A 45176-nucleotide genomic window follows, 5' to 3' on the forward strand; every position below is an offset into this window, starting at 1 on the left:
ATACTTCATACCACCGGCGTACAGCATCAGCAGTGCGTAGAAGGTGGCGATCAGCGCGAAGATCAGATCCTTTTTATGATCGCGTTTATCGGTTTCGTAGGTTTCGCCGGTCATGGCCAGTTTCAGCCCATAGGCACCCACCAACAGGTACGGGATCAGGGTTAGCGAGCTGGTCAGTTCGAGCGCCAGTTGGAAGGCGTAATCGCTAAACAGGGTCAGGATTAAGAACACCTGAATGGTGATGTTGGTCAGCCAGACGGCAGAAGAGGGCACCGCATTGCTGTTTTCGGTGGCGAACACCTTCGGCATACTCTTGCTTTTTGCGGCGGAAAACAGCACTTCTGCCGCCAGCAAAGACCAGGAGAGATAAGCGCCCAGTACCGAAACAATCAGGCCCACGCTGATGAAGATCGCCCCCCAGCGCCCAACGATAGCTTCCAACACGCCCGCCATCGAAGGTTGGCGTAACGCGGCCAGATCGGGACGGAGCAGCACGCCGTAAGACAGCATGGTGATCAGCACCAACAGGCACAGTACCCCGATGAACCCCAACACCGTGGCAATCCCCACGTGGCTGCGCTCTTTGGCATAGCGGGAATAGACGCTGGCACCTTCAATCCCCAGGAATACGAATACCGTTACCAGCATGGTGCTGCGCACCTGGCTGAACAGGGATTCAGGTTCCGCGGTCGGGACGATGGCGGCGGCGGCATGCCCTACATAGCCGTAGTCATTGAGATGGGAAAGATCGCCCACGCTTGCCAAGGAGGCAGCAGAGGCTGCGGTCTCTGGAGTTCCCCAGAAGTTGAGTGCAAATACGTCACTTTTGAAGGCAAAGATCAGCACAATGATAAAGATGAGGATCGGCAGAATTTTAGCGATGGTGGCAATGGTGTTGATAGCCGCAGCACTTTTAACCCCGCGCAGTACCAGAATATGGAATCCCCAAAGAATGACCGAGGCAAACAACACCGCGGGAATGGTATTGCCGTCGCCAAATATCGGGAAGAAGGCCCCCAGGGTAGATTTGATCAGCACAAAGTAAGAGACGTTACCAATACAGGTCCCGGCCCAGAAGCCAAGTGCAGAGGCAAATCCCAGATAATCACCGAATCCGGCTTTGGCATAAATAAACACGCCGGAATCGAGATCGGGTTTACGTTGCGCCAGCGTTTGAAACACAAAGGCCAGCATTAACATCCCACCGCCCGCAATACACCAGGCGATAATGGCACCAAATCCTCCCGTAGCACGCCCAAAGGTGGCCGGTAAAGAAAATATACCGGCCCCTATCATGGAGCCCACTACCAGTGCGGTGAGTGACCATAGGGACAGTTTATTCGTTGATGAGCTCGTCATGGTTTTCCTTACTGACACCGAGTCAAATAAAGTATTGCGTAATTAACGGATAACGTTACCAACCGACTTACGATTAAATCATAGTCATAACCGGCAAATTTTCCTGTCGCAAATAACTTTTTTCTTCAACATCAGCATTGTTGATTCCGAATGGGGGGAAATACTGTCGCCTGACGGAATAAAAAACCAAGCATGAGAATATTCTTGATTAACAATCCTTTAAAGCCACTAAAAATAATGATAATGCTTTACTTTGGCGGACTGGAACTCGCAGGTTCAATTGGGTTAGTTGTTTTTTAAATAAAATCAATAGCATAACAAAAGGTAACGGATTGTTGCTGGCTAGGGGAGCCAATGTGCTTTAAGCATAAAAACGCAGGTTGTATAAAAATAGTTAATATATCAAAGTCTGTCCATTGGCTTCTAGGAAAACTCTCATTACAGGGCTAGTCATTCGGATTATGGCTAAAGATGCGCGTTGTGCAGTGGGTGTTAATGTACTAAGATTATTTTTATAAAAAACAGCAGGGTGTGTCATATCAACCCGGTGATGGATGGAAAACCATGATCAACAGTGTCAGCCAGCAGGCATTAAAGAGTTTAAGTTGTTTTGCCGCCGTCACCTTCTTCTCGACCAGCCAAATGTGTGCTTTCGAGTGTTTCCTCCATGCGAATACCATGGGGATATTGTACTTTGTGTCTATTATTGCCAAACCGTTGTTTTTTATCATTATCGGTTATATGGATGAGGTAGAGAAACTCACCAGGCAGGAAATTATGGTGAAAATAAAATCCATTATCCTGATCATGATTTTCTGGAACATTGTTTCATCCTTGATAAAAACCCAATACATTCATCAGGGTTATATTTTACAAAATGGCATATTATTGAATATGGGGATCATCTACTTAATTTACCCTATTATCCTTAAGGGTATTAAGCATTTGAAAATCACTGCGGCCGTGTTTGCCGGGTTGGTTGCCGTTATTGCCCTGTTGGATATTTTCAGCCCGCTGGATACCCAAGACGATCCGCTGTTTATCTCCAGCTATTCGTTTATTTGGGTTTGGGGGGGCTACTACATTATTGGCCATGTGTTAGGGGAAGCACCAGGTCGCAGGTTCACCAAAAAAACTAGCGTGCTGTGGGCCGCCAGGTTGTTGGTGATCCCCATCGGTATCTCCATGTATTTCTACGAACTTTATCTATCAACCCATACCCAGATAAGCGTCGCCGGCTGGTTTGTGTTGGAGCACCTGCACCTGTTGGGCATGAGCCTGGCGCTGTTTATCCTGTTTGATAATATCGCCATCAAGAGCCGATTGCTTACCCGCGTCGTGGAGTTTATTAGCCCGGCGATGGTGGGCGTCTATATCGTTCACTACAGCGTGTTCTATTTCATTACTACGCTATATGACTTCAATGACGCCACGCTTAAATTTACCTTACTGGTCCTGGTTTTTGTCGCCTCGGTATTGGTTTCACGGTTGTTGCTACTCAACCGCTTTACGGCTCGGATTATCTCCTTCTGAGGGCGCTGCTACCGGGATATGGCGAATATTAAAACCGGTTATGCCAAGTGCCAGAGTGATCAGCGGTGCGGCAATATTAAAGATGGCAAACGGCATGTAGGCCATGGTCGAGACACCCAGTACCGCAGCCATATAAGCTCCGCAGGAGTTCCAGGGGATCAGCGGAGAGGTGACAATCCCGGCATCCGAAACGATGCGTGACAGGTTCTCTGGCGCCAGCCCTCGCTTGGCAAATTCGGCACGGTACAGCCGGGTGGGTAGCAGCAGCGCAATATACTGATCGCCCGCGGCAATATTCAGCCCAATTGCGGTAGCAACCACCGAGGTAAACAGCTTGCCCACGGTTCTGGCCCGCAGCAGCAGCGGCGTAACCAGTTTGTTCAGCAGGCCGAAGTCATCCACCATAATGCCGAACGTCACCGCGCCGATAATCAGCCAGATCGTAAACAACATACTGTCCATGCCGCCGCGTGACAGCAGGGCGTCGATCTGTTCAATACCTGAGTTCTCCTGGAAACCGGTCGCCATCGCCAGCCAGGCCGCCTTGATGGCCAACAGCGGGCTGGCAAGATCGGGCTCGACAATAAAGCGTTCGATCACCTGCGGTTGCATAAAGGACGTCATGATCCCCGCCATCAAGGCCGAGCACATGATGGCCAATGGGGCGGGCACCTTGGCTACCGATAAGGCCAACAGGAAAACCAGCGGCAACAGGTTCCACGGGGTGATGTGGAACAGTTCGTTAAAACGGGTCAGTTCGTTGTTGGTGATGGTGGCATCAAAGGCACTGTGCTGATTTAGCCCTAACAGAATAAAACCGATCAGGGCAATGACCGCCGCCGGAATGGTGGTCCAAAGCTGGGCGCGAATATGTTTATACAATTCGACGCCGTTGAGCTGAGCGGCCAATACGGTACTTTCAGACAGCGGCGAGATCTTGTCACCCACGTAAGCCCCGGAAATCACGGCTCCAGCCGTAATTTCTGGTGATATCCCCAGCATATTGGCCAGCCCAACCAACCCGACTCCCAAGGTGCCCGCCGTGGTCCAGGAGCTGCCAATACTTAAAGAGACGCCAACGCAGACCAAAAAGGCTATCGGATAGAACCAGTTGGGGGTGATCATGATAATGCCGTAATACACCATGGTAGGAATGGTGCCGGACATGTTCCAGGTACCAATCAGCGCCCCGACGGAGAACAGGATAAAAATGGCCCCCGAGATGGTGGCAATGCCTTTGCGGCCGGACTCGGAAACCTCCTCCCAGCTATGGCCATTCTTCAGGATGACCATAGCGGTGATCATGGTGCTGATGATGATGGCCACCTGCAAAGGACCGTTGACGGCTTCAAGCCCAAACAGAGCAACGGAAGATCCGACCAGCAAAATCAACGTGACTATCGGTAGTAGAGCATCCAGATAGCTTGGGGCTTTAACAGGGCGAGGAGTTTTAGCTGATTTGCTCATGGGCACGGCTCCACAGACAGTTAAGACAGGAGGGGTCAGGCAACGGCAATACCTGCGGTAGCTACTGAGGTAAGTATAGCCATGGGCGGTATAGGGCAATGATTATTTTCACTATTGCGGGTCAGCGTTGAAGCTCTGTAAACGTGCAACGATCTGCCGATCCAGTGGCAGACAGCGGAAATCGGTCATGATCTGCAGCTCTGCCGCCGAATTGAGGGTGGTAAGGTAGCTTTTTCGGAACTCGGTTGGCGTCATGCGGCAATATTTGTTAAAGGCAAAAATCAGCTGCTTATGGCCGCTGAAACCGCAGGTGTAGCTGATGTCGGTGATCGGGATGTTGGTGTCTTTCAGTAGCAGTTTGGCCTTATTAATTCTGATCATGGTCAGATATTCTTTAAAGTTGTAGCCGCTGATCTTTTTGAAGATACGGGAAAAGTGGTGATAGCTGACGCCAGCGTGTTCGGCAATGGTGGCCAGGTTGAGCTCATCGTCAAAATGTTGGTTGATAAACTCAATGCCGTATTTGACTGACTGTTGGTCTTTTTTCCTGACGCCAACCTGCTGTTGGTCCGCCTGGTTTGGCGCTGTGGTGGCAAGCGAGCCTAACAGGTGATAAATCAGGGCAATGCGGGTAAACGAGGGTTGTGCCGTAACCAGGTTATCGAGCAGGGCAATGACGGCGTTGCTAATCTGCTGCTCTGCTGCGCGGTCGCCCTGATTAAACATCAGCGGGGCCGGATGGGTTTCATCAAACAGATGGGGGGAAAACTGGATGGTCAGTAGTTGGCTGTTTGGGGCGCGAGCTTCAAGGGAATGAATTTCGTCCGGGTTGATATACAGCATGCTGCCCGCGCTGGCCAACGAGGTGGCATGGCCGAGGGTCACGGAAAACTCGCCGGACAGGATGCAGATCAGCTCAGGGGCCGAATGCCAATGGGGCTCGCAGTAGTAAACCTCGGCGGCGAAGACGTTGAGCTTTTCGGCGTCAAACGAGATCAGTTCATAGCCGCTGCCTTCATGGATCGCTGCTTGCGCCTGCCGATGGGATTGTGGCTTGGGTTGTCGCGTAACAGAGAAAGGAAACATCGGCTTATTTATCCCCTGAGGTTGGTGATGAAAATACGGGTGTGGGATCTTTCTCCCTCACCCTAATCCTCTCTCCAAGGAGAGGGGGACTGTCCGTGCTACAACTTTACGCTGTGCCCAGAGTTAAAATGCCGCAAATTGAATTACGTACTTATTTACATCACCGTACCGCTCCCTCTCCCTGCGGGAGAGGGAGCGGGGTGAGGGGTCACACGGCGGCAGGCTCCGCTAATGCAGCCTCCAACTCCTGCTGAGTAATATCAATAGCCAGGAACTCCGTCAGGGCGATAAACAGGCCGCAGAACAGATCCGGAGCTATCGCGATGAGCTTTTCGCGCATCAGCGCCTCCGGCAAGCCGTTCTTGCTGACCAATAACTTCACTACGCGGTCAAAAGCCGATGGGGTAGCGATCAGTTGCTGCAACGAATTGTCCACCTTTAGCGGTAAATAATAGGGCTTGACGCACAGCTTGACCACCGTGCTCAGCGCGATATCCCGCGAAGAACGTGCCACGTGAAGCTGATACTCGCCTGGATCGACCACCCAAGCGGCCATACCCGGATGGAAACAGGCAAAATCCGGCCATTCCAGCGTCATGGTCACCGTTTTGCTTTCGCCCGCCTCAAGATGCACTTTGGCGAAGGCTTTCAACGCCAGGACTTCGCGTGCCAGATCTCCCTGCGGTGCAGTCAGGTAAAGTTGCACGATCTCTTTACCGGCCCGATCGCCACGGTTGGTCACCTCAACGCTGACGGTTAAGGGCTGGCCCTCTTCAAGTTCCGTGACCGAAGTCGCCAGCTTGGCATAGCTAAACTGGCTATAGCTCAGGCCAAAACCGAACGGGAACTGCGGCGTCAGCTTACGTCGGTCGTAGTAGCGATAACCTAAGTACAGCCCTTCGCTGTAGTGATGGCGCAGGTTTTCCCCCGGGTAATCGAGCCATGCTGGAGTTTCTTCCAGCGTATTGGGCACCGTGACCGTCAGCTTGCCGCAGGGGTTGGCCCGGCCAAACAGAATATCCGCCACCGCCCGGCCCATGCCCTGGCCCGCAAAGAAGGTCTCCAGCAGGGCTTTGCAGTCTGACAGCCAAGGCATCACCACCGCATCGCTGTTAGCCAACACGACCACCACATTGGGTTGTCGTTTGGCTACGGCACGGATCAGCGCTTCATGGCTAGGCAAGATATTGAGATCCCGGCGATCGCCGTTTTCGCCATCCTCACCAATGGCGGTGCTGACGAACACCACCGCGACGTCCGCCTTGCTGGCTAGCTCAACCGCATGTGCCTGCGCTTGCGGGTCGACGTGATTATCATCCGGGGTGCCGATGGCATAGTCGATCAGGAAGTCGTTACCGGCCACCTCGAAAATTTCATCCAGCGGACGATCGAGCATGTAAGGCACGGTGGTAGCACAACCCGAGCCCTGGATCACTGGCTCCTGCGCCGGTTTACCCAATACGGCGATGGTGGTTTTCTTGCCGGCTAGCAGCGGCAGGATATTCCCTTCGTTTTTCAATAACACCATCGATTCGGCAGCCAACTGCTGTGCCAAGCGATGATGTTGCGGGTAATCGGCCTTGGTGCCCGGCTTGCGGTGCCGCTGCACCTTGTCGATCAGGGTTAACATCCGCAAGCAGGCAGTATCGAGAACCTCTGTAGGGATTTCACCGTGCTCGATCGCCTGCAACAGTTCCTGTTTATCACGCTGGGTTTCCGGCATCGCCAAATCGTTACCCGCCAGCAAAGAAGCGGGGCGGTCTTTGATGCCGTACCAGTCGGACATCACCAGTCCGTCATAGCGCCACTCATTGCGCAGCACCTCGGTCAGCAACCAGTGGTGTTGCGACGTTTGCACGCCATTGAGCCGGTTATAGGACGACATCACCGTCCAGGGGGTGGATTTGTCGATCGCCCGCTTGAATCCCGAGAGGTAAATCTCGCGCAGCGCCCGTTCTTCCACCACCGAATCCATTTCGGTACGGCGGTATTCCGAGTTGTTGGCGGCAAAGTGCTTCAGGCTGGCACCCACGCCACCGTCCTGCAGCCCATTGATCAGGGCTGCGGCCACGTCACCGCTGACCACCGGATCTTCCGAGTAATATTCATAGCCACGGCCAGCCAAAGGTGTGCGGCGAATATTGATCCCCGGGCCAAGCAGAATGCCGACGCCCATCTCCTGGCACTCTTTGGCCAACGCCTCGCCCATCTGGTACACCAGATCCACGTCCCAGCTACAGGCCAGGGTTGAACCATTCGGGAAGCAGGTGGCCGGCTTGGATTTGCTGAACAGCGCCTCAGAGCCGCCTTTTTGTTCTTCCTGCTCCACCTCGCCCGCGCTTTGGCCAATCACAGCCAGAAAATCGCTAATGTGCCAATTTTCCCCCTGTTCGATCTGGCTGGTGCTGTAACGGACGCCGTAGGTGCCATCCGTCATCACAATGTCGCTAATGCCATGCTGTGGGAAGCTGGCGGTACGCCATAAACCGCTACCGCTGAGCAGCGCCACTTTCTCTTCGGCAGTCATGGCGGCAATGATGGCGTGGAAATCTTTTTTCATAGGGATACCTGCTGGTTACTGCGCGCTAGCTTTGCGCAATTCAATGTCTTTGATGATATTCCGGTAGGTGTGCTCATCCAGCTTGTAGAAGAAGATAAACAGCATCCCCAGGGCAAACATCAGGCCAGGAAACAGCGTCATCATCATATTGATGCCGTTGAGCGCGTTGGCGCTGATATGCTCGGACGAGTAGTCAAAGTAATCGAGCATCAAGCCAGCACAGCCGCCGCCAATCGCCATGGCAATTTTGGTGATGAAATTAAAGAAGCCGTAAATGGCCCCTTCGGTACGTACGCCGTGTTTCCATTCGGCATACTCAACGGTATCGGCAATCATCGACCACATCGCGACAAAGCCCATCCCCAGGGTAATGCTGTACAGGCACACGCCGGTCATAATCAGGTAGGCGTTATCACCCGCCAGGAAGTATTGGAACAGCAAGCCGACAATCCCGATCAGCAGCCCCAACTGAACCATTTTCTTTTTGCCCATCAGGCTGATGATCTTTTCTGAGATCACCGTACCCGCCACATAGGCCGCAGATTGGATCATGAAGAACTTGGCGGTAAAGCTTTCATCTCCCAGGGTGTATTTGATGAAGTAGATAGCAATGGCCATCCATACCGTATAGGCGATATAGAAAAACACCGTGAACAGGGAAAGATGGATTAACGGTAGGTTGCCGGAAACGGCGGTGATCATCTCTTTAAGCGTGGGGGCCTTTTGATCTGGCAGGCTTTTTACCCGCTCTTTGGTCATACCAAAGCAGGCCAGGAAGAAGAAGGTGGCCAACAGGCTAAAGCAGCTGACGGCAAACACATAACCCATCTTCTGATCGGTGAACTGTGAGATCAGCAGGTCGGCGGTGGTCGAGACAATCAAGTAACCCACGATGGCCAACACAAAGCGGTAAACCGACAGTGAAGCCCGTGAGCCTTCGTGCTGGGTCAGCATATTGGTCATGGCAGAATAGGGCGTGTTGACCGCCGTGTAGGCCAGGCAATAGAGGGTGTAGGTGATCAGCGCGTAATAAAATTTATAGTCGCTGTCGAAGGTGCTGAAACACAGGACCGTCAAAATCCCCAAGGGCACCGCGCCGTACAGCAGGTAAGGGCGCAGCTTGCCGTGCCGGGTTTGAGTCTTATCAATAAAGTAACCGACAAAGATGTTAAAAATTGCATCCAGCACCCTGGCAATCACAAAGATCAGGCTCGCCTGTACCGCGCTGATGCCGTAAATATTGGTGTAAAAAAACAGTAAGAACAGGGAGACAAAGCCAAACGACAGGTTGGAGGCCAGATCGCCGAAGCCATAGCCAATCTTTTCCCGTACGCCGACCTTCACATAACTGTCTGAGACGATTTCTGTTGTTTTCATTCTGCTTACTCACTCAGGTTGATTCGCCTTGAGTATACCGAGAGCACCGAGGGTGGCTTGCCAGCGGTTGTTTATACAGTTCCTATTTTTTGCTCGCCCCGGGCTTTGTCACGGAGTTGTGAGAAAGCTCACAGGTATTGCTAAATTCGACCGCAAGGGCGCTGCATGCTGACATATGGCGTTTGGTGCACTTATAAGTTGCATTCCATGCGCCTTCCGCCATGTCATGGTTTGCCATACGCTGACTGACAAGTTAATTCAGGGATCAGTCAACCATGAAATCCACCGTACCAAATATCTTGCCCGCACCACCATCGGCCCTGCGCGGCGGGCTAATCAGCCTGGCCTTGCCAACGCTGCTCTCTTCTCTGGGCAGCAGCATCACCAACGTCAGCCTACCCACATTAGCGCAGGTGTTTGGTGCTTCGTTTCAAGATGTGCAGTGGGTGGTGATCGCTTATCTGCTGGCGATCACCACGCTGATTGTAGGCGTCGGACGGTTAGGGGATATCATCAGCCGTCGCACGCTATTACTGGCCGGACTCAGCCTGTTTATGCTCGCCTCGCTGGGTTGTGCTGTCGCTCCGACCATCTGGTGGCTGATTGCGGCACGTGTTGCGCAGGGGTTAGGGGGGACAGTGATGATGGCCATCACTCTGGCGCTAGTTGGCGAAACCATCAGCAAGGATAAGGTCGGACGGGCGATGGGGCTGCTCGGCACCTTATCCGCAGTGGGAACCGCGCTTGGCCCAACGCTGGGGGGCGTCTTGATTGCCGGGTTTGGCTGGCAGTCAATTTTCCTGATTAACCTGCCGCTGGGGGGCGTCGCGCTGTTTTGTGTTTATCGCTATCTCCCGCAAACCGATCCGCAGCAGGTAACGAAACAGGGGGGTTTTGATTTCGTCGGAATGGCCTTGCTCGGTTTGACGCTGGCACTATTTTCGCTTGCCATGACGTTAGGGCACGGCCATTTCGGCTCGCTCAATAGCCTATTGCTGTTGGGAACAGCCGTTGCGGCCTGCGCGTTCGTCTGGGTTGAGAAAAAAGTGGCAAGCCCGCTGGTCCAACTGGCCCTACTGCGTCAGCCAATCCTGAGCAGCGGCCTGCTAACCAATATGCTGGTGAGTACGGTGATCATGACGTCCTTCGTGGTAGGGCCGCTCTATCTTGCGCACGGGTTAGAGTTAGCGCCACAGCAGGTTGGCTTGGTAATGTCCGCCGGGCCGCTGATCGCCGCATTGGCGGGTGTGCCATCGGGATATCTGGTCGACCGCTTCGGCGCACCGCAGATGATTAGCCTGGGATTACTGGGAGTTTGCCTGGGGGCATCAGCTTTGTCGATGATTTCACCCACGCAGGGTGTTGTGGGCTATATCTTGCCGATCTGCCTGATCACCGCAGGCTATGCCTTGTTCCAGGCGGCCAACAACACGGCGGTGATCAAACAGGTTGGCATCGAGCGGCGTGGGGTGGCTTCTGGTCTGTTAAATTTGGCGCGCAACCTTGGCTTTATCATCGGGGCTTCCGCCATGGGGGGCATATTCGCTTTGGCCTCGGCAGCCAGCGATATACGGTTAGGGAGCGCGGCAGGTTTACAGCTGACCTATCTGGTAGCGGCCGTTTTAGCAGGGCTGGGGTTGTTGTTGGCGCTGTGGAGCCAGTTGTATCGCAAGGGGCAGTCTGCTACACAAGAGTGACGTTGTCACAGACGCGGCTACCCCCAACATCTCTTTCACAATGGCTCGTGGCCGAGCTACGATAATGTATCCAGCCCAGCCTAACTTTGAGGGATAAATGATGAACCAACCTATTGCCAGCGTGGCCTTGGAAAAGGCCTATCGCCTGCTTAATCATGGCCCAACGGTGTTGGTATCCGCCAGCCACGACGGTGTCAATGACGTGATGGCCGCCGCCTGGGCCTGTGCGCTGGACTTCTCGCCGCCGAAGCTGACGGTGGTGCTGGACAAGATGACCAAAACCCGTGAGCTGATCGAGCAGAGCGGGTGCTTTGTGATCCAGGTTCCCACTGCGGCCCAGCTACAACTGACCTATGAGGTTGGTAACCGCAGCCTGCATACCGATCCCGACAAACTGGCAAACTGTGGTGTTGAGCTGTTCAGTTTTGACGATCGACCACTGCCTTTTGTGGCCGGATGCTCTGCCTGGCTGGCGTGTCGGCTGATCTCTGAGCCCCATAATCAGCAGGCCCACGATTTGTTTATTGGCGAAGTGACCGGAGCCTGGTCCGATACGCGAGTGTTTAAAGATGGTCACTGGCATTTTGACTCAGCCGAACCTGCGCTGCGTAGCCTGCACTATATTGCCGGTGGGCAGTTCTATGCTATCGGTGAATCGCTGAAAGCGAAAACGGGGAGTTAAACTCTGGTGCGAGGTGGTAACCTCTCGCCATAAGACAGCAAATAGCTGATGCTGAATTATACTGAGTTCAAGGCGTTCGGCACGGGGTATGGCCATGAACTACACAATGCGCAGTGCTGGCTGGCTGCTGATTTATTTGTTTTTCATTGTTGCTCCGCTGTTTGCTCTATTACTGGGGGCTATGCCGCCCGCGAGGGATTTCTGGACCGAGTTTTCAGTTGCCTTAGGTTATGCCGGGCTGGCAATGATGGGGTTGCAGTTCGGTCTGACCGCTCGTTTCCGCTACGTGACCGAACCATTGGGCGAAGATGTTATCTACCATTTTCACCGTCGTATCTCGCTAATCGCCGTGGGGCTGGTGATTGCCCACCCGATTATCTTGTTTGTCGTCCGCCCCGAACTGCTGGCATTACTCAACTTTATTGAAGCCCCTTGGCGCGCCCGTTTTGCCGCGCTCTCAACCTATTCGCTGATTGCGTTGGTGGTCACCGCGCTTTGGCGCGTGCAATTGAATATCCGTTACGAAACCTGGCATCTTACTCATATCATCCTGGCGCTGATCGCGCTTGGGGCAGGGATCCTGCATATGATTGGCTGGAGTTTCTATCTGGACGATCCTTGGAAACGTGGGTTGTGGATTGCGCTGATCGCTTTTTGGCTCGCCTTGTTGCTGTATGTGCGGATCATCAAACCCCTGTTTATGCTACGCAAGCCTTATCGGATTGCGGCAGTCCGCCAGGAACGGGGAGATACCACCACGTTGCTGATGCAGCCGGAAGGGCATCCAGGCTTTCGCTTTTCACCCGGTCAGTTTGGTTGGCTGACCGTCTGGGGTAGCCCATTCAGCCTTACGGGCCACCCGTTCTCATTCTCCTCCAGTGCCAAAGTTGCGGATGGACAGGTCGAGATGTCCATTCGTAATCTGGGTGATTTCACCAGCACTATTGCTACATTGCAGGTTGGGCAACGCGTCTATCTTGACGGCCCCTATGGCGCGTTCACACTGGGCAAACAGGCCGATCTGCGCGTGCTGATTGCTGGCGGTGTGGGCATTACGCCGATGATAAGCATGATCCGCACGCTGGCCGATCGTGGCGATCGCCAACCGTTGATGCTGATTTATGGCAGCAAAGACTGGGAGTCGGTCACCTTTCGTGAGGAACTGGCCGCCTTGGAACAAAGAGTGAACCTGAAAGTTGTCCATGTGTTGACGCAGCCTCCAGAGGACTGGCCTGGTGAGCGGGGCTTTATCACTGCGGAACTGTTCAAACGCCATCTGCCACCCGATTATGCCGAACATGAGTACTTTATTTGTGGTCCGTCATGATGGACGTCATAGAGCAGACGCTGGTCGATTTGCACGTGCCGATGTCGCGCTACCATTGCGAGCGTTATAACTTTGCCTGAGGAGAGAGCCGATGCGCCGTCTGTTTGCCGATCGCCTGGCCATTGCCACCATCGTCGTTGTGATCCTGCTAGCCCTGCTGTTTGCTTATTTGCGGGTCAGTTAACCGGCGAATCGTCGCGATCCCGCCACGCAGAGGATAATCCCCAACGTAGTGGCCAACATCAGCAGGCTGACGGGTTCATGCAGTAAGCCTGCCGCCAGCGCCAGGCCAAAAAAGGGCTGCAGCAATTGCAGTTGGCCGACGCTGGCAATACCACCCTGGGCCAGGCCCCGATACCAAAAGATAAAACCAATCAACATGCTGAACAGCGAAACGTAGGCCAGGCTTATCCAGGCTGGCAGGCGGATAGCCTCCAGGGATGAAGGCATCAGCAGCAGTGAAGTCACCAGCATCACGGGTAATGCCAGCAGCAGCGCCCAACAGATCACCTGCCAGCCCCCTAACTCCCGCGACAGTTTTGCCCCTTCGGCGTAGCCCAACCCGCAAACCACCACCGCCGCCAGCATTAACGAATCCCCGACCAGCGAAGCGGAAACACCCTGAACAAACGCAAAACTCATCACCAACAGGCTGCCGATAATGGAAAACAGCCAGAAAGCCGGGTGAGGGCGCTCGCCACCCCGTAACACACCAAATATCGCGGTAGCTAACGGCAGCAGGCCAAGAAAGACGATGGAATGGGCTGAGGTGACATGCTGAAGCGCCAACGCGGTCAACAGTGGGAAACCCACCACCACGCCCAACGCAACGATCACCAGAGAGAATAGCTGATCGCCTCGTGGCCGTTGTTGCTTAAACAGCCCTAACAGCAGGAGAGCGATCAAGCCAGCGATAGAAGCACGAGCGACGGTAAGAAATAGAGGATCAAAACTGAGCACGGCGACTCTGGTGGCGGGGAGTGAACCGCTGAAGATCACCATGCCCAGAAAGCCGTTGAGCCAGCCGCTGGTGCTATTTACCTCGTTCTTCACCTGCATGTGACACCCTTATTTTCGACGTTGGAAGATTGTGGATCGGCATGTTATGCCGCAAAATAATGACAATCAAAAAATTGTCATGGATACAAGTTGCTATGGCGCGTGCTCGTTACAAATCGCTGGTCGATAGCTTTGCCGCTGATATTCGCGCAGGGCGTCTTATACCAGGGACCCGTTTACCCACCCATCGCCAGCTTGCCGCCCAGGAACGTATGTCGTTGGTCACTGCCTCAAGGGTGTATGCGGAACTTGAAGCGATGGGGTTAGTCAGCGGGGAGGCGGGCCGGGGAACCTTTGTTCGGGAGATTTCGCTGCCGCCGGGCTTGGGCATCGATCAGCAGGCCGTCGCCACGGACATGCTCGATCTGAACTTCAATTACCCAACGCTAGCGTCACAAAGCGAACTGCTGAGGGCTGCTTTACGCCAGTTGGCTTCCTCCGGCGATCTGGACGCATTGCTACGCTATCAGCCCCATGCAGGCCGGCCACACGAGCGGGCGATCGTAGCCAGACATCTGAACCACCGTGGCTTAAACCTGGCGGCAGAGAACATTTTACTGGTTAATGGCGCTCAACAAGGGTTAGCCGTCACCGTGATGGGGCTGTTGCAACCGGGCGACGTGGTCGCGGTTGATGCCCTGACCTACCCGGGTTTTAAAATCCTGGCCGAGAGCTACCATCTTGAGCTGGTCGCCATTCCCGCGTTAAGTGACGGCCCTGATTTGGCTGAACTTGAACGGCTATGCCAGCGCCGACAGGTGCGGGCCGTTTACTGCATGCCAACGCTGCATAATCCACTTGGCTGGGTGATGAGCGAGCCACAGAGGCATCGGTTGGTGGCGCTGGCGCGCGAGCATGGGCTGCTAATCATTGAGGATGCCGCCTACGCCTATCTGGCAGAGAAACCGCCATTGCCGTTAGCGAGTCTCGCCCCAGAATCCACGGTATATATCTCCGGTTTTTCCAAGAATGTTGCGACCGGGTTGCGTGTTGGCATAGTGGCCGCCCCGGAAAAATGGACCCCCGCATTGGAACGAGCCATCAGGGCAACCACTTGGAATACCCCGGCGATCATGACCGCGATCCTGTGTGAGTGGATCGAAGACGGCACCGTTATGCGGCTAGAAGACGAAAAACGCCAAGATGCCCGGTTACGTCAGTCAATCGCTCGTGAAGCACTGAGCGAGCTGAACTATATTGGCCACCCTGATTCGTATTTTCTGTGGTTACCCTTGCCAGAGGAGGTTAGGGCGGATCGCATCGCGGCCGCCCTGCTAAAAGAGCGTATTTCGCTCTCTACCGCAGAACCTTTTGCTACCTCGGTTCATGTACCACATGCCCTGCGTTTGGCGTTGGGTTCGCTGCCGCTGCCCACCCTGCGTGAGGCATTAACAACGGTTAAGCGGGTCATACAGTTGCACTGTTATCTTTAAGAGGGGCCGTGGGCGCAGCATGTGTGCACATCGCTTTGTCATCAATCTGACCGCATGGCGTTTTTCCCAAATTCCATGTGGTCCCCCTATTCATAGCCTAAATATCTGATAACTTAATCCCACGCGTTATTTTATGGATAATTGATCCCCAGGGAGACAGCGGTGCGTCATTTCGAATTCAAAGATGATAAATCAAACAAATTTTGGCAAATCGAGCAGTCGGACAGTGATTTAAACCTGCGCTGGGGCAAGATTGGTACGCAAGGGCAAAGCCAGACCAAGAGTTTTGATAACGAAGCCAAGGCCTCGGCTGCCATGACCAAGCTGGTGAAGGAAAAAACCGGCAAAGGCTACGTTGAAATTGCCGTTGATGAAAACGCCACCATTGGCGCCACGGCGCCACAACCGAAGGCCGAACCAGCAGAAAAACCCCGCGCTGAGCCAATAAGCGATACCCCAGCGGAAAGTACGCCTCAGGTCTCTGCTGCCACCATACTCTCGCAATCCGTTATCTCTTCGGACATCGCCAAACCTGCTGGCGAAACACCACCGTGGCTAGCCAATGGTGAACCGATTTCCTTACCGAAGAATTTAAGCGTTCAGGCATTGGCCAACCGAGCCCATCCGGGCGAAAAGCCGGAGCTAAACGCTAAGCAGAGCTGGATCAAGCTTCGCAACCACCTCTATAAAAGTGACGATTTTCAGACTGACTTTGACTCCTCGTCTGCGGAGTTGCGCCAGACTTATGTTGCAAGCTGGCAACGGTTGGCCGATCAACAGATGGACGGCACCATTGAGTCAGATGCGGTGTTGTTTGCCCTTGCATGCAATGCCGGTACCAACCGTTATTACGGCGACAACAAGACAGATATTACCGACTTTTTAGTGGCCAGAAAGGGATTGCCGTACGCGATTGATGTGCTGCTACTGGCGCAAGGGATCTGTGTTGAATCAAACTGGGATAGTGATGCGCAAAAGCACAGTTACTACCTCAATACGGATATCGCAGATCCGCTAAGCGGCTCGTGGATGTCTCCCTATAGCTGCGCTGAGCTGCATTTTCGTAAGTATCTGGCTTGTGCCGATGAGGCCGAATGGCAGATTTGCGTGACTAAACTGCTCGCAGGCTTGCCGCAGCTGCACGTTAGCCGCCAGCCGTTGATTGCCTTGTTATTGCCTGAACGCCCAGATATCGCGAACCGGTTAGCCGGTGAGTTGCTCCAACAGGGGGATAGTGACGTCACGCCATGGCTACAGTTGGTCGCCACCGACGAGGCTGTCCTGAAGTCGTTAGGAGCAATGAGCCGTTCTGTGTATCGTCACGCTGCATTCCTTAACTGTGAATTTAGTATCGCTACGCTGATTGCAGAGCGCGGCGTTAACGCGGTGCCAATTCTGGCCTACCAGCCGGAAATCACCCTTACCGGTGATGCTCTGGCCTGTATTGGCACGCCTGCGGCAATAACCGCTCTGGCGCAGGTCTCCGGTCAGGGTAAAGCGTTTCTGGCGCGGTTTATCGACGCCGCGCACCGCTGGCCGCTGGCATCGATCCCGGCGCTTGCCGAGCTGTTGGCCTCTAACAACAAAGACAGCGGCATGTTGAGCGCTTGCTTAAGCAATCTGCTGTTGGCCAATCCTGAACAAGTGGCCAAGTTACTGCCCTGGATGAGCGGGGCCGCGCAAACTCAGGTGCAAGACTTGATTGCCCGCGTATCTGGCCCGGTTGAATTAGCCGATGAGGCTGATTTACCCCTGGTGCTGGTCAGCCCACCTTGGCTACAGAAAAAGAAAAAACGCGAAGCGGCAGCCCTGGCACTTGAGCCTCAGGTGCTGGCACCGGTACTCGATTTAACCGATGAAGAGAAAAAACAGTGGTTAGCGCTGAATGGGTGGGAAGAAAAACGCTATCAGGCTGCCGCAAAAAATATGAACACGCTGGCCAATGAGCTGGGTTTTCAGATCTATCAATCAGGTAACAGAAAGAGCCAGAACGAAACGGCGGCCATTGCCATCAGAAACCGGGATACGCAGGGGCTGATTGACGCCTGGAAGGCTCAGCTTGCGCAGACCAGTTGGTCAAACTTTAGTCTGCGCTTTACCTCCCTGTTGCCCGATGAGATGGCGCTGGCCTTATGGAACAGTTTGTCTACTCATCAATGCAGCGGTGAGGGGTATATGGTGGCCAAGTTTGGCGAAGCGGCTCTACCTGGCCTGATCAACGCGGTGCGCTCTCGTCCAACGGAACTGACCACTATCTGGGGCCACGTGGGGGCCTGCGAATTGGCTCCGCTTATCGCCCGTGCCTACCTCAAGCTGAAAACGCTGCGTAGTGAAGCCCAGCAATGGCTGTGCAAATATCCGCACCACAGCGCTATCGGCCTGATCCCTGCGGCCTTAGGCAAAAAAGGGGAAGCCAAAGATTGCGCGACCTCGGCGTTACGGATGCTGGCAACGCAGGGGCACGAAGCGTTGATTATGCAAACCGGTGAAGCTTACGGCAATCCAGAGGTGATCGAAGCACTGCGCGCTATGCTGGATGAAGATCCGCTCGATCGCTTCCCAAGTAAAATCAGCAAATCGCCGGACTTCTATCAACCCGCAGGTTGGCGTCGTCCGTTACTCAAGTCCAGTAACAAAGCCTTACCGGACAGTGCGCTGGAACACTTGGGTACTATGCTGCGCTTCCCGGTCAGTGAGGGGCTGTATGAAGGGATCAATCAGGTTAGACAGGCCTGTGATCCAGACTCACTGGCGGACTTTGCCTGGGATATGTTCTCGGCATGGTTATTTGCTGCCGCGCCATCCAAAGAGGGTTGGGCATTTATGTCTCTGGGCCTGTTTGGTACCGACGATACTGCACGTAAGCTCACGCCGTTTATTCGTGCCTGGCCGGGAGAGGCTCAGCACCAGCGGGCGGTTAACGGCCTTGAAGTGTTGAATCAGATCGGATCTGACGTGGCACTGATGCTGCTGAACGGCATCGCGCAGAAGGTCAAATTTAAAGGCTTGCAGGACCGGGCGCGGGAAAAGATTGCGGCCATTGCCGAAGCCCGCGAGTTAACCATTGAGGAGTTGGAAGACCGTTTAGCGCCGGATTTAGGGCTGGATGAAAACGGCTCGCTGCGGCTGGATTTTGGCGATCGCCAGTTTACCGTCAGCTTCGATGAAACGCTGAAACCGTTCGTGCGCGATATGGATGGCACCCGCCTGAAAGATCTGCCGAAGCCGAAAAAGACCGACAATCAGGAACTGGCCAACGAAGCGGTGAACATCTTCAAGCTGCTGAAAAAAGGTGCCCGCACCGTGGCCGCCCAGCAAGTTGTGCGCCTGGAAATTGCCATGTGCCAGCGCCGCCGCTGGACACCTGAGCTGTTCGAGCTGTTTTTGGTACGCCATCCGCTGGTACGCCACTTGGTGCAACGCCTGGCGTGGGGCGTGTATCTGGTGGACGACGCATCGACTCACGGCGGCAAATTGCTGGACTGTTTCCGCGTTGCCGAAGACGGCAGCCTGACCACAGCAGAAGATGACGAATACACCTTGCCACAGGGCGATAACGTACGCATTGGTATTCCGCACGCGCTAGAGTTGCCTGAGCACCAGGCGGCAGGCTTCGGCCAACTGTTTGCCGATTATGAACTGTTGCAACCGTTCGTGCAGTTGGGCCGCGATACCTATAGCTTGACCGAACAAGAGCGGGCAAGCCGTGAGCTGCTGCGCTGGAAAGGGGCCGTAGTCCCTACTGGCCGTATTCTTGGGCTGGCGAACAAAGGCTGGCGCCGTGGTGATGCCCAGGACGGCGGCGCGATCATGGACTTCATCAAACCCATCGATCGCCAGTTGGGGTTTAGCCTGTCGTTTGAACCTTGCATTATCGTGGGCATGGTCGATGAATACCCTGAACAGACGCTGGAGACGGTGGTGATCGACGACGGCCAGTATTACTGGCAGCGAACCGAAGAACGCAAACCATTCACCCTTGTGGATGACATCGTCATCAGCGAACTGATCCGCGATATGGAAGCCCTGCGCGCCTAAGCTTGCCTTGATCCCGACACATGTCGGGATCGTACCGCCTACCAAGAGAATCCATCCCTATGTCTGAACAACAAAAAATGCAGCGGCCACCAGCGGAAATTCAATACGCAGAACAACTTGCCCTGTTGGCAGAATTGGATAACCAGCCGCGCCCACCGGGCTGGGCACTTAGCCTGAATGCCGCTCGGCGCTTTATTCTGGGTGACGAAAAGTTAGGCATTGAGCGTAAAATTGTCGCCGACGTGGCCTCGATTGAGCGGATGCTGGTCACGCTGGCGACTGGCCGCGGCCTGATGTTGGTTGGTGAGCCGGGCACGGCCAAATCCATGCTGTCTGAACTGATGGCGACCGCCATCTCCGGCACCTCCAGCCTGACGATCCAGGGCGGGGCATCGATTACCGAAGATCAGATCAAGTATTCATGGAACTACGCCATGCTGATCAACGAAGGGCCTTCGCTGAAAGCGCTGGTTCCGGCACCGCTTTATCAGGGCATGCGCGACGGCAAAATCGTGCGTTTTGAAGAGATCACTCGTGCACCATTAGAGGTGCAGGACTGCCTGCTGGGTATGTTGTCCGATCGCGTGATGACCATCCCCGAGCTGAATGATGACCATAACCTGCTGTATGCGCAGGAAGGGTTCAACATTATCGGCACCGCCAACACCCGTGACCGCGGGGTGAACGAAATGAGTGCCGCACTGAAGCGTCGCTTTGATTTTGAAACCGTATTTCCGATCATGGATTTCCAACAGGAACTGGATTTGGTGGCTACGGCGTCCAACCGGCTGTTGGAAAAGAGCGCCATTCCTCACACCGTCCCCGTTGAGGTGCTAGAACTGCTGGTCACCACCTTCCGCGATCTGCGCGGCGGTGAGAAATCAACGGGTAAAGGCGGCGACAACGCCATGGATCGGTTAACCGCCGTGATGTCGACCGCCGAGGCGGTGAACGTGGCCCATGCGGTGGGGGTACGGGCATGGTTTCTTGAACAGCGTAGCGGTGAGCCTGCCGATCTGGTGGAGTGTATCGCTGGGACGGTGGTCAAAGACAATGCGGACGATCGGGCAAAACTCAGGCGCTATTTTGAGCAGAAGGTCGCGAAAAAGCCCGGTAACCACTGGCGGGCCTATTACCAAGCCAGACACCGTTTGCCTTAAAGGCGCTGCGTAATGAATCAATCACCGGAAATCATCGGTATCCGCCACCACAGCCCGGCCTGTGCCCGGCTGGTAGCGGCGAGAATTAACACGCTAAAACCGCGCTACGTGCTGATAGAAGGGCCGATGGACTTCAACTCCCGGCTTGATGAGCTGTTTTTGCCCCATCAGCTACCGCTGGCTATCTATAGCTATGGCGTGCCACAACAGCCTGGACAGAGCGTGCGCAGAGGTTCCTGGTCACCGTTTGCCGAGCATTCTCCTGAGTGGCAGGCGCTGCAGCAGGCACGAGCTATCAAGGCGGAAATACGCTTTATGGATCTGCCGGCCTGGCATGCTGCGTTTGCCGATATTGCCAACCGCTACGCCGATTTGGCCGATGCCGAACAGCAGCAACGGGCCGAGGATTTTGAACAAGCATTGAGCCTGGAACTGGGTATTCAGGGGCGCGATGCGCTTTGGGATCGGTTATTTGAAGATCGGTGCGATGTGCAGGAGCTGGAACAACGCCTAAGCCTCTATTTCGAACGGTTACGCGGAGAGGTTCCCGGCTCGCAAGGCAATCAGGCTCGTGAAGCCATGATGGCCCGCTGGATCCGCTGGGCTATGGATCAACAGGACGGGGCCGTGTTAGTGGTGTGTGGCGGCTATCGCGCCCCCGCCTTGATGAAGCTGTGGCAAAACCTCCCCAGTGAAGAGCATGAGCCTGAGCTGCCCGCTTTAAGCCAATGCTTTGACGATTGGCAAGGCGACGCGCAATACATCACTGGCTCTTATTTGGTGCCCTACAGCTATAAACGGCTGGATGCTTTCACCGGTTATGCTTCCGGTATGCCGTCACCGGCGTTCCAGCAGTGGGTGTGGGAATTTGGCCTGGAGCAGGCGGGGCTATACGCTTTCCAGCGCATACTTGAACGGCTGCGCAAGCTTAACCTACCGGCGTCTACCGCCGATATGGGCGCGGTGTATTTACGGGTTCAGGCACTTGCGCGGCTGCGGGGCCACCAGTTGCCGTTACGCAATGACTGGCTGGATGCCATGGCCGGTTCGCTGGTGAAAGAGGCGATGGATGTCCCGCTGCCGTGGACCTATCGCGGTCCTTTACGGCCAGGAACCGAACCCATTCTGGTGCAGATGATGGCGGTTTTAGCCGGGGAGTCGCACGGTAAACTTGCGGCCAATACGCCACGTCCGCCGCTGTTGATTTCGCTGGAGCTCGAATTGGCGCGGTTGGCGATTACGATCCCCTCGGAGGTCAAACTCGACCTGCTTAAACCTGAAGATCGCCAGCGCAGCAGAGCCTTGCATCAGTTAGCGATATTGGCGATCCCTGGCATTCATTGCCTGAAGGGGGTTGGGCAGGCCATGTCGGGCGAAATGAGCGAACACTGGCAGCTTCGAGCACCGCTTGAGCAGGTTGCAGCGCTGATTGAGGCAGCCTCCTACGGCGCTACGCTGGCCGATGCCGCACTGGCCAAGCTGGAAGAGGCCCTGCTGGATCTGCACGGTAGCCAGGGGATGGTGGTAGCGCTGGTTAAATTACTGAATCAGGCGGCATTGGCCGGGCTGGCGGATTTCAGCAGCCGGGTAGTAGAACAGCTTACTGTGGCGGTGAGCCAGGAAGGGAACTTTGAAGACCTGGGCCTGGCGCTGGAAGCCGCCCACACGCTCTATCGCCACGGTGAAAGCGTAGGTATGCAAGGATCAGCGATCTTGTTGTCGGTGATCCAGATAACTTTCGACCGCGCGCTATGGCTATGTGAAAGCTATGGCAGCGTGAACCCCGCCGACAGCCATCGGCACATTGTGGCATTTCAGGCGATCCGCTTGGTGACGCGGGATCTGCTCGCGCTGCCTGATGCCGACCGCAATACGTTATTTCCCGCGCTGGAAGCCGATCGCGCGCTCACCGTTTGGCAAAGAAAAGCCGCGTCTACCGATGCCGATCCGCTTAGCCGTGGTGCGGCATTGGGCGCATTACTCAGCCTGAATGACACCCAGCCTGATACCGCATCGCCGATCGCACAGCCGTTAGCGCTGCTGGCCACCCTGGCAGCCAATAAAATGGGCGATGCGCTCAGCGGATTGATTGCGTTGGCGCGCCATCAGTTGACCCAGGATTTAACCTTTGTTGATGGCCTGAACCAGTTGGTTACCGCACTGGATGACGAAGACTTCCTGCTGGCCTTGCCGGCGATGCGCGGTGCATTTGCCTGGCTGCCACCCAGGGAGCGCGGTGAGTTTGCCCGCCAGATACTGGAACTCCATCAGGCGAGTCATCTACCGGTATCGTCGTTAAATCGCGAAATTACTGCCGCAACGCCGCAGGAGATTGCGGCTATGCAACAGGCCGAAAAGCGGGCACTGGAAATCCTTGGCCAATGGGGGCTGGCGTAATGGCAAATCAATTAACTCCAGAATTACAGCGCTGGCGCTTGCTGTTAGGCGAAGCCGCCGAGGCCTCGTTGGGTGAATTAGACGCTCACTATCGCTCCGTCGATAGCGCACTTGAATGGCTGTATGGACGGGATCCGGAGCGTTTGGCTCGCGGTGAGCGCGGAGCCAGCCTGGGTAAATCCAACCTGACCACGCCTGAGTGGATTAATGAAATTCATCAGCTGTTCCCGAAAGAGGTGATTGAACGGCTGGAAGTGGACGCGGTTGAGCGCTACAGCATTGACGATGTGGTCACCAATCTTGACGTGCTGGAACGTATTGAACCCTCGGAAGCGTTACTGAAAGCGGTGTTACACACCAAACACTTGATGAACCCGCAGGTATTGGCCGCCGCACGCCGATTGGTGGCGGAAGTGGTTCGGCGGATCATGGAACGCCTGGCACGTGACGTGCGCCAGTCATTTTCCGGCAGCCGTGACCGCCGCAGCCCCTCGCAGGTCAAGGTGGCGCGCAACTTTGATTTTAAACGCACCGTTGGCAATAACCTGCACCGCTGGAGCCCACAGCACGGCAAGCTGTTTATCGAAAATCCGGCGTTTATGAGCCGGGTTAAACGCCATAGCGAACGTTGGGACATCATCCTGCTGGTAGACCAGAGTGGCTCGATGGTGGATTCGGTGATCCATGCCGCAGTGATGGCGGCCTGCCTGTGGAATTTGCCAGGCATGCAAACCCGGCTGGTCGCCTTTGATACCGCGGTGGTGGATTTGACCGCAGACGTCAGCGATCCGGTTGAACTGCTGATGAAGGTACAGCTAGGTGGCGGCACCGATATCGCCAAGGCGGTGGGCTATGCCCAGTCCTGCATCACCAATCCCCAGCGCACGATCGTGGTAGTGCTGAGTGATTTCTTCGAGGGCGGCAGCGAAAGCGAGCTGGTACGGCGGGTGCGTACCTGCATTCAGGCCGGAGCCAAAGTGTTGGGGCTGGCAGCGTTAGATCACCAGGCCAACCCACAATACGATCGTGACATGGCTAACCGGCTGGTCGCGGTCGGCGCACAAATTGGCGCCATGACGCCCGGCGAACTGGCGGCCTGGCTGGCTGAAAAGGTACAAGGATGACTCAACGTTCCGATTTACTCGAACTCACGCCGGAAGCCCTGATGGCGTTAAGCAACGCGGGTTTCGTTAAGCGCGCACAGAAAGAGGTCGCCGAAGGAAAACTGCCTGAACTGACAGAGCGTAACGATGGCTGTATTGATGCCAAGTTCAGCGACGGTAACCAAGTCACTTTTCCGCCAGGCAAAACCTTGCGGGATGCGGCCTGTAGCTGCCCGGCCAGCAGCATGTGCCGCCATCGGGTCACGCTGGTCCTGGCCTATCAGGCGTTACATGCCACTGGGGTGCCCCCAGAAGCTGACGATGCTCAGCCGCAAGAACCTGCACCGGCTTGGTCCCCGGCCAGATTTAGTGAACAGCTTGGCGATGTCCCGCTCTCGGTTATTAGCCGGGCTAAAAAGCTGATCCAGAGCAGCGTAGTGGTGCAATTGAGCAAAGGCAGCGGGGCGCAAGCCACTCCGTCAGCGCGTTTACCGATGTGTGACGTGCGATTTTTCTCACGCAGCAGCCTGGCTCATGCACGCTGTGACTGTATTCAGGAGACGATTTGCGAACATATTGTGATGGCGGTCTGGGGTTTTGAGCAGGCCGAACTCAGCCAGCCAGACTTTGAGCAGTTAACGCTGCAAATCAGTTTGCCTGACGGCGAACAGGCGCAGGCAAACGCCTTATTCGACCAATCAGAAGCAGTGTTATTACAAACGTCGTTGGATAAATTGCTGCTCAAGCTGTGGTCGGACGGCAGCAGCCAGCCTGAGACGGCCATCAACCCCCTGATGGCAGAAGTGAGTCGCCATGCCCAGCAGCTTCAGTGGCGCTGGATTAGCGAAAGCCTGGCGGATATTCAGCAAGGGATGGCCGATCAACATAATCGTTCAAGCCGCTATCATCCGGTCGAATTCTTGCAGCGCATCAGCGGGCTTTCCGCCCGGTTGGTCGCGGCCAGGTGCATGGACCAACAGGCGCAGCAGCAGACCTTACCACGCCTTCCGGCGGCTGAAATTCTTGGCCTGGGCGTCAAAGGTGAGATCCAGCTGGAACATCTGAAACTGGTTTCGCTCGGTGCGCGTTATTGGGCCGACGAGCAGCAGGAAGGGGTGGATCTGATCTACACCGACCCGGACTCCCAAGCGCTGATGGTTATCGAACGCCAGTGGCCTAGAAATAGCGATCCACAAGGCGTGGCGACGCCGATAGGCAGCCGCAGGATTGCCGGCCACCCGGTAAAAAAACTGGCGGCCTGCCAGGTGATCACCAATGCCGCCAAGCGCCGGGCAAACGGAGCGTTGGACATTGCTAGCGGTAAGCAATATACCAGCGTATTGCCGCTCTCTGCCCGTGCGTGGGAGCTGCTGGGGGAACCGCTCAGGCAGCCTGATGCGGCAGCGCTGAAGCGTCATCTCCAGCAGGCATTGCCGGATTTTGTACGCCCCAGACAGCCGATCGAGCAACTGCATATCTTACCGGTTAGCGAGGTGCTCGACTGGTGCTGGGACCCGGCCTTGCAGTGCTTGCAGCTTGAACTCTTAAGCGGAGAGGCGGGTGATGATAATTTGGTGACAGTGTCACTAAATTACGATAGTGCCGCCCCTCAGGCTATCGAGGTATTAGCCAGGGCAATGCTCACGCCAGCAACTCCGCCGCGGTTGATTTCAGGCAGGGTGAAGATCGCGTCAGGCAAACTGATTATCGAGCCGTTAGCCGTCGCCAGTGACGCCCAGATATTCTCGCTGTGTGCCGATGAGGCTGAGCCTTTCCCAATGGAGCGCCAGGCCGATCTGCAACAGCGCTCAGGCATGCAGCAAGCGTTGGCAGACACCGAAACGTTGCTGGCTCAGTGGTTACAGCAGGGGATCCGGCATCAAGGAGGGCGCGGGATTGAGCGGGTGGAAATGTTAGCCGAAGCGCTAAATGGCTATGGCCTGGTGCAGCTGTCTGCATGGTTAAACGAGTTACCCGAGCGTATTCGCTCCAATAACCACACGCAATTAGTCCCGCGGTTGATGACGATTTATCAAACGCTGCGCCTGGTGAAAGACCGGCAGAGTAATTGACTTTGACAGCGCCATGACAGTTCGACTAAGCTTGCCCCACTCATTTGGGGAGTAGCCTTCCTTCATCATGAAGGAGGATGTGTCAACATACTCAGCAACTTGCTGTGGCACATCCGTCGATCAGATTGGCGAGACCATAGGGGTAATATTTCTTTTGGATTGGACGAGGAATATTACACCATGGTTTGCTACGTCCAGTCGGTATTTCCATAATGACCCTTTTTTCTGCTTTAATTTCACATAACCTCAGCAAAAAAACCGCCCAAAAACCTGGCGAATTGAGGGCTAAAGGATGACGCTGTCATTTTTCCAGCTCGCAATATCTTTAATCATCATATTGATTGCCTCTGAGATTTTCACCAATGCTCTGGAACACCTTGGAGAAAGGTTGAAGATCTCTGAAGGGGTAACCGGTTCGCTTTTTGCCGCCATTGGCACCGCCTTACCTGAAACCATGGTGCCCATTTTGGCCCTGGTTGCCGGCACGTCGGCCGCTAATGTTAACGAAGAGATTGGCGTGGGGGCAATATTGGGCGCGCCGCTGATGTTGTCTACGCTGTCGGTCTTTTTGATGGCGCTGGCCGTGGTTAGACGGCGGGGCATTAACGGGTCAATCACCCCAGAGCCCACGGGGTTTATACGGGATACGCATTTCTTCCTGCTGGCTTTTGTGTTAGCCGCAATTGCCTTGTTCATTCCTGTGGAGATGAAAATAGCCAGAATGGGCGTCAGCGTGTTGTTGGTCTTGCTTTATGTCACCTATATTGTAAAAACCTTACACGCTTCGAAAAAATTAGTGGCTGAAGGCAATGGAACAGCGGCAGATAACGTCATGTTCTTATCCCGAGTGGGATTGCCCACCACGCTATTTACCATCATCCTGCAAACCTTAATGGGTTTGGGCGTATTGGTAGCAGGGGCTTTAGGTTTTATAGACGGTGTTGCCGCAGTATCGGAAAAGCTTGGCATTTCGGTGTTGTTGCTGTCATTGATTATCATTCCTATAGCTACCGAATTGCCAGAGAAGGTGAACAGCATTCTATGGATACGCAAAGGAAAGGATACTCTGGCATTAGGCAATATTACCGGCGCAATGGTTTTTCAAGGCACGATATTACCCGCCATCGGTATATTGTTGACGCCGTGGCAGCCCCGGCATGAAGTGTTGATCGGGGTGTTTATTACGCTTTCATCGGCATTTTGGCTGTGGATCAATGCCAGAAACAAAAAGCTGAAAGTGTGGATGTTATTTATTAATGGGGCTTTTTATTTCGCTTATATTATCGCCTCAATCTCATTTAGCGGCTAAAACAATAGAATAATTAACCCTCCTCAAATACGACTGCAGCGGCCATTGGAGCCGCTGCAGTCAGTGTGACTCTGCTCCAACTTGGTCGCTCATTGCCTGCCGTAAAAAATACTTGACCTTCCAAACGTGACAAGCCGGATAAAGGCAGCCTGCCAAACCTACTGTCGACAATCGTCGCGAAAGGTATACCGATGCAAGTCAAAGCTATAACCCTGCTCACTGCGGCGATAAGCGCCGCGTTCATTATCTCCGGATGCAAGGAGGCGGTGCCTTCCGGCGCAGCTGCCAAACCGCCTGGCGTTCCGGTGGCCGAAGTCGTCGTGCGCCCGATAACGCCTTTTGTGGAATTCACCGGATCGCTGACCGCGGTCAAGCGGGTTGAACTTCGCCCACGGGTCGCGGGCTATCTCCAGGAGGTCACGGTGCCCGAGGGGCGCTTGGTTAATCAAGGAGACCCGCTGTTTCTCATTGATCCTCGGGAGTTCGTAGCCGCAGTGAACGTTGCCAAAGCACGCCTACGCGAGGCTGAAGCGGCATCGCTACTCGCCAAGGCGGAATATACACGAGCCGAGAAACTGTTCGCGCAAAAGGTCGTCGCGCGAGCATTTCTTGATACCGCCACCACCGCAGTGAACGCAGGCAAAGCCCAGGTGGATGCCGCCAAAGCCGCGCTGGATGCCGCGCAACTGGATTTGAGTTTCACCCGCGTCACCGCCCCCATCAGCGGACGTGTTGGCCAAACCCTGGTCACTGAAGGTAACTATGTTGCCAGCGGTGTGACTCCGTTGACGACCATCGTCTCGATCAATCCGCTGCATGTCTATTTTGATGTCGACGAACGCACTTATTTACGTTCGCTAGCCGCTGACAGAACCAATAAAACCTCAGAGGCGGCCGAGGTAACCAAAGTCATGGTGGCGCTGATCGCCGACAAGACCTACTCGCGGCCCGGTCGTGTTGATTTCCTCGCCAACTCTGCCGATCGCAGTACCGGAACGGTGCGGGTACGTGCGGTGGTGGACAATCCTGATGGGCAATTAACCCCCGGTCTGTTCGCCAAAGTCAAATTGGAGACCGGCGCACCGCAGCCCAAGGTGCTGGTTTCTGACCTGTCGATTGGCACCGACCAGGGCAGCCGCTATGTGCTGGTCGTTGGCAAAGACGATACAACAGAATACCGGCCGGTCGAACTTGGCCCGATAGCCGATGGAATGCGGGTGATCGAACAAGGTCTGCAAGCGGGCGAGCGCATCGTCGTCAAGGGATTGGTTCGTCCAGGGATGCAGATTACGCCACAGTCCGCGGCGATTGACGGTACGCCTATTGCGCTGCCGCAAACCTCAGGAGGCGCGCAATGAGCTTTCCACGTTTCTTCATCGATCGGCCGATCTTTGCCATCGTGCTCTCGGTGCTGATGGTGTTGGCTGGCACCGTTGCCTTCTTCCAATTACCGCTCAGTGAGTATCCGGCCGTGACGCCGCCAACCGTGCAGGTAACCGCCTCTTATCCGGGCGCCAACCCCAAGGTGATCGCTGAAACGGTGGCCGCGCCGCTCGAACAGGCAATTACCGGGGTAGAGGGCATGTTGTACATGTCGTCGCAGTCGGCCACTGATGGCCGGATTATCCTGACCGTAACTTTCGCCCAGGGAACCAATGCCGATATGGCGCAGGTTCAGGTGCAAAACCGGGTCGCCCGTGCGTTGCCGCGTTTGCCTGAAGAAGTACAACGCCAGGGGGTGGTTACACAGAAAACCTCGCCAGACATTCTGATGGTGGTGCACCTGCTATCGCCAGATAAGCGTTACGATCCGTTGTATATCTCCAATTTCGCCTACCTGCAGGTGCGCGACGAGCTGTCCCGTATTCCGGGGATCAGCGACGTGCTGGTTTGGGGAGCGGGTGAATACAGCATGCGGCTGTGGCTCGATCCAAACCTGATCGCAGCACGGGGGCTGACGGCTGGCGACGTGATAGCCGCGGTACGTGAGCAGAACGTACAGGTGGCGGCGGGTTCGGTCGGACAGGCTCCTAACTCTACCGCCGCCTTCCAGGTGACGGTGAACACCCTCGGGCGGTTGACCGATGAAGAACAGTTCGGCGATATCATCATTCGCACCGGTATTGATGGCCAGGTGACACGCCTACGGGATGTCGCACGCATCGAGATGGGTGCAGATGCCTACGCTTTGCGCAGCCTGCTTGACGGTGAGCCCGCCGTGGCACTGCAAATCATTCAAAGTCCGGGAGCCAACGCGCTGGACGTTTCGCAGGCAGTGCGGGCCACCATGCAGCGGCTTGAAGGCAACTTTCCGGCCGGGCTCAGTTCACGCATCGCCTATGATCCGACGGTGTTTGTTCGGGCTTCACTGGAATCGGTAGCTACCACGCTGTTGGAGGCCATCTTCCTGGTGGTGATCGTGGTGGTGCTGTTCCTGCGCAACTGGCGGGCTTCGCTGATCCCGCTGATGGCCGTGCCGGTATCACTTATCGGTACCTTCGCCGTAATGCATCTGATGGGGTTCTCGCTCAACACCTTGTCGCTGTTTGGTTTGGTGCTATCGATTGGTATCGTAGTCGACGATGCGATCGTGGTGGTGGAAAACGTCGAGCGGCATATCGAAAATGGTGAAGATCCCCCGCAAGCCGCCAGGAAGGCGATGGACGAGGTCACCGGGCCGATTATCGCCATCACCTCGGTGCTCGCCGCGGTGTTTATCCCTACCGCCTTCCTCAGCGGTTTACAAGGCGAGTTTTATCAACAGTTTGCGCTCACTATTGCCATCTCGACCATTCTGTCGGCGGTGAATTCGCTCACGCTCAGCCCGGCGCTTGCCGGTCTCCTGTTGCGGCCACGTAAGGTGGGGATCACTCATGATCCTCGCAGCCTGCGTGGTCGTGTCGAACGGAGGTTTGAGCGGTTGGCCAAGCCTTTCCAACGCGCACCGGACGCCTATGGCAACACGGTCCGCAAGGTTGTGCGGGTCAGCGGCCTGGCTCTGGTGGTTTACGCTGGGCTGCTTGCGCTGACCTTCTTCGGCTTCAAGGCTGTACCGCCGGGCTTTGTCCCCATGCAGGATAAATATTATCTGGTTGGCATTGCCCAGCTTCCCAACTCCGCATCACTGGATCGCACCGAGGCCGTCGTTAAGCAGATGTCGAAGATCGCACTGGCGGAACCCGGTGTTGAAAGCGTTGTGGCATTCCCGGGGCTTTCAATCAACGGTTTTGTTAACGTGCCAAATGCCGCCGTGATGTTCGTGATGCTCGACCCATTCAAAGATCGCACCACGGACGACCTCAGTGCGATGGCAATCGCCGGGCGTTTACAGGCCAAATTCGCCAGCATCCCCGACGGTTTCCTTGGCGTATTTCCGCCACCACCGGTGCCAGGACTGGGTGCTACTGGCGGTTTCAAAATGCAGGTTGAAGATCGCGGTGGTGCCGGGCTGGATGCGCTGGTTCAGCAAACTCAGCTCCTGATGCAGAAAGCCAGCGGTACGGGGCAGGTGGCCGGGCTGCTCACCAGCCTTGACGTCAATGCACCGCAGCTCGACGTCAGTATCGACCGCACCCAGGCGATGAGCCAAGGCGTTCGTCTGGCGGACGTTTTTGAGGCACTCCAGGTGTATCTCGGCTCGCTGTATGTCAACGACTTCAACCGCTTCGGCCGCACCTACAAAGTCACGGCTCAGGCCGATGCAGATCACCGCATGCAAGCTGAAGCCATTGGTCGGCTGCAAGTGCGCAATGCGGCCGGGGAAATGCTGCCGCTGTCAGCGTTTGTCACCGTTACGCCAAGTTCCGGCCCGGATCGTGTGATGCATTATAACGGTTACCCCTCGGCGGATATCTCCGGCGGTGCTATGCCGGGCGTCAGTTCCGGACAGGCGGTGGCGCTGATGGAGCAACTGGCGCAGGAGGTGCTACCTGAAGGCATGAGCTTCGAATGGACCGATCTCACCTATCAACAAAAGCTGGCCGGAGACTCGGCGCTGTTTATCTTCCCACTCTGTGTGCTGCTCGCTTATCTGATCCTCGCCGCGCAGTACAACAGCTGGCTGCTGCCCCTGGCGGTATTGCTGATCGTACCGATGTGTCTGCTGAGTGCGATCGTGGGTATCTGGTTGGTGGGGGGAGACAACAACGTGTTCGTTCAGATTGGGCTGATCGTGTTGGTGGGACTGGCTGCCAAGAACGCCATTCTTATCGTTGAGTTTGCACGCAGCCTCGAAGCCAAAGGCTCGAGCGCACTTGAGGCGGTTATCGAGGCTTGTCGACTGCGGTTACGGCCGATCCTGATGACCTCGCTGGCCTTTATTGCTGGCGTGGTTCCGCTGGTGTTGGCCAGTGGCGCAGGGGCGGAAATGCGCCACTCCATGGGCATTGCGGTGTTTGCGGGCATGATCGGCGTGACGCTGTTTGGCTTGTTCCTGACTCCGGTCTTTTATGTGGTGATGCGTGGTCTTGCCGCCCGCGTCGAGCATTATCGCTCAGCATCAAAACAACGCATCAAGGGGAGCCAGCCATGAGAGATCGCTATCAAACTGTGCTGCTTCCTCTGAGTGCGCTGTTCTTGCTGGCCGGATGCTCGGCGGTGGGTCCTGACTATGCACCACCCTCGTCGCCGCTGCCAACCAACTTTGGTGAGCCAACTGCCGGGCTCGGCTCTGGGGCCGTCGAGGTTGAGTGGTGGCGTACTTTCGACGATCCGGCGCTAACGGCCTTGATCCAGCAGGCATTGGCAGCGAACCATGATATTGGCATCGCGGCCATGCGGCTGGAAGAGGCCAAGGCCATGCTGCGGGAAGATCGCCAGAGCTTCCTGCCCAGCGGCGGCCCCGCGCTTAGCTATGAGAACCGCCGTTGGGGTGAAGTGGAAATTTCACCCGACCAGCCGCGGCAACGCGAAAGCTATCGCGGAGCCATCGATGCCGCTTGGGAACTCGATCTGTTTGGGCGCGTGCGGCGTTCGGTGGAGGCTGCGCAGGCGCAAGCTGGCTCCCGCGAGGCGTTACTGCGTGAAGTGCAGGTGAGCGTCATTGCTACGGTGGCCGCTACCTGGTTCGAATTGCGCGGTCTCGAGGCCGAAATTGCCGTTGTAACCGACATCAGCCAGAGCCAGCGTGAAAGCCTGAAGCTGGTTGAACAGCAGGTCAACGCCGGTTCAGCCAGCGAGTTTGACCGACTGCGTGCCGAGGCGCTGTTACGTAATGTTGAAGTGGCCATGCCTGAGTTGGAACGCCGTCGGGCGGCAAGCATCAACGTATTGGCCATCCTTCTCGGCACAGTACCTCAGTCGTTCAGGCCGCCAGCAATTGTGCCGTTGGATGATTCGTTGGCTGTGCGAACCATCGCCGTGGGCGATCCCGTATCGCTCCTCTCGCGGCGTGCCGACATCGTGGCGGCGGAACGGGACCTTGCTGCGGCTACCGCCCAGATTGGCGTCGAGACGGCTGCGCTCTATCCCGAGATCCAGGTGCAGGGATCGCTCGGCTTTGTAGCAGGGAATCTTGATGCGTTGAACGGTGCCGAGGCGCTTTCAGGCTTTATCTTGCCGGTGATTCGCTGGTCGCTGCTGGATATTGGCCGCACGCGCGCCCGGATCGCCGCCAGTGAAGCCCGCAGCAAACAGGCCTTGATCGGCTATGACCAGGCCGTGTTGCGCGCCTTGCAGGAAACGGATAATGCCTTTAAAGCCTATGGCGCTGCGGGCAGCACGCTTGAGCTACGCCTGCTGGAGTCTGCAGCGAATCGCGAAGCAGCGCGTCTGCTCCAAGTGCGATTTGCCGAAGGTGACGGTCTCTATCTGGAGGTGCTCGATGCCGAACGAGCTCACTTTGCCAGCCAGCGCGCGCTGGTCGTCGCACGGACTAACCAGCAGCTTGCCATTGTCAGCATCTATAAGGCGTTGGGCGGCGGTTGGGAAGTCTGTACTCAGACGGAGCGCAATTGTAATGGGGCCAGCGGTATAGCCAATGCCCCCCTACAGAACTGATTGCTAACAGGCCTTGACCTTCCCCTGGTGGGAAGGTTTAAGCTTTTTGTTACCGAAACTTCCCAGGAGTAGAGCCATGGCTTCCGTTTCCCTCCCATCAGGTTCCAATCAAGCGGCTCGTCTGAGCCTGCCGGTCGAAGGAATGACCTGTGCATCGTGCGTTGGCCGTGTTGAGCGCGCACTAAAAGCCGTTCCCGGCGTGCAAACGGCCACGGTCAATCTTGCCACCGAGCGGGCAGATGTTACCTTCAGCGGCGTGGCCGATCCACAAGCGGCCGTTAGTGCTATCGAGAGCGCCGGTTACGCTGTACGAGAAGAGACCACTGAACTGGCGATCGAAGAGATGACCTGCGCATCCTGCGTCGGAAGAGTTGAGAAGGCGTTGACGCAACTTCCAGGCGTCCTCTCAGCCAGCGTCAACCTGGCGACCGAGCGTGCGCGGGTACGGCACCTCGCCGGGGTTGTCTCCACCGCTGACCTTGAGGCGGCGGTTGTGCAGGCGGGTTACAAGGCCCGTCGTTTGTCTGCTGAAACGGAGAATGTAAACGATCAGGATACCGAACGCCGCGAGAATGAAGCGCGTGGCTTGCGCCGCTCTTTGCTGATTGCGGGCATTCTCACTTTGCCGGTCTTTATCCTTGAGATGGGCTCGCACCTTATTCCTCCGATGCACCATTGGGTACAGGGCGTTTTGGGTGAACAGACGAGCTGGTATATACAGTTTGTACTCGCCACCCTGGTGTTGTTCGGCCCGGGCCTGCGCTTTTTCCGTAAAGGTATCCCGGCGTTGCTGCGTGGGGCTCCCGATATGAACTCGCTGGTGTCGGTGGGTACGGCAGCGGCGTACGGCTATTCGGTGGTGGCGACATTCATTCCCGAGGTACTGCCTAAGGGAACCGCTAACGTCTACTTCGAAGCCGCCGCCGTCATCGTGACCTTGATCCTGCTTGGGCGCACGTTGGAGGCTCGCGCCAAGGGGCGAACGTCGCAGGCCATCAAACGGCTGGTCGGGCTTCAGGCCAAGACCGCGCGCGTTGAACGCAACGGCGATACCGTTGAGATCCCGCTTGATCAGGTGACCACCGGTGACGTGGTGTTCGTTCGTCCAGGGGAGAAGATCCCAGTCGATGGCGAGGTCGTCGAGGGGGCATCTTATGTGGATGAGAGCATGATCACCGGTGAACCTTTACCCGTATCGAAGGGCGTAGGCGCTGCCGTTGTGGGGGGCACCATCAACAAGACCGGTGCTTTCAGCTTCCACGTCACCAAGGTCGGGGTCAATACGGTGCTGGCGCAGATCATCCGCCTGGTTGAGGAAGCGCAGGGCTCCAAGCTGCCGATCCAGGCGCTGGTCGATAAGGTGACCATGTGGTTCGTACCGGCAGTGATGGCTGCCGCCGCGCTGACCTTCCTGGTCTGGCTGATCTTTGGCCCGGAACCGGCGCTGACCTTTGCGTTGGTGAATGCAGTTGCGGTACTGATTATCGCTTGCCCGTGCGCCATGGGGCTGGCTACGCCGACATCAATTATGGTCGGTACCGGGCGTGCAGCTGAACTTGGCGTGTTGTTCCGCAAGGGGGAAGCTTTGCAGGCGCTGCGTGACGTGAGCGTTATCGCCCTCGACAAGACCGGCACCTTGACCAAAGGACGCCCAGAACTCACCGATCTCGTTCCTGCTAAAGGTTTTGAGTACAGCGAAGTGCTGGCTCTGGTGGCGGCGGTTGAAACCCGCTCTGAGCACCCGATCGCCGAAGCGATTGTGTTGGCCGCCAAACAGCAAGGCATCACGCTGGCTCCCGTTGAAGGCTTCGACGCCGTGCCGGGCTTTGGCGTAACGGCCAAGGTTGATGGCAGGGTGGTCTCAGTCGGTGCGGATCGGTTCATGACGCAGCTTGGTCTTGATGTGGTGAGCTTCAAATCTGCCGCCCAACGCCTGGGCGAACAGGGTAAGAGCCCGCTCTATGCCGCTATCGACGGTCGTTTAGCGGCGGTGATTGCGGTTGCCGATCCGATCAAGGAAACCACGCCAGAGGCTATTAAGGCGCTGCACGCGCTGGGCCTCAAAGTGGCGATGATCACCGGCGACAATGCGGCAACGGCGGCAGCGATCGCCAAACAGCTCGGTATTGATGAAGTTGCGGCAGAGGTGTTGCCCGATGGCAAGGTTGCTGCGCTGAAAAAGTTCCGGGTCAACGGGGCGCGAGTGGCCTTCGTGGGGGACGGAATCAACGATGCCCCGGCGTTGGCGGAAGCGGACGTTGGGCTGGCTATCGGTACCGGTACGGATGTGGCTATCGAGGCGGCCGACGTGGTGCTGATGTCTGGCGACCTGCGCGGGGTGCCGAACGCTATCGCGCTTAGCCAGGCGACGATCCGCAACATCAAACAGAACCTGTTCTGGGCCTTTGCCTACAACGCGGTGCTGATCCCGGTGGCGGCGGGCGCGCTTTATCCGTTGAACGGCACCTTGCTTTCGCCGATCTTCGCGGCGGCGGCGATGGCGCTCTCCAGCGTCTTTGTACTCGGCAACGCGCTGCGCCTGAAGCGCTTCCAGGCTCCGATGACGGTTGAGTCCTCCAGCAGAACGGCGGAAAGCGGGGCGGAGATTATCCCCGTTACCGCAAGTAAATGACCGATGTCGGGCCATGGTGACATCCCTCACCCTAACCCTCTCCCACAGGGAGAGGGGACCGACCGTGCTACAACTGGATTCAAGTGTTCACCTTAGCTCCGAAGCTTCGAGGCTGTGTAAGTTGGTCTCCACACCTGACTGCAGCTCCGTATCAGCTCCCTCTCCTTGGGGAGAGGGTTGGGGTGAGGGAGACCAGCGAGCTTAACCAGTAACAATGACGCTAATCCACAGTTTCAGTGCTATCCCTCTGAAGGAGATAATGATGAATATTGGTCAAGCAGCCAAATCCTCCGGCGTTTCAGCCAAAATGATCCGTTACTACGAACAGATCGGTTTGATCCCCAAGGCCATACGCTCGGATGCGGGCTACCGCCATTACAGCGCTTCGGACGTACATAGCCTGCGCTTTATCCGCCGCTCACGCGACCTTGGGTTTTCTGTTGAGCAGATCTCGGCGCTGTTGGTGCTGTGGAACGACCGGGACCGCGCCAGTGCCGACGTCAAAGAAATGGCGCTTTCCCACGTCGCGCGGCTAAAAGCCAAGATTGCCGAACTGCAGGCGATGGCAGAAACCCTCGAGTTCCTGGCCGACCACTGCCACGGTAATGACCGCCCAGACTGCCCGATCCTGGCTGATTTAGCCGAGCCAACCGCAGTAACGACAGTGCCAAATAAGGCACCAAAGTTCGGTGTTGCGTCAGGTGTGCTGAAACGCGGGGAAAAGGGGTTTGCCGTTGTAGCGAAAGAGAAAATTTTGCAGAAAAACCTTTGACCTTGCCACGCTGGCAAACCTCATAGTGATCTGACACCAACCCGATGGAGATCAATATGCATCATTTCACTGTTCCCAATATGACCTGCGGCGGCTGCGCCAAATCCGTCACCAAGGCGCTACTGGGCGTTGACCCACAGGCCCGTATCGAAACCAATCCGGCTGCGGGCGAGGTAAAGGTCGACAGCACTTTGGCAGCAAGCGAGTTACTTGCGGTACTTGGCAAAGCGGGTTACCCGGCCCGACATATCTGAACAGCAAAGGAGAACCTGATATGAAACCTGTCAAAATGGCCATCGCCGCACTCGCGTTGGCAACGCTTTCTTTCTCTGTCATGGCGGCCACGCTGGTTGACGTTGCACCTGCCAATCAGCAGAAAATCGGCGTGATTAGCGCCTGTTCAAGCAGCAACAGCCTGAGCAGCCTCCAGCGTGAACTGGAGAATAAGGCTAAGGCAGCCGGGGCAAGTGCCTATCGCATTATCGGCGCTTCCGGCAACAATCGTATGTGTGGTACGGCCGAGATTTACCACTGATTGTTGTCCCAAGAGAAGCCGCTAGATGCGGCTTCTCTATCCTGCCTTTTTATTCCACGGCGACTACTCGGCACTACTTTCTTATAGTTAACACGCTTTCTAACGCACCGCTTTGTAAAAACCGGCTCGTCACTGGTGTCACAACCACACTGCGGTTGACGGGTAGGATCTTGATCCCTTCCCCCAGAAATACGGGAATGGTTGTGATGTATAATTGGTCTAACTCCCCAGCATCGGCGAAAAATGCCGCGGCCTTACCCCCTCCAACGACCCAAACATCCTTACCTTTTGCCGCCAGTTTTGCATGCCTGGCGATATCATTAGCATTCCCACTCACTTTACTTATGCCTGTAACTTGCGGTATTGCCAGATCCTGGCTTGTCAAAATGAACGCTGGAACATCTTTATAAGGCCAGTCGCCATGGGCATTTTCCATTATCCAGCTGTAGGTTTTGCCTCCCATAATCACCGCGCCAATACTCTGGTAGAAGTCATCATAGGGTGTAGCATCATCGCCTAAAATAAAATTTGTCAGCCAGTCAAGCTCATGATCCTGGGTGGCAATATAGCCATCCATAGATGCTGCAACATAATAAATTAACTTCGACATTCTATATCCTTAATTTGCTAAGCGGGCGCAACATGCAGCGCCCCTACGTTTTGTAGCCTGTTGGGTGTTGTCAGCAGTCTTGCTACTTGCGCTTCTTCGGCGAACTTCACCACTTTTTCATTAGGCGTATTAGGATGCAGGCAGGGCTGGATTCTGGGCAACCTCTTGCCTCAACGCCTCAAATGGGCACTGGCTGAATAAGTTGAGGATCTCTACCGGGGTCAAAGGGCTGAGTGCCAGCGAACGGTTAAACTGGAACAGGCTGCTGGCAGTGTCGTACAAATTCGTTTCAGAAGCCGGAAATTCAGCATAGCCAAAGGTGCGGAACGGCGGCGTTTTATCGCGCACTTGAGGACACCTATCCGCGAGTTGTTCCACCCAACGAGAAAAGATCGGCCAATCTATGATGTTATCTTCCGCCAGTGCTGCCATACCGGCAAAGCACTCCTCGGTAAACACGTAGGGATGCTGCGCCAGCTTTTGCCATACGAGTCGGGCGCCTGTGCTCGGATTTGGATTAAGGAAAAACTGCCGGTTATGAGCCAGCCTGCTCAGGACAAACAGGTCCATCGATTGGCTAAGCTGGGTCAATACATGGCTGGAAATGGCGCGTTCCGCCAGCTCACCTCTAACCCAGACATTGGCGTCGTCCAGTAGCTCCATCATCAACGCTTCATCTTCATGATAGCGAGAAACCAGCCGGCACCTAACCAAATGAGAAGGATCTTTGGTCAGTGACTGCAACAGGGTTTGAGAGGGATTAACCAGCCGGAAAATCATATTTTCACGTACGGTTTCATCCGGATGATGGAGAGCAATATTTGCCCAGCACGCTGGCCAACCTGGGTTGTTATCCAGCTTATCGAGGATCGGGCCAATCGGATCCATAAAATAGTCGGAGTAAACTTTGCCCTCAGCACAGTCTTGATCCTCTATCGATGCCATAGGCCGGCTGACAAGCCCCTCAATCAGCGCAGAAAAGCCTGAGGTTAACGCCTCCCATGCCAAAGTTTCGCTGGCATACTCCCAAGGCTGCCAACGCCAGACCAACTCTGGCCATATCATGCAGGGGACAATAAATGGCTGCTTGCTTTGCTGCGCCACCTGGATTTTCAGTTCCAGCGAAAGCGCAGGCAGCATATCAAGCAAGGTCTGCGTGGTGGTGTCCTTCGAGTTAGCGACGGCTTTTAAAAAACGATCCGGGAACGCCGCCCAGCCGTGTTCAATCAGCAGGGCCGAAAAATCAGGCGCATTGAGGAGCTTACTGACGGTGTTACTGCGGGCTTGGCTTAAGTCTGAGATGTCCATGGATCGCTGCTTTTGATTATTCCTTCAGTGGGGGAATACTATCCGATTCGCGGTACGCTGGATAGGCTGCACCAGCCGCGTGAAGATGACTAAACTGAATGCTAGGTTACATTGTGCCTGGAGAACTTTGATGGATGCCTCGTTACAGATTGACCAACTTATCGCAGCGCTGACCGACTGGCGTGGGAAGACCTTGGCGGAGATCCGTAAGTGCATTGTTGCGGCTGACTCGGAAATCATTGAGGAATGGAAGTGGAGAGGGAGCCCGGTGTGGTCACATCACGGCATTATCGCGGTTGCTAACGCCCATAAAGCCAAGGTAAAGCTGACCTTTTACCACGGCGCCAGCCTGGTAGATGCCGATAAGCTGTTTAACGCTGGCCTGGATGGTAACGCGTGGCGGGCGATTGATTTCTTTGCAGAGGATACGGTGGATTCAAAAGCCTTAACGGCTCTGGTGCAGGAGGCGGTTGAGTTTAATCTGCGTAAGAAGGTGAGGTAACAAATTCGTGATGCCATTGAGGCAAAAGACATTCATTGTGTAGCCAAAACGCCGCGGAATTGATTTTTATCAACAGTATAAAGAATGTACTACTGTTAATAGATGTTATCAGTGATAGAAGAAGCTTGGCATGGATAAACCCTCGTTCTCCCGTTTGATGGCCGTGTGCCTGCTGGGCATTACCGGGCCGATCGTTACTGAGAGAAAAGCGTACAGGGGAACTACGTGGTATCTGCCAAGGGGAGTGGGCTCTCAAAAAATCACCACGCATATTAAAAGAGGTCATTTAAATGCTCAATAAGTCAGTGGCTATTGTATGTTTGTTAACAGTGGTGCCCGCATGTGTCGCAGGTGAAATAAATTTATACTCAATTAACACCGGCTCCTTTGTGTATCATACGATAAACAATGAGGGACAATACACGGAGAACTTTGATAACAAATTTTTCTCCGTAGAACGAAAGTTTTCTGAGGATTCAAAATATAGTATTTTAGTTGGCACAATGAAAAATAGTTTCAATGACCGCTGTATCGCACTGGGTCTGAGAAGAGACTGGATGTCTAATGACTCTGGATGGGTTTTTAAGGGTGTTTATGGGTATGTTGGTGAGTTCTTCTTTGATGCCTTCAGTCAATGTGGTAATGATGGTTCATATAAAAAGTTCAAGGATACTACCGGCGTGGGTTTCTCTCCCTATATCTATCATGCAGTTCAATACAATTTTACCAGCTACTTTGGGGTGGAAAGTGGTATTATTCTTCCCTCGATATTTGTCGTTAGCGCCCAATGGAGTTTCAGATAGTCGCACCATCAGAAAGGGGTAACTTCGTGACCATACGTATCAGGCTCACTGTCGCAATAACATTGCTTACTGTGACACTGCCCGTATTAGCTAAAATACCAGAAAACTTTGTCTATACCAGCTCCGGCGATCTCGAAGCGGCGTCAACCATTATGGCGCGTAGCGACATTGGCGGTGCGCAGATCGTTTACAATTGGCGCTCACTCGAGCCTGAGAAGGACAAATACAACTTTTCGCAGATTGAGCAGGATCTGACTCGTCTCAAAGCAAACAAGAAAAAACTTTTCATCCAGATCCAGGATCGGTTTTTCGAACAGAATGCCCGATACGTTCCTGATTATCTGATGAATGATGCCAGGTACGGTGGTGGGATATCGCCACAATTTGACAATCCTGGCGAAGGAAAGCCGGTTGGCTCGGGGTGGGTGGCACAGCAGTGGGATCCTGCTGTGCGCCAACGTTATCAAGCTTTGTTGGCAGCGCTTGCAGAGCGTTTCGATGGCCGAGTCTATGGTGTGAACCTACCCGAAACAGCCATTGATCTTGACGAGAAAAAGCTACCCAAGGGATTTACCTGCGATAACTATTTCGCAGGCGAAATGGAAAACCTCACCTTTGCGCGCAAGGTGTTCACCAAATCACATGTGGTGCAATATGTAAATTTCTGGCCGTGCGAATGGAACAACGACCACAATTACATGGGGCGACTGTTTGAGTTCGCAAGTGCCAATAATATTGGGCTCGGCGGCCCAGATATTGTTCCCAACCGCAAGGCGCAAATGAAGAACTCCTATCCGTTCTTCAACAAATACAAAAGTAAGCTAGCACTGGTTGCCATGGCTGTGCAGGAGCCGACCTTGACCTACAGGAACCCCAATACGGGCAAGTCATTTAGCAAGGACGAGTTTGTACAATTCGCAGAAGACTATCTCGGTGCAGATATCATTTTCTGGAGCACGACGTCTCCCTGGTTGGCGAAGAAATAGGCATCAGTCGCCTAAGAAAAGAAAGCGTCACGGGGTAATCATGGGGCCGGTCACGGCCCGTTATATTTTCCCCTAGAGGCTGAACACTCTGGCGGGGCACCAGATGATCAAGACCTTAAACGAGTAGGTCGATAGCTTTCAGGAATTTCCAGGTTTTTACCGATGGTTAGCTCTTCGCTCACCATCCTTCCAACAGTTGCCGCACAGGTTACGCCAGGGTGCATGACCGCCACATAAATACCCGTTATATCATCAATAACCCCCATGACAGGATGTCCATCCTGCGGTACAGGTCGTTGTCCTACCGACTGCCTGAGAAGATAGGCCGATGCCGTTCCTTGTAGCCTGTTTTTTATCGCCGTGAGGGTTTCAGACGCCACTGCTTCAGTATCACCCGTAACCGGATAATCCTCGGCAGCCAGGAGATCCCCGTTAAATGCATGGCGAACTTCAATGTCATCGCCAGATATTAGGGTATTAACAATGTGTTTTGTCACGCGGTAACGCAGAAGAATGGCTGGCGAAGCCACGATCGGGAGCGAAATCCCTATCATGCTCAGCAACGAAGTTATACCCGTCCCGCAGGCCAGAATCACAAAATCCGCGTTTAATATGCCTTCCGCTGTCTCGATGCCAGTTATTCTATTTCCCTCTTGCATGAATCCGGTGACGAGCGTCTGTGTTTTCAACTCCGCACCAAGACGGCAGGCCTTATTCAGCAGGGCTCGGGTGGCCTCTGTCGGATCTATTGCGCCATCCTGAACGGCATAATGCGCCCGTGAAGGTGGGGCATTCATCGCTGGCTCCAGCCGGGATATATCAGACTGCTGAAGCATTTTCGACTCATCTTGTTCGCAAGGCGAATCGGCCCCGTAACTTAGCGCACCAACCCAACGTATACAAAGTTCCGGAATTTCTTTTTCTAACCTGTGCCAGTCTTCCGCCGACGCTCGGCGAAGAAGTGCATCTGGGGCATCGTCACTCACAGTGGTGTGGATCCAGCCAAAAGCGCTGCCGGTGGCACCAGAAGCTGGATGCGCTTGGTCAATAACGGTCACTTTTATTCCGCGGCTGGCCAAATGATAAGCGATTGAGGTCCCTATAATCCCCGCGCCCACAATAATCATACTTTTTGTAGTGGAACACATACCGTTTCCTCGCATAAAAGGGCCCAGGCATTAGCAAAATCCGCCGTAACCCCTCGGCATCAGTTTTGTGGCCATTCCTGCTTCAGCAACGCATAAATCAGCTCATCGCCCCATTGGCCATCAAAGCGGTCATTCTGTCGCAAATGTGCCTCTTTACGCATGCCCAAGCGTTCGACCACGCCGATAGAGCCGCGATTCGCTGCATCAAGTCGGGCAAAAATGCGGTGGAAACCCACGTCAGTGAAGCCGCGTTCCAGTACCGAACGTACCGCTTCTGCCGCATAGCCTTTACCGGCATAAACCGGGTTGAAGATATAACCGATTTCACCTTGCAGCGCCGCGCTGCTGGCCAGCTTCAGTAACACTTCACCAATGAGTTCGCCGCTCTCTTTCAATGTGACGGCACAATAAAAAGTGTCACCATCCTCACTGAAACGTGAGGTTACGGCCTTTGCCAATCGAGTTTCCATTTGCGCCAGCTCTGGCGGTGGAGCATATAAGTAGCGGTAGACTTCAGGCAGGCGATGGTAAGCCGCATAGGCGTGGAGATCGTCAGGTGTAAAACGGCGTAGCAGCAGGCGCTCGGTGAAGAATGGCAGGGTAATCGAATGCAAGAAATTATCCTTTTCTAATGTGTTGTTATGGTGAAGGGGCTGTTATTACCAATGACCCGTTAACGTTCCAGCATAGAAAGAATATGATTTTTGGTTAGCGGGGCCAGTTGCAACGGCTGGTTGCCAGAAGGTTCAAACCATATCACTTCTTCGATTTCTGCAGCGGGGAGAAAGTGGGTCTCTTCAGTGCTGACTCTAAACATGTCAGCAATCAGCATATATCCAGGCTCATTGGCTGCAAGATCCGTAAAGCGCCCAAGAGGGACCATCTCATCAGGGTTGAAGGAGGCATTCAGTTCCTCTTGCAGTTCACGTGCAAGTGCCACCTCTGGCCGCTCACCAGATTCGATTTTTCCACCCGGCTGCATAAACCACTTCGTGTTGCGCTTTCTGACCAAAAGGACCCGGCCAGCCCGATCGGTGATGATGGCTGCAGCTATATGAATTTGCTTACTCTCTGACATTCTGAATCCCGTTGTTTGGTATAAAAGCACCCCGCGTGAAGGCATCAAATGTACCAGAGTGGGGAGGGTGATTCCTAGCTGGGATATCTTCCCTAATCAGGTAAAGTAGAGCCTATGACTTGTGCTACGCTCTGGTTTTACGAAATCTAGAAGTGGAACTACATGATGACGAAACCTACAGCCAGCTTTCAGTCCAGTTCGTTTGTGATTGCAGTTCGCGATCTCAAAAAAAATGCTGCTTATTTTTGCGATGTCCTGGGATTTGACTTGGCATGGCCGGAGGGCATGGGCTGGCAACTCGCCACTAGGGGATGCGTGCGTATCATGTTAGGCCATTCACCGGATGCAATGCCACCCTCTGACACCGGCGATCACAACTATTTTGCTTATCTGTATGTCGATGATGCTAAGACACTTTATGAAGAGTTTGTCAGCAAGGGGGCGATCATAATGGCTCCACCCGTTGATAAACCGCATGGTATGCGTGAATTTACCGTAGGGACTCCCGAGGGGCATAGAATGGTGGTTGGCCAGGCTCTCGATTAGCGTGCAAGACGTACAGATCATTGATACTCGAATGAGACCCCAGTCATAGTATTTAAGAACCGGCAAAGGTCATCACCAGCATCCTCAATCGTATGAAAACGAACAGAGTCTACACACCCGGATTTACTCTCATTAAGACGGGCAATGAATGGCGGTGTTGGATCTTGTCCTGTAAGACTTCTGAATCTGGTAGCGTCAACACGCCAGCGATACATTGCTCCGTATCGTTGAACCCCTCTAATGCCTGTGCGGGTATTTTTTGTCGTTTTAATAGAAATTGGCATTCTGAGTTACCTAAGTTAAATGACCCTGAGATTGCATAGTCTTTATACAGCTAACCAGGTGAGTTTACAGCAAACGGCTGAATGGTAAAGGAATCTCTACTGCTTAACTAACCGTCATTTTGGCTGCTATGATTTATGGTCACTGCCAACGTCAGCTCCTCGCTCATAGCTGCCCGTCAACGCCTTTCGGTTTAAAAAACAGGCTTAACGTGGGATGTTTAATGAGATGGTCACTCCCTCCTTCCCGGTACTATGCTGAGGACAGGCTTTCATTCGGAGAACCATCATGGAAAATATTGCGCTTATTGGTATCGAT

General features: G+C 54.8%; 33 protein-coding genes and 1 riboswitch. Of the genes, 22 read left to right on the plus strand and 11 right to left on the minus strand.

All coding sequences use genetic code 11. The annotated features are described in order from the left end of the window. Positions 1 to 1359, minus strand: a 1359-nt coding sequence (locus A6U95_RS14265; protein WP_065684917.1) for an amino acid permease, incomplete at its 3' end; no start/stop codon positions are given. Positions 1360 to 1923: 564 nt separating this feature from the next. Here A6U95_RS14265 and A6U95_RS14270 point away from each other — a divergent pair. Further along, the gene (locus A6U95_RS14270) at positions 1924 to 2892 is read left to right on the plus strand and encodes an acyltransferase family protein (protein WP_083196372.1); all 969 of its coding nucleotides are present in this window, start codon (positions 1924 to 1926) and stop codon (positions 2890 to 2892) included. Here the strand turns inward: A6U95_RS14270 and A6U95_RS14275 are convergent. From A6U95_RS14275 to A6U95_RS14290, 4 genes are all read right to left on the minus strand, one after another. Next, complete coding sequence (locus A6U95_RS14275) at positions 2854 to 4359, minus strand: Na+/H+ antiporter NhaC family protein (RefSeq protein WP_065684918.1); 1506 nt, start codon at positions 4357 to 4359, stop codon at positions 2854 to 2856. The two genes, A6U95_RS14270 and A6U95_RS14275, sit on opposite strands and share 39 nt — an antisense overlap. A 111-nt stretch (positions 4360 to 4470) precedes the next feature. Beyond that, complete coding sequence (locus A6U95_RS14280; protein WP_065684919.1) at positions 4471 to 5445, minus strand: AraC family transcriptional regulator; 975 nt, start codon at positions 5443 to 5445, stop codon at positions 4471 to 4473. 208 nt (positions 5446 to 5653) lie between these two features. Next, positions 5654 to 8005, minus strand: coding sequence for a glycoside hydrolase family 3 C-terminal domain-containing protein (locus A6U95_RS14285; RefSeq protein WP_065684920.1), 2352 nt, complete (start codon positions 8003 to 8005; stop codon positions 5654 to 5656). 15 nt (positions 8006 to 8020) lie between these two features. Further along, on the minus strand, positions 8021 to 9382 hold the full coding sequence (locus A6U95_RS14290) for an MFS transporter (protein WP_065684921.1): 1362 nt from the start codon (positions 9380 to 9382) through the stop codon (positions 8021 to 8023). 275 nt (positions 9383 to 9657) lie between these two features. Here A6U95_RS14290 and A6U95_RS14295 point away from each other — a divergent pair, with 275 nt between their 5' ends. The 3 genes from A6U95_RS14295 (at position 9658) to A6U95_RS14305 (ending at position 13088) form a co-directional block, all read left to right on the plus strand. Further along, entirely contained in the window at positions 9658 to 11079 is a 1422-nt protein-coding gene (locus A6U95_RS14295) for an MFS transporter (RefSeq protein WP_065684922.1), read from the plus strand. Between the two features lie 100 nt (positions 11080 to 11179). After that, complete coding sequence (locus tag A6U95_RS14300) at positions 11180 to 11761, plus strand: flavin reductase family protein (RefSeq protein WP_065684923.1); 582 nt, start codon at positions 11180 to 11182, stop codon at positions 11759 to 11761. A 94-nt stretch (positions 11762 to 11855) separates the two neighbouring features. Further along, the gene (locus A6U95_RS14305) at positions 11856 to 13088 is read left to right on the plus strand and encodes a ferric reductase-like transmembrane domain-containing protein (RefSeq protein ID WP_241810659.1); all 1233 of its coding nucleotides are present in this window, start codon (positions 11856 to 11858) and stop codon (positions 13086 to 13088) included. 180 nt (positions 13089 to 13268) lie between these two features. On the opposite strand, the gene A6U95_RS14310 is transcribed toward A6U95_RS14305, so the two are convergent. Then, on the minus strand, positions 13269 to 14147 hold the full coding sequence (locus A6U95_RS14310; protein ID WP_065684924.1) for a DMT family transporter: 879 nt from the start codon (positions 14145 to 14147) through the stop codon (positions 13269 to 13271). Between the two features lie 95 nt (positions 14148 to 14242). Here A6U95_RS14310 and A6U95_RS14315 point away from each other — a divergent pair, with 95 nt between their 5' ends. The 14 genes from A6U95_RS14315 to A6U95_RS14380 all read left to right on the plus strand — a co-directional run bounded on the left by A6U95_RS14315 (position 14243) and on the right by A6U95_RS14380 (position 37595). Continuing rightward, a complete protein-coding gene (locus A6U95_RS14315) occupies positions 14243 to 15580 on the plus strand; it encodes a PLP-dependent aminotransferase family protein (RefSeq protein WP_065684925.1) in 1338 nt (445 codons plus the stop codon). Between the two features lie 162 nt (positions 15581 to 15742). Continuing rightward, positions 15743 to 19618 (plus strand): WGR and DUF4132 domain-containing protein, encoded by a 3876-nt coding sequence (locus A6U95_RS14320; RefSeq protein ID WP_065684926.1) that lies wholly within the window; start codon positions 15743 to 15745, stop codon positions 19616 to 19618. A 59-nt stretch (positions 19619 to 19677) separates the two neighbouring features. Beyond that, on the plus strand, positions 19678 to 20778 hold the full coding sequence (locus A6U95_RS14325; RefSeq protein WP_065684927.1) for an AAA family ATPase: 1101 nt from the start codon (positions 19678 to 19680) through the stop codon (positions 20776 to 20778). Between the two features lie 12 nt (positions 20779 to 20790). Beyond that, positions 20791 to 23175, plus strand: a complete 2385-nt coding sequence (locus A6U95_RS14330) for a DUF5682 family protein (RefSeq protein WP_065684928.1) — start codon at positions 20791 to 20793, stop codon at positions 23173 to 23175. Beyond that, positions 23175 to 24299 carry a VWA domain-containing protein gene (locus A6U95_RS14335; RefSeq protein WP_065684945.1) on the plus strand — a complete coding sequence of 375 codons (1125 nt, stop codon included), beginning with the start codon at positions 23175 to 23177 and terminating at the stop codon, positions 24297 to 24299. The genes A6U95_RS14330 and A6U95_RS14335 overlap by 1 nt, the downstream gene beginning before the upstream one ends. Further along, a complete protein-coding gene (locus A6U95_RS14340; RefSeq protein WP_065684929.1) occupies positions 24296 to 26350 on the plus strand; it encodes an SWIM zinc finger family protein in 2055 nt (684 codons plus the stop codon). The genes A6U95_RS14335 and A6U95_RS14340 overlap by 4 nt, the downstream gene beginning before the upstream one ends. A gap of 33 nt (positions 26351 to 26383) precedes the next feature. After that, positions 26384 to 26480: riboswitch (yybP-ykoY riboswitch) on the plus strand. 162 nt (positions 26481 to 26642) lie between these two features. Beyond that, positions 26643 to 27659 carry a sodium:calcium antiporter gene (locus A6U95_RS14345; protein ID WP_083196373.1) on the plus strand — a complete coding sequence of 339 codons (1017 nt, stop codon included), beginning with the start codon at positions 26643 to 26645 and terminating at the stop codon, positions 27657 to 27659. A 191-nt stretch (positions 27660 to 27850) separates the two neighbouring features. Next, a complete protein-coding gene (locus tag A6U95_RS14350) occupies positions 27851 to 29017 on the plus strand; it encodes an efflux RND transporter periplasmic adaptor subunit (RefSeq protein ID WP_065684930.1) in 1167 nt (388 codons plus the stop codon). Further along, positions 29014 to 32190: an efflux RND transporter permease subunit gene (locus A6U95_RS14355; RefSeq protein ID WP_065684931.1), complete on the plus strand. Its 3177-nt coding sequence runs from the start codon at positions 29014 to 29016 to the stop codon at positions 32188 to 32190. Before A6U95_RS14350 ends, A6U95_RS14355 begins: the two co-directional genes overlap by 4 nt. Continuing rightward, positions 32187 to 33656, plus strand: coding sequence for a TolC family protein (locus tag A6U95_RS14360; protein WP_065684932.1), 1470 nt, complete (start codon positions 32187 to 32189; stop codon positions 33654 to 33656). Before A6U95_RS14355 ends, A6U95_RS14360 begins: the two co-directional genes overlap by 4 nt. A gap of 76 nt (positions 33657 to 33732) precedes the next feature. Continuing rightward, positions 33733 to 36288 carry a heavy metal translocating P-type ATPase gene (locus tag A6U95_RS14365; RefSeq protein ID WP_065684933.1) on the plus strand — a complete coding sequence of 852 codons (2556 nt, stop codon included), beginning with the start codon at positions 33733 to 33735 and terminating at the stop codon, positions 36286 to 36288. A gap of 262 nt (positions 36289 to 36550) precedes the next feature. Next, on the plus strand, positions 36551 to 37060 hold the full coding sequence (gene cueR / locus A6U95_RS14370) for a Cu(I)-responsive transcriptional regulator (protein ID WP_083196374.1): 510 nt from the start codon (positions 36551 to 36553) through the stop codon (positions 37058 to 37060). Positions 37061 to 37116: 56 nt separating this feature from the next. Continuing rightward, a complete protein-coding gene (locus tag A6U95_RS14375) occupies positions 37117 to 37314 on the plus strand; it encodes a heavy-metal-associated domain-containing protein (protein WP_065684934.1) in 198 nt (65 codons plus the stop codon). 20 nt (positions 37315 to 37334) lie between these two features. Beyond that, positions 37335 to 37595 carry a YdgH/BhsA/McbA-like domain containing protein gene (locus tag A6U95_RS14380; RefSeq protein ID WP_024486783.1) on the plus strand — a complete coding sequence of 87 codons (261 nt, stop codon included), beginning with the start codon at positions 37335 to 37337 and terminating at the stop codon, positions 37593 to 37595. A 73-nt stretch (positions 37596 to 37668) separates the two neighbouring features. Here the strand turns inward: A6U95_RS14380 and A6U95_RS14385 are convergent, their stop codons facing one another. After that, on the minus strand, positions 37669 to 38205 hold the full coding sequence (locus A6U95_RS14385; protein WP_065684935.1) for a dihydrofolate reductase family protein: 537 nt from the start codon (positions 38203 to 38205) through the stop codon (positions 37669 to 37671). A 129-nt stretch (positions 38206 to 38334) separates the two neighbouring features. Beyond that, positions 38335 to 39513: a hypothetical protein gene (locus A6U95_RS14390; RefSeq protein WP_065684936.1), complete on the minus strand. Its 1179-nt coding sequence runs from the start codon at positions 39511 to 39513 to the stop codon at positions 38335 to 38337. A gap of 130 nt (positions 39514 to 39643) precedes the next feature. Between A6U95_RS14390 and A6U95_RS14395 the strand changes: the two genes are divergently transcribed. The 3 genes from A6U95_RS14395 to A6U95_RS14405 all read left to right on the plus strand — a co-directional run bounded on the left by A6U95_RS14395 (position 39644) and on the right by A6U95_RS14405 (position 41804). Then, a complete protein-coding gene (locus A6U95_RS14395) occupies positions 39644 to 40015 on the plus strand; it encodes a DUF1801 domain-containing protein (RefSeq protein WP_065684937.1) in 372 nt (123 codons plus the stop codon). 290 nt (positions 40016 to 40305) lie between these two features. Further along, a complete protein-coding gene (locus tag A6U95_RS14400) occupies positions 40306 to 40818 on the plus strand; it encodes a hypothetical protein (RefSeq protein ID WP_065684938.1) in 513 nt (170 codons plus the stop codon). Between the two features lie 26 nt (positions 40819 to 40844). Further along, positions 40845 to 41804 carry a hypothetical protein gene (locus A6U95_RS14405; protein WP_139102371.1) on the plus strand — a complete coding sequence of 320 codons (960 nt, stop codon included), beginning with the start codon at positions 40845 to 40847 and terminating at the stop codon, positions 41802 to 41804. Between the two features lie 107 nt (positions 41805 to 41911). On the opposite strand, the gene A6U95_RS14410 is transcribed toward A6U95_RS14405, so the two are convergent. The 3 genes from A6U95_RS14410 to A6U95_RS14420 are packed head-to-tail and all read right to left on the minus strand — an operon-like array spanning position 41912 to position 44030. After that, entirely contained in the window at positions 41912 to 42952 is a 1041-nt protein-coding gene (locus A6U95_RS14410; protein ID WP_065684940.1) for an FAD-dependent oxidoreductase, read from the minus strand. A gap of 59 nt (positions 42953 to 43011) precedes the next feature. Further along, the gene (locus A6U95_RS14415) at positions 43012 to 43566 is read right to left on the minus strand and encodes a GNAT family protein (protein ID WP_065684941.1); all 555 of its coding nucleotides are present in this window, start codon (positions 43564 to 43566) and stop codon (positions 43012 to 43014) included. Positions 43567 to 43625: 59 nt separating this feature from the next. Continuing rightward, complete coding sequence (locus tag A6U95_RS14420; RefSeq protein ID WP_065684942.1) at positions 43626 to 44030, minus strand: NUDIX domain-containing protein; 405 nt, start codon at positions 44028 to 44030, stop codon at positions 43626 to 43628. 162 nt (positions 44031 to 44192) lie between these two features. Between A6U95_RS14420 and A6U95_RS14425 the strand changes: the two genes are divergently transcribed. After that, positions 44193 to 44576, plus strand: a complete 384-nt coding sequence (locus A6U95_RS14425; protein ID WP_139102372.1) for a VOC family protein — start codon at positions 44193 to 44195, stop codon at positions 44574 to 44576. Positions 44577 to 45176: the final 600 nt, after the last annotated feature.

The organism is Serratia sp. 14-2641, from assembly GCF_001692375.1.
GTDB classification, from domain to species: domain Bacteria; phylum Pseudomonadota; class Gammaproteobacteria; order Enterobacterales; family Enterobacteriaceae; genus Chania; species Chania fonticola_C.

Coding starts and splice junctions, on each gene's coding strand:
- A6U95_RS14270 (WP_083196372.1), top strand. CDS start 1,924: ATGATCAACAGTGTCAGCCAGCAGGCATTAAAGAGTTTAAGTTGTTTT.
- A6U95_RS14275 (WP_065684918.1), bottom strand. CDS start 4,359: ATGAGCAAATCAGCTAAAACTCCTCGCCCTGTTAAAGCCCCAAGCTAT.
- A6U95_RS14280 (WP_065684919.1), bottom strand. CDS start 5,445: ATGTTTCCTTTCTCTGTTACGCGACAACCCAAGCCACAATCCCATCGG.
- A6U95_RS14285 (WP_065684920.1), bottom strand. CDS start 8,005: ATGAAAAAAGATTTCCACGCCATCATTGCCGCCATGACTGCCGAAGAG.
- A6U95_RS14290 (WP_065684921.1), bottom strand. CDS start 9,382: ATGAAAACAACAGAAATCGTCTCAGACAGTTATGTGAAGGTCGGCGTA.
- A6U95_RS14295 (WP_065684922.1), top strand. CDS start 9,658: ATGAAATCCACCGTACCAAATATCTTGCCCGCACCACCATCGGCCCTG.
- A6U95_RS14300 (WP_065684923.1), top strand. CDS start 11,180: ATGAACCAACCTATTGCCAGCGTGGCCTTGGAAAAGGCCTATCGCCTG.
- A6U95_RS14305 (WP_241810659.1), top strand. CDS start 11,856: ATGAACTACACAATGCGCAGTGCTGGCTGGCTGCTGATTTATTTGTTT.
- A6U95_RS14310 (WP_065684924.1), bottom strand. CDS start 14,147: ATGCAGGTGAAGAACGAGGTAAATAGCACCAGCGGCTGGCTCAACGGC.
- A6U95_RS14315 (WP_065684925.1), top strand. CDS start 14,243: ATGGCGCGTGCTCGTTACAAATCGCTGGTCGATAGCTTTGCCGCTGAT.
- A6U95_RS14325 (WP_065684927.1), top strand. CDS start 19,678: ATGTCTGAACAACAAAAAATGCAGCGGCCACCAGCGGAAATTCAATAC.
- A6U95_RS14330 (WP_065684928.1), top strand. CDS start 20,791: ATGAATCAATCACCGGAAATCATCGGTATCCGCCACCACAGCCCGGCC.
- A6U95_RS14335 (WP_065684945.1), top strand. CDS start 23,175: ATGGCAAATCAATTAACTCCAGAATTACAGCGCTGGCGCTTGCTGTTA.
- A6U95_RS14340 (WP_065684929.1), top strand. CDS start 24,296: ATGACTCAACGTTCCGATTTACTCGAACTCACGCCGGAAGCCCTGATG.
- A6U95_RS14345 (WP_083196373.1), top strand. CDS start 26,643: ATGACGCTGTCATTTTTCCAGCTCGCAATATCTTTAATCATCATATTG.
- A6U95_RS14350 (WP_065684930.1), top strand. CDS start 27,851: ATGCAAGTCAAAGCTATAACCCTGCTCACTGCGGCGATAAGCGCCGCG.
- A6U95_RS14355 (WP_065684931.1), top strand. CDS start 29,014: ATGAGCTTTCCACGTTTCTTCATCGATCGGCCGATCTTTGCCATCGTG.
- A6U95_RS14360 (WP_065684932.1), top strand. CDS start 32,187: ATGAGAGATCGCTATCAAACTGTGCTGCTTCCTCTGAGTGCGCTGTTC.
- A6U95_RS14365 (WP_065684933.1), top strand. CDS start 33,733: ATGGCTTCCGTTTCCCTCCCATCAGGTTCCAATCAAGCGGCTCGTCTG.
- cueR (WP_083196374.1), top strand. CDS start 36,551: ATGAATATTGGTCAAGCAGCCAAATCCTCCGGCGTTTCAGCCAAAATG.
- A6U95_RS14375 (WP_065684934.1), top strand. CDS start 37,117: ATGCATCATTTCACTGTTCCCAATATGACCTGCGGCGGCTGCGCCAAA.
- A6U95_RS14380 (WP_024486783.1), top strand. CDS start 37,335: ATGAAACCTGTCAAAATGGCCATCGCCGCACTCGCGTTGGCAACGCTT.
- A6U95_RS14385 (WP_065684935.1), bottom strand. CDS start 38,205: ATGTCGAAGTTAATTTATTATGTTGCAGCATCTATGGATGGCTATATT.
- A6U95_RS14390 (WP_065684936.1), bottom strand. CDS start 39,513: ATGGACATCTCAGACTTAAGCCAAGCCCGCAGTAACACCGTCAGTAAG.
- A6U95_RS14395 (WP_065684937.1), top strand. CDS start 39,644: ATGGATGCCTCGTTACAGATTGACCAACTTATCGCAGCGCTGACCGAC.
- A6U95_RS14400 (WP_065684938.1), top strand. CDS start 40,306: ATGCTCAATAAGTCAGTGGCTATTGTATGTTTGTTAACAGTGGTGCCC.
- A6U95_RS14410 (WP_065684940.1), bottom strand. CDS start 42,952: ATGTGTTCCACTACAAAAAGTATGATTATTGTGGGCGCGGGGATTATA.
- A6U95_RS14420 (WP_065684942.1), bottom strand. CDS start 44,030: ATGTCAGAGAGTAAGCAAATTCATATAGCTGCAGCCATCATCACCGAT.
- A6U95_RS14425 (WP_139102372.1), top strand. CDS start 44,193: ATGATGACGAAACCTACAGCCAGCTTTCAGTCCAGTTCGTTTGTGATT.